This is a genomic window from Sphingobium sp. L-44 (assembly GCF_056859495.1).
Genome location: NZ_JBSXOQ010000031.1, coordinates 1 through 41,484, shown reverse-complemented (window position 1 = coordinate 41,484; position 41,484 = coordinate 1). Strand labels below are relative to the sequence as shown.

Genomic DNA, 41,484 nt, shown 5'->3' with positions numbered 1-41,484 from the left:
CCGACTTCGCGATATCCAGCCCAATCGTGACAATCTCACTCATCGTCCGTCTCCTCGCTCTTCAGCCGAGGCAGTCTGCCTCAGCCGGTGAGCGGGAGCCATCCACTCCATCGTTTAGCGTACTTTCCACGCTATGCCCTCCTGCTGGCATCTGCTCGAAGGGCTGCGTCCGGCGATGGGCTGGTGGCGCTGGCTGACCTTCGTCCTGCTGGTCGCCGGCATCGCCTGGTCTCCGCTCGGCCATGCGGGCTTCTACTATGTCGGCATGGCCTACAAGACGATCCTCGAAACGCCGGCCGCGGCCCATGGCGCGCTGCTCGATCTCGGCCAGCACTTCTACCATGTCCTGCTCATCGCCTGGTTGATGCCGATCGTGACGCTGGGCCTGGCGCTGCTGCTCCTCGGGATCGTCATCGCGCTGGGCCGCACCGCCTGGCCACGCTGGTTCGCAGCGCTGGCCAATCCCGTCTCGCTGGTCGCGATCGGCATGCTGATCGCGCGCATCCTGCCCGAGCCGGCGCACACCTGGCTTGACGGCGCCGCGTTCAACCTCGGCTGGCTCGTTGTCTATGCCGTCTCGACGGCGCTGCTCTGGAATGGTGGCCGTTCGCCGGTCGCATCACGGGACGAAGCAGCATGACCGAAGCTGCGACAGCGACAGGCGACGAACAAGTGGGGGAGGAAGCATCAGGCGCTTTCAGCATGAAGCCACTGATGTTCGAGACCTTCGTCTGCTCGATGGCGATGATGTCGTTCGTGGCGCTCGCGGGCCCCATCGCGCGCGTGCTCGGCCTCGAGCCATGGCAGGTCGGCGGGGCGATGACCGCGTCGGGCATCGCCTGGATGATCATGGCGCGGTTCTGGGGCGGCCTTAGCGATCGGCGCGGCGCTCGTCGCTTGACGGCTTGATTGGATCGGGGGCGCCGCGATCAAGCGTTACCGCTCGGTTAGAGAATGGGATGACCAAATTATCGCTGCAACTTTGCCATCGCTTCCACTTCGATGGTTGTAAGCTCGTCGATTGTCAGGTCGAGCGCAGAGCGCTGCGTCTTCAAGTCGACCAACCTTTCCCGGATGCGGGCAATCAATCGCTCCATTTGCTCCTTATGCTCGGGATCGGCATCGTAGAGATCGAGAAACTCCTTGATTTCCTTGATGGAGAAGCCAAGGCGTTTGCCGCGCAAAATCAGCTGTATGCGTCCGATCTCACGCCTGGAATATGCCCGGGTACTGCCTACCCGTTGAGGGGCGATAAGCCCCTCCTTTTCGTAGAAGCGTAGCGTGCGAAGTGTCAGTCCGAGTTCCTGAGCGACATCCTGGATGCCGTACACTTGTAAATCCGCATCCTTTGCGCGGGTTCTCCCCTTGTGCGTGGGGTTGTCGCGATCCGCGTCCTTAAGCGTTTCATCGTCCTCGGCGAGGTGGAGCGAGTTCCCCATGCCATCCACTCCCTGTCCTCCAATCACGGCTACCCTACCACTCAAGCGCATAAGCCTCGTAGCTTGACAGGGGATAGAGGCTCAGGCGAGCTTTTTGTTCTCCTCCTCGATCAAATCCTTCTTCGAAAGTTTGCCGATCAACGTCTTGGGCAGGCTGTCCCGGAATGCGAAGGCCTTGGGCATCTCGATCTTGCTGAGGCGATCCTGCAAAAAGACCTTGAGTTCATCGACGGTCAGGTTCGATCCCTCGTGCAGCGCGATGAACAACTTGGGAGATTGACCTCTGTAGGCGTCAGGAATCGCGATTGCGATCGCCTCCTTTACCGCCGGGTGCTGGTAGGCCGCATCCTCGATGATCCGGGGATATACATTATATCCGCCACAGAAGATGATGTCCTTGATGCGGTCGACGAGGAAGAGATAGCCATCCTCATCAAAATAGCCGATATCGCCGGTTCGTAGCGCGCCATCGACGAAGACAGCACTGGTTTCTGCAGGGCGCTGCCAATAGCCCTTCATCACCTGAGGGCCGCGGGCGCACACTTCTCCGCGTTCTCCCTGGGGAAGAACCCGCGAGGGATTCTCCGGATCTCGGATCTCGATGATGGTGCCGGGGAAACTTGGGCCGCAGCTATTGTCCTTCACCGTCCCAAACAACGGGTTGCAGGCGATGATCGGGGCGGTTTCGGAGAGCCCATATCCTTCCACGACCCTGGCACGCGTGCGTGCCTCGAACTCCTCGCGTACCTCGAGCGGGAGCGGTGCGCCGCCGGATATACAGGCGCGCACGGCCGAGAGATCGGGTATCTCGTCGTCCGGAAGCGCGTTCAGGGCAACATAGATCGTAGGCACGCCGAAGAACTGTGTCGGCGGCTTGCGCTTCATCGTGTTGAGAACCTGCTTCATCTCAAACCGTGGCAGCAGGACGATTTCGGCGCCGATTTCGACTGAGAAGTTGAGCACCGTCGTGAGTGCGAAGACGTGAAACATGGGCAGGACGCCGAGAGTTCTCTCCTGCTGCGGGCGAAGTCCTCCCACATGCACCACCATCTGGGCGCTGTTCGCCGTGAGGTTGGCGTGGGTCAGCATTGCGCCCTTGGGCACGCCGGTTGTGCCTCCGGTATATTGAAGGACCGCGACATCATCAGGGTGACGTTCTACCGCGTCAGGTTCGGCATCATGGGCGAGAAGCGCCTTGAGCCGGACATGAAGGCCTTCGTCGAGTATCCGCGCGTGGTCTTTTCGCTTGAATAGCGCAAAGCCCAGGCCTTGCAGCCAGGGCAGCATATCCCTCATGCCGCACAACACGATCTTGTCCAGCCCGGCACGTGGCGCGACGGCTTGCACTTTCTCGTGGATTATCCGGACGTCCGGTACCGCCATCATGCGCGTTCCCGAGTCCCGGATCTGATGCTCCAGTTCGCGCTCCGTGTAGAGCGGGTTGAAGTTGACCACGATCGCACCCACGCGCAGCGCCGCGAAGTACAATATCGCGAAATAGGGGCAGTTCGGCAGGCACAGGCCGAACCGATCGCCCTTGCGCAGCCCCTGATCCTGCAATCCACGTGCTGCACGGCGAACGAGTTGCCCCACCTGCGCATAAGTCCAGGTTCGCCCGAGAAAGTCGATGGCGACGCGTTCGGGATAAAGGTTCAACGCATTGTCGAGGAGGTCGGTCAGGAGCCGTGGCGGAATTGCCGGTTCCGGTATCGACGGGAAGGCGCTGATGGCGGGCTGGGGCATGGCGATCTCCAGCATCAGAAGTGGAAACGTCCGCCGAGTGACAGCACGACGGCGTGCGCGTCCTCGAGCTTGCCGTCCATCAGGATCGGCGTCTGCACGGCCGTGCCGGCATAGGCCGCTGTCGTGCGATCAATAGTCGTATCCTTGAACGTAATATACGCTGCGCCCGCATCGAGCGTGAACCGGGAAGACACGGCATAGCTTGTGCCGGCAGCGAAATTCCAACGGTTGCTGTCAGGCACTCGAGCGTCCCGATTGCCGTTGCGCGTCGGGGTCTGGGCGTGTTGAACGCCGGCACGAACGGTCCAGGCTGGTGTGACCGCGTAATCGATGCCGCCTGCGAAGCTCCAAGTGTCCCGGTAATTTTCCGGGATTGAAACGTTGAGCGGCGCGCCGAGCCGGATAGCGTCGAATTTCGACCAACCCATGCGGGTCACCTGACCGTTGAGGGTGACCTTGGGCGACACCGCCACGCGCGCTCCGAAGATCGCCTGCCAGGGGGTCTCGAACGTGGCGTTTGCATTCACTACGCTGTTTTGCCCGGCGAGCGGACCAAGAAGACCGGTCGTCGTCACCGAACCGTCGAGATTATGCTTCACGCTCGACTTGTAGCTGGCGCCCAGTTGCATGGGGCCGGCGCGATATTGCAGCCCGGCCGACCAGCCAAGATCCCAACCATTGCCTTTCAGCTCCTGGTGGCCGTCGGCGAGAAGAGGCGATAGGTTCGGCAGATAGTTGGACAATGATGCGTCGGCATATTCGATATTAAGCGCGGCGCCGATGCTGAGATTTGGCGTAACGAGGTAGGCGATCGATGGCTGGATGTCGTATGTTCGCAGCTTGGTCTTGTCGGCGCTATACCGTGCCCAGCTGTCGGCATCATAATTGGTTGTGAAGCTATAAGGGGAGGCGACGGTCAGCCCCAAAGCGAGCCGTGATGTCAGGCCGACGGCTATCGCGCCGGAGGGTAGTACGCCATTATTGATCGGATCACGAGAGCGTTGGCTCCCGCCTACAGCCGCAGCCGACTGCCCGGGACGGACAATGAGCGTGTTGACATTGTCAACCGACCCTTTGGGAAGGATTACGCTTACGGCCTGGTGGGCATCGACTCCTTCCATGCCTGCGATCGCAGCCGGATTCCACCAGAGGGACTGTACGCCCTGGTCGGCGACCTCGCCCGAAAAGGCTCGTCCGGCACCTCTGGACGATTGTTCCTGAAGGTAAAAGGCCTGCGCGCTCGCGGCTTGCGGCGCGAGCAATCCAGCCGCCACGGCCGATGTTGCGATCCCAACTTTCCAATTTTTGCCTGCCACGCCCATCTCCCCTTTCGTGATTGTCAAATTCCTCGTGCTTATCGGAGGCGCGTCCATGTCTGCGTCTTGCACAGGGGCCAGACGATGCAGCCCTTGAGGCGCAAATGATCCCGATCGGCTAACGTGACCGTCGCGCTGTATGTACCGCCATCCTCAGCGTTGTAGATGGAACCACCCGACCAACTGCCCGACTTCCACGTAAAACCCTGCAGAATCTGCAATCCACGAAGCGGACGACCGCGCAACGCAGCGGTCTTGTTCTTTTCGTCACGTAGTTCGGGGTTGGCTTTGATCCCGTCGGAACTGATCAAGGCACCGCAGATCGATTGCCCGCAGCGGGTGATTTCCACGACGCCATGACGGCTCTCGGTTTGCCAGCGACCGACAACGGTGTCGGCGGGCAATGCAGTGCTCGAAGCCAGTAGTGTCAGAATGATCGACATTGTTCCTCTCCGCGCGCCTTCAGGCGACCGTCTGTTTCACGTCTGGAGCCAATATGCGGCAAATCAGCGTCCCATAACCATCTCAATGACGTATAGGTAAGTCAATAGCTCAATGCGTCATCAAAATGCCTATTAGGTTGTGTGCGAATTGGAGGGGGCAGGCGCTGCTGGCCCCGTCGTCAGGGTTCGGGCGTGTTCGTGTGTGACGCCGTCAAGCTATTGATCTGTGCGTGCCTTCAAGCAAGGAAAGATTGCGATAATTGCCCAGTTCCTGAATGCGCTGGATGGAACGCGACACTTCGCCGTCAGCCGCCCCGTTCGCGGCAACGACCAGGCGCCCGTAGCCGCCGGCGTGAATGCGAAAGTCGCTCCAGATCCGGACGCTATCCCCGATGATGCAGGAGACGAGATGGCCCGGATGGAAGTCGGCCCGATCGACAACCGGCTCGGCGTAGCTATCGTTCGCCACAACGACGATGTGGGTTGCGCGGATGACCAGGCCCGGCAGCGTTTCCATCCACTGCAAGGTATCACTGAAGGGGCCGACGTCGGGAGCAGACCAGAACTGCGCGTCCGCGCTGACCGAGGTTGACGTTAGCGTCGTGGTGACCGCTTCACTGTGCCTTTCCCAGGCCAGCCGCCCGTTGGCGGACCACTCCGTTTCCAGGTGGCGCAGGTTGCGATCGAGTCCAGAGGCACATCGCTGCTGCAGGATCAGCCATTCCTTCTCCCGGTCATTCTCATCGACCAGGCGAACCGTCTGAAATGCCATGGCGGGCAATTCGAGTGCAGGAAAACGGCGCAGATGCATTTCGCCGACGATCTGACGCCGGAGGGGATGCTCAGAAAATCGCATGTGTGCGCCTTCGAAAACAGGTGCAGTGGCGCTTGGGGAGAGGCGCAGCCGTCGATAAGACGGGCGCGAGCATCATCGCCGGGATGAGAGTGCGCGGTTTTTCACTGGCGAGCATCCGTACGTTCCTCGGCCAAGACCTCCGATATCAAGCCTCCCGGGAACCGGTGCATGACGATTCCCTCGACGGCGTGAGAAGAGTGCCAAAGATTTTAGTTGACGTAAACGTCATTTCACGCACCATTAGGTAATCAGATGTCCGATTCCCTGGAGAGGCTATCATCGATGCGTAATGTGGTTGTTGCGGGCTATGCCCGGTCCCCCTTTCACCTGGCAGGCAAGGGCGCGCTGGCGCGCGTCCGCCCTGACGATCTGGCCGCTCAGGTCATTCGCGGACTGATTCAGCAGACCGGCGTGAAGGCCGAAGATATCGAGGATATCGTGCTGGGCTGCGCTTTTCCTGAAGGCGAGCAGGGCTTCAACATCGCGCGCCTTATCGGTCTTCTCGCCGACCTGCCGCTCTCTGTCGGCGGCATGACCGTTAATCGCTTCTGCGGATCGTCGATGAGCTCGGTCCACATCGCTGCGGGCCAGATTCAGCTTGGCGCCGGCGAGGCCTTCATCTGCGCGGGCGTGGAGTCGATGAGCCGCGTGCCGATGATGGGGTTCAATCCGCTGCCGAACCTCGAGCTCGCGAAGAAGAGCGCCGCCTATATGGGCATGGGCGACACGGCGGAGAATATCGCGACCAAATATCAGATCACCCGTGCCCAGCAGGAAGCCTTTGCGGTCGCCAGTCAGGACAAGGCGGCCGCGGCTATCGCGGCCGGCAAGCTCGAGGCCGAGATCGTGCCGATCACGACCAAGGCGGGCGTGGTCGACAAGGATGGCACGCCGCGTGCCGGCACGACGACGGAAACCCTCGCCGGGCTGAAGCCGGCCTTCAGCCAGGACGGCACGGTAACGGCGGGAACGTCCTCGCCGCTGACCGATGGCGCAAGCGCAATCCTGGTCACGAGCGAGGATTATGCGCGCGCGCATGGACTGCCGATCCTTGCCCGCATCAAGTCGGTTGCTGTCTCTGGCTGCCAGCCGGAGATCATGGGCATCGGACCGGTCGAGGCCTCGCGCAAGGCGCTGCAGCGGGCGGGGCTCAGTGTGGACCAGCTTGACGTTGTCGAGCTCAACGAAGCCTTTGCGAGCCAGTCACTGGCCTGCATCAGCGACCTGGGGCTTGACCAGTCGAAGGTCAATCTGGACGGCGGCGCCATCGCGATAGGCCACCCTCTGGGGGCGACCGGTGCGCGGATCGTGGGCAAGGCCGCGGCTCTGCTGAAGCGCGAAGGCGGCAGCTATGCGCTTGCCACCCAGTGCATCGGCGGCGGTCAGGGCATCGCCACCGTGCTGGAGGCGGCGGAATGAGCGAGCAGGCCATCAAGCCAGTCGGCGCCCCGCCGGAAACCATCAAAAAGGTCTGCGTGATCGGCGCAGGCGTCATGGGCGCCGGCATCGCAGCGCAGGTCGCCAATGCCGGCGTGCCGGTGCTGCTGCTCGATATCGTGCCCAAGGAGGGCGGCGATCGTGACGCCGTGGCGAAGGGTGCGGTCGCGAAGATGCTGAAGACCGATCCGGCGCCCTTCATGTCGAAGGCTGCGGCGAAGCTCGTTGAAACGGGCAATATCGACGACCATCTCGAGCGGGTGGCCGAATGCGACTGGATCGTCGAGGCGATCGTCGAACGGCTCGACATCAAGCAGGCGCTCTACGCCAAGCTCGAGCAGCTCAAGCGTCCGGGCACGGCGGTATCGTCCAATACCTCGACGATTCCGCTTGGCCATCTGGTCGAGGGGCGGGACGATCAGTTCAAACAGGACTTCCTGATCACCCATTTCTTCAATCCGCCGCGCTACATGCGGCTCATCGAAATCGTGACCGGCCCCGACACTGATACGGCTGTGGCGAGGCGCGTCTCGGATTTCGTCGATCGAAAGCTCGGCAAGCGCATCGTGCCGGCGCGGGACACGCCGGGCTTCATCGCCAATCGCATCGGTACCTACTGGCTGGCCGTCGCGATCAATGCCGCGATGGACCAGGGGCTGACGGTGGAGGAAGCCGACCAGATCGGCGGAAAGCCGATGGGCGTGCCCAAGACCGGCATTTTCGGCCTTGTCGATCTCGTTGGCGTCGACCTCATGCCGCTGCTCACGAAGAGCCTGTCCTCGACGCTGCCGGCAGGTGACGCCTATTTCGACACGGTGAGGCCGATGCCGCTCGTCGACAGGATGATCGCGGAAGGCTTTACCGGGCGGAAGGGCAAGGGCGGTTTCTACGCGTTCGACAAGGCGACGAAGACCAAGAAAGCGCTCGATCTCGCGACCGGCGAATATCGCGTATCGGTGAAGCCGGCTTCCTTGCCGGGCCGGGCCGAGAAGGACCTGGCAGCATTGGTTGCTGCGCCCGGCAAGGTCGGCGCCTATGCCTGGGAAATTCTCGGCAAGGTTCTTTCCTATGCCGCGAGTCTGGTCGGTGAAGCTGCGGACAACATCGTCGGCATCGATGACGCGATGAAGCTCGGCTACAACTGGAAGTTCGGGCCGTTCGAACTGATCGATCGCCTCGGGCCGGGCAAGCTCGCCGAACGGCTGGCCGCCGAGGGGCGGGATGTTCCCGCGATCTTCAAGGTAGCCGGAGATCGGCCTTTCTACCGGGTGCAGGACGGCCGTCGGCAATATCTCGATGCCGCCGGCGACTATCATGATGTCGTGCGGCCCGAGGGCGTGCTGCTGCTGGAAGACATCAAGCTCCATAGCCAGCCGATCCTCAAAAATGGTTCGGCGGCACTCTGGGATGTCGGCGACGGCGTTGCCTGCCTTGAGTTCACCGGCAAGATGAACGCGCTCGACGGCGATGTGATGAAGCTGATCGGTCAGGCGATCCCGGTCGTGCAGGACAAGTTCAAGGCGCTCGTCGTCTATAATGAGGGCAGCAATTTCTCCGCCGGCGCCAATCTCGGTCTTGCTCTGTTCGCACTGAACATCGCGGCATGGGGCGAGATCGAAAAGCTCGTCGCGGGCGGGCAGCAGGCCTACAAGGCGCTCAAATATGCGCTGTTCCCGGTCGTGAGCGCTCCGGCCGGCATGGCATTGGGCGGCGGTTGCGAGATCCTGCTCAACAGTGATGCCGTGCAGGCCCATGCCGAAAGCTATGTGGGTCTGGTCGAGTGCGGCGTGGGTCTGATCCCTGGCTGGGGCGGATGCGGTGAAATGATCGATCGCTGGCGCTCCAGTCCCGGCATGCCCAAGGGGCCGATGCCGGCCGTAGCCAAGGTCTTCGAGACGGTATCGACAGCCACTGTGGCAAAGTCGGCCGCCGAGGCGAAGGAGCATGGCTTCCTGCGTCCCTCGGACGGCATTACGATGAACCGGGACCGTCTGCTGGCGGACGCCAAGGCGAAGGCACTGGAACTGGCCGACGGTTACAAACCGCCTGTGGCTCCGGAATTCCGCTTGCCTGGCGCGGGAGGCAAGTCCGCTCTTTCGATGGCTGTCGAAGGCTTCCAGGCCCGTGGCCTCGCCACATCTTACGATGGTGTCGTATCCGGCGCGCTCGCCGACGTCCTGACGGGCGGCGAGAAGGATCTCATCGACATCGTGACCGAAGAGGATCTGCTGGCGCTCGAGCGCAAGGCCTTCATGCAACTGGTGCGCGACCCGCGGACCCAGGCGCGCGTCGAGCAGATGCTCGTCACCGGCAAGCCGCTGCGTAACTGATTGGCGGCCGGCGGCCGGATGGCCGACCGGTCAGGAGATATAAATATGCAAGTCTATGACGCCCCGTTGCGCGACATGCGCTTCGTGCTCAACGAACTCCATGCCGATGACGGCTTCGGGGATATTCCCGCGCTGTCGGAGTTCACACCGGATCTCACCGATGCGATCCTCGAGGAGGCGGCGCGCTTCTGTCGCGACGTCCTGTTGCCGATCAACCGGTCGGGCGACGAGGAGGGGTGTCATCTGGAAAACGGCGTCGTGCGGACGCCGGCGGGGTTCCCCGAAGCCTATAAGCAGTTCGCCGAAGGTGGCTGGACCGCGCTCGCATCCGATCCGGAATGGGGTGGGCAGGGGCTGCCGGAAGCGGTCAACAAGCTGGTCGAGGAGATGATCTGCTCGTCCAACCTCTCCTTCGGCCTCTACCCGGGCCTCACCCATGGTGCCACCACTGCGATCGAGGGCCATGGCAGTGACGCGCTCAAGCAGGCCTACCTGCCCAAGATGGTGAGCGGCCAGTGGTCCGGCACGATGTGCCTGACCGAGCCTCATTGCGGTACCGATCTCGGGCTCCTGCGCAGCCGCGCGGTCCCGCAGGGCGATGGCAGCTACAAGGTCACCGGCTCCAAGATCTTCATCTCCGCCGGTGAGCATGACCTGACCGAGAATATCATCCATCTCGTGCTCGCCCGCCTGCCCGACGCCCCCAAGGGCGTGAAGGGCATCAGCTTGTTTCTCGTCCCCAAATATCTGCCCAGGGAGGACGGTACTCCCGGTCAATCGAACGGCGTCGCCTGCGCCGCGATCGAGCACAAGATGGGTCTCAAGGCGTCGGCGACGTGCCAGATGAACTTCGATGATTCGATCGGCTGGATCGTCGGTGAGCCTGGCAAGGGCATGGCCGCCATGTTCACGATGATGAACACGGAGCGTGTCTCCGTCGGCATCCAGGGCCTAGGTGTGGGCGAGGCGGCGTATCAGGCGGCGGCCTGGTATGCGAAAGATCGTATTCAGGGTCGGGCGCTCTCGGGACCCAAATATCCCGATCAGGCAGCCGATCCGATCATCGTTCACCCCGATGTTCGCCGCATGTTGATGACGATGCGGGCTTATAATGAGGGATGCCGGGCGCTCTCGGCCTGGGTCTCGCGCGCCCTGGACGCGGAAAAACATTCTCCCGAACCCGAAGTGCGCCAGCGTGCGAGTGACTTCATTGCGCTCATGACCCCCGTCGTCAAAGCGCTCTTCACCGACCTTGCGTTCGACAGCGCGAACCTTGCGGTCCAATGCTATGGTGGCCACGGCTACATCCGCGAAAGCGGCGTCGAGCAATATGCCCGCGATGCCCGGATCACCATGATCTATGAGGGGACGAACGGCGTTCAGGCGCTCGATCTCGTCGGCCGCAAGCTCGGCGCCCATATGGGCCGCTATCTGCGCAGCTTCTTCCATCCGGTGTCGGCTTTCATCGAGGAAAACAACGTCGACGGACCGATGAAGCCGATGATCGAGGCGCTCGCCAAGGCGTTCGGGGCGCTGCAGCTTTCGACGGCCACGGTCGCGCAGCGGGCGCTCAAGGATCCCGAAGAGGCGGGCGCGGCGTCGGCGGACTATCTGCGTCTGATGGGCCTGGTGGCCATGGGCTATTGCTTTGCCAAGGCGACCAAGATCGCAGGCTTGCAGCTCTTCTTCGGCAGCGAGGACAAGCGCTTCTACGATGCCAAGATCAAGACGGCGACGTTCTTCTTCGAGCGTATCCTGCCTCAGGCGACCGCCAGCTTCCTGGCGATCAAGGCGGGCAAGAAGTCGCTGATGGCGCTGGAAGACGACGTGTTTTGACGCTTCCGGCAAGCCTCGAAAAGCGGCTGGCCATTCCAGCCATCGTTGCGCCGATGTTCCTTGTGTCGGGACCGGACCTTGTCGTCAGTTGCTGCGAGGCGGGACTGCTTGGTACTTTCCCGGCGCTCAACCAGCGCACCAGTCAAGGTTTCGGTGAATGGCTGGATGAAATCGAGGAGCGGCTGGCTCCCATGCCGGGAGCGGCGCCCTTCGGCGTCAACCTCATCGTCCATAAGAGCAATCCGAGGCTCGACGCCGATCTGGAACTGATCGTTCGGCACCATGTGCCATTGGTCATCACCTCGCTCGGCGCCATCGCGGATCTTGTCCAGGTGGTTCAGGGCTATGGCGGGCTGGTCTTTCACGACGTGACGAACGTGCGTCATGCGGAAAAGGCGCTCGAAGCTGGCGTCGACGGTCTGATCGCGGTCGCTGCCGGCGCGGGGGGACATGCCGGCACGATGAGCCCGTTCGCACTGGTTGACGAGATACGGCGCTTCTTCCAGGGGCCGCTGGCGCTTTCCGGCGCCATCACGCGCGGCCACCAGATCGCGGCCGCGCAGATGATGGGGGCCGATCTTGCCTATATCGGATCCCACTTCATCGCGTCGGAAGAGAGTCTCGCCTCGCCGCCACAGAAAGACATGGTGATCGGGGCCGGACCAGCGGATATCGTCTATACGGACCGGGTCACCGGCGTCGGGGCCAATTTTCTCCGGCCCTCGCTGGAAGCCGCGACTCTCCCTGAGCCACATGGCGCGCTTTCGGTTTCGGAGGAGGCCAAGGCCTGGAAGACGATCTGGTCGGCAGGCCACGGTGTCGGCGCTACCACTGCCGTCCAACCGGCCCGATCCATCTGTGAGAGACTCATTGCCGAATATCAGGCGGCATTACAATCAGAGTAGGATTGATCCATGAAGGTGCTTGTGCCCGTCAAGCGGGTTATCGATTATAATGTGAAACCGCGCGTGAAGGCGGATGGGACGGGCGTCGATTTGGCGAACGTGAAGATGTCGATGAACCCGTTCGACGAGATCGCCGTCGAAGAGGCTATCCGCCTCAAGGAAAAGGGAGTCGCGACCGAAATCGTGGTGGTGTCGATCGGCGTCGCCAAGGCGCAGGAAACGCTGCGCACCGCGCTCGCCATGGGGGCCGACCGCGCGATCCTCGTCCAGACTGACGATGAGGTCGAGCCGCTCGCCGTCGCCAAGATCCTGAAGGCCATCGCCACCGAGGAGGCTCCAGGCCTGGTGATCCTCGGCAAGCAGGCCATCGACGATGATGCCAATCAGACCGGCCAGATGCTGGCAGCCCTTCTCGGTTGGGGGCAGGGCACATTCGCCAGCAAGGTCGAAGTATCGGGCGAGACTGTCGCGGTGACCCGTGAGGTGGATGGCGGTCTGGAGACCGTAAGCCTCAAACTGCCGGCGATCGTGACGACCGATCTGCGTCTCAACGAACCGCGCTATGCGAGCCTGCCCAATATCATGAAGGCCAAATCCAAGCCGCTGGCGACGAAGACGCCGGCCGATCTCGGTGTTGAGATCGCCTCGCGCCTCAAGACGCTCAAGGTGACCGAACCCCCCAAGCGCTCGGCGGGCATCAAGGTGGCCGACGTCGATGAATTGGTCGCCAGGCTCAAGGAAATGGCGATTTGATAAACTTTCAAACGCGCCGAACTTGCCGAACCTCTCCCATGCAAGTGACGGCGCACCCCGCTTCATCCTGTGCGCACAGAGATGAAGCGGGGGCGGATTTCTCGGAGAATAAGTTATGAATACGCTCGTCTGGGTTGAACATGACAATGCGTCGGTCAAGGATGCGACGCTATCGGCCGTCACCGCCGCTGCCAAACTTGGTGAGGTCCATCTGCTGGTTGCCGGTGCGGGCATCGGCGGCGTGGCCGAGGCTGCTGCGAAGGTCGCGGGTGTCGCCAAAGTCGTAACGTTCGACGATGCGGCGTTCAAACACGCTTTGCCCGAGAATGTCGCGCCGGCCGTCGCGGACCTGATGCGCGGCTATGACGCGTTCGTGGCGCCTTCCACTTCGAATGGCAAGAACATCGCGCCGCGCGTGGCGGCCTTGCTTGATGTGATGCAGGTCAGCGACATCCTGTCGGTGGAAAGCGCTGACACGTTCACGCGTCCCATCTACGCGGGAAATGCGATCGCGACGGTCCAGTCGTCTGATGCAAAGAAGGTTATCACGGTGCGTGGCACAGCCTTCGAGAAGGCGGCCCGCGAGGGTGGCTCGGCCAGTATCGAGGCTGCGACGGGCACGGATGCGGGACTTTCCAGCTTCGTGGGTGCCGAGATCGCCCAGTCCGAGCGCCCGGAACTCACCTCGGCCAAAATCATCGTCTCGGGCGGGCGAGCGCTGGGCTCGGCCGGGCAGTTTCATGGCGTGATCGATCCGCTGGCCGACAAGCTGGGCGCGGGTGTGGGCGCAAGCCGCGCAGCGGTCGATGCTGGCTATGCGCCCAACGATTTTCAGGTCGGCCAGACCGGCAAGATCGTGGCGCCGGAAGTCTATGTCGCCGTCGGCATATCGGGTGCGATTCAGCACCTTGCTGGCATGAAGGATAGCAAGACCATCATCGCGATCAACAAGGATGAGGACGCGCCCATCTTCCAGGTCGCCGATATCGGCCTGGTCGGCGACCTCTTCAAGATCGTTCCTGAACTGACCGAAAAGCTTTGAGGTAAGCGATGACCGGTCTGGAAGAGATCGAACAGTTCATGGCGGCCGGCACCCGGCCGCCCATGATGGATCTGTTCGACATCGATCTGCTTGAGGCGGAGGAGGGGAAGGTCGTCTTTGTCGCGACGCCCACCTCGCAGACCTACAATTTCATGGGCATCGCCCATGGTGGCTATGCCGCGACGCTGCTGGATTCGGCCTGCGGCATCGCGGCGAACTCCGCGGCCCAAGTGCCCATCAACTGCGTCACGCTCGAACTCAAGGTCGCCTATCATGCGCCCTTGACCGACAGGGTCGGGATGGTCCGTGCAATCGGCCAGGTGGTGTCGATGGGCAAGAGGGTGGCGCATACCGAGGCGCGTCTGATCGACATGGCCGGCAAACTCTATGCCTCCGCGACATCGACCTTGCTGCTCGTCGATCGGGCGGCCTGAACAGGAAAGAAGATATGGAAGTCGTTATCCCGCACAGCCTTGGTAAAATCGAAGCGAAGAGCAGGATCGAGGCCGGCCTGCCCAAGCTGGCAGCGCATATCCCGGGAGGCGGTTCGCTCAGTTCCGAGTGGGTATCGGACTACGCACTACACTTGGTCATCGGGGCGATGGGGCAGAATATCCCGGTGCAACTCGACATTGAGGATAGCGAGATTCGCGGCGACGTCAGCGTACCGCTGTTCCTCAAAATGATGTCAGGACAGATTTCGGATTTTGTGAAAACGAGCGCCGAGAAAATGCTCAGCAAGGCATGATGAATTTACTGGCCGCAGGACAATATCGTTGCTCTGCGATGATTGAGTTTACGAGAATCTGCCCTGTTTCCTAGCCGATAGTGTCCGCGCGAGGGCTTTGTGATGGAAGAAATCGCTCCCCGAGTTTTCAGGATCATTAGCCGTCAGCTCGGCGTCTATCCGGATCAGATTGCCCTTGCTTCGTCTTTCTACGATGACATCGGCGTGGATAGTCTCGATGTGCTGGAAGTTGTGATGGCGCTTGAAGACGAATTCGGACTCACTATCCCGGATGAAGCCGCCGGTGAGGTCAAAACAGTAGAGGATGCGGTCAAGCTGGTCGAAGCATGGATAGCCAAGTGAGATAAAACCCACGATCCTCTGAAACCGCAATTCACGACGACAATGAAATCTAGATAGCTCTTTGGTCGCCTGACGTATCACTTCCATGATCAAGGCTACCGTGATCGCGCATAGCCGCCATATGCTTTGCGCCAGAAACGGGATTTCATCTATCGCTTTGCCCACTCGATGACGGAATGGTGTTTCCGAAAAGAATATAGCGAACCATGTTATCTAATGACGAATCGCTGTCTTCTCACATTTGACGAACTGGCTGGTAACGTCGGAGCGGGAAGATGCATGAAAGAGGTAGATCATGCGATACCGTTCATTAGGCCTGGCTACAGTCTTGATTGTCACGAGCACCGCTTGGGCGCAGACGCCGTCGGATAACCAACATGCGCTGATCGGACCGCCCCAACTCCACGCCCTTCCCGTCACCGCTCCGACGCTCGTCGAGGCCTATGGTCCTGATCCTCTGCAGATCGGTGAACTGCGCTTGCCTGCAGGTCCTGGCCCGTTTCCCGTCGTCATGGTCATTCACGGTGGCTGCTGGACCAAAGGCTATGAGACACTGGCAGGCACGGCGCCGTTGGCGAGCGCCTTGACGGACAAGGGCGTGGCGACATGGAATATAGAGTATCGACAGGTTGGTGACACCCGCGGCGGGTGGCCTGGGACCTTCCAGGATTGGGGAGCGGCGCTCGATCACTTGAGGGTGCTGGCACGAACCCAGCCTCTGGACCTGAAGCATGTGGTGACGGTGGGACATTCGGCCGGCGCCCACGCTGCCCTGTGGCTGGCGGCCCGTCCCAGATTGCCTGCCGACAGCGAGGTCCGCGGCGCTGATCCACTGAAGGTTTCCGCCGCGGTCGCCATCGTCGGCCCAGGCGACCTGCGAACCCTGTACGGGTTCGACAAGGATATTTGCGGCCGCCCGATCTTCGTCAACCTGTTCGGGGGCGCTCCTGACGCACAGGCGGGCCGCTACCGTCAGGCAAATCCGATCGAATGGCTGCCTCTGGCCGTGCCTCAATTCATGGTCGCTTCCGTCGTGCTGGAGCCTTCAGCCGCGCAAGCCTATGCAGCAGCCGCACAGTCGGCCGGCGATAAGGCGACGGTGATCACCCTGGAGAATGCGGGCCACTTCAACATGCTTTCGCCTGCGGACCCCACCTGGGCGCCGGTAGAGGCCGCGATCCTCGCGGCGGCGAAAGCAGAGCAATAGTCGAGGCAGCCTCCGGTTTATCCCCATCTCGGTGATCTCTATCTGATGAAGCCCTGCAGAGGTCCGCTTCGAACACCTCCCCCTGGGTTGCGCCAAGGTCGCGTCGGCCGGGGCGAGAGGGTTGCACTTGGGGTGCCCCTGACGATCTCGTTCCATTGAGGCGTCAGTCAGGCTTGAGAGGCTGAAGGTCCGGCGCGGAAATCTTCGTGAAGCGCCACCAGGCCAGGCCTCCGTAGACCAGAATGAGGATGGCGAGGTTGAGCACCTCCCGCGTCTGCTCGGCAAGGCTCGCGCCCATCTGATTGAGCCCGACCATGAGATGAATGCCCGCGGTGGTTGGCAGGAGGCGCGCGAGGAGCGCCAGCCAGGCCGGCGTCGCCTCCGCCGGCCAGGAGAGACCCGCGAGGAAGAAGATGGCGAGCGACGTGCCCATCCACAGTTGCAGGGGTCGTTCCCGTGTCCGGAAGAGGCTGGCCAGCGCAAGCGCCGCCGCCACAGTCGCGCCCACGAACAAACTGCCGCCCACGATCAAGGCGCCAGGAGAGCCGGCGGCGCGGGGATAGTCCTGAAACCAGAACACAAAACCCGCATAATAGGCCACGTCGGCCCAGCCGATCACGAAGAAGGCCAGGGCAATTCCGATAAGGGTGCGCGAGGGCAGACGAAAGCGTCTCAGTGTCTCGCGCAGGGTGGCGGCGAGCATCGTCAGGCCCATCAGCAGGGTCTGGTGAATGATGAGGAAGCCGACCCCGGGGAACACCGTGCTGCCATAGCCTTCGCGCGTGTTGAACAGCGGGCGCTGAACGAGCGACAGGGCAGGGCGGGCGGGTGCGCCCTGCGCCATGGCCTGATCGCGCGCCGCCTCGCCGGCGATCGTGGTGACCGCCAGGCCGATGCCTGACAGCGCCGTGCTGCTGCGCAGCAGATAGGCGCCGTTGCCGTAGAGCGCGACCGTGCCCTTGGCGCCGTTCAGAATATGTCGCTCGAACCCCTCGGGGATGATGACCACGGCCCCTGCGCCGGTCGTCTCGAGCCAGAGCCGGGCGGCTCCTGGAGAGGCCGGGCGCGCGGCAAGATCGGCCTGCTGGAGCGCTGCGATCCGGCGCACGAGACTGCGGCTTGCGCCGCTGTCGTCGAGATCGACGACGGCCACCGGAATGCGGACCGCGACCTCCCCGGAATAGGCTGAAGGGTAGAAGAAGGAATAGAGGATCGTCGACACGACGATCAGCATGAAGGCGGAGCGGTCGGAGAGAACGGCGCGGAAGGTAGCGAGGAAGGCGCGGCCGATCATCGTCGTCCCCAGACCTCCGGGCTCATCCGCGCCGAGACATAGCGCGGCAGCCCGGCGCCCGAGCCGACGACGAGAAAGGCAAACAGCGCCAGGATCGATCCAAGAGATGCGAGCACGGGTGCGCCGATCATCCATTGCTCCGCGACCAGCCGCGCGAAGCGGGTAAAAGGCAGCAGCGCGCTCCATAGCCGGGCGAAGGCGGAGGCCGACTCGATCGGGAAGATCGCCCCGGCGAAGGCGAAGGAAGCGCCCGCATAGAGGGCGGTCATCGACAGCGCCTGCCCCATGGAAAGGGTGGCCCCGACGATGAACAAGGCCATGCCCGCATAGGCGAGATAGAGGGCGAGATAGCCGCCCATCAGCATCGCCACGCTCCCTTGCACGGGCCAGCCCCGGTAGACCGCGAGATAGCCGGTCGCAAGCGCCCCCCAGAGCAGGAAGATGAGGATATAGGGCGCGATCTTGCCGGCGACGGCGGCGACCGCCTCGCCTCGAGGCCCTGCAAGCCATGCTCCGATGGTCCCGTCCCGCAGCTCGCGACCGAGCGCGCTCACGACCGCGATCATGAACAGCAGGTGCAGGAGTGCGGGGTGGATCAGGGCGACGAGTTGCAGCTCGTAACTGGCCTGCGGGTTGTAGAGGATCCGGCTCTGCACGCTCACCGGCTGCGGCCGCACACGCGCGGGACCGGCGATCGCGGCGCTTTGCTCCCCGGCCAAGGCCTTTGCGTGGGCCTGGACCACGGTGCCGACTTCACGCAACACCGAACCCGAGGGCGTGGAATAGCTCGCATTGTAGAAGAGGAGGATCTTGCCGGTCTCGCCGCGCAGCACGGTGCGCTCGAGATCACGCGGGATCAGGACCACGGCATAGGCGGCGTTGGAGCGGACCAGATGCTCGGCCTGTGCCATGTCCGGTGGCCGCGCCGCGACCTTGAGCCCGGGTGACGCCTCCAGCTTGCGGGTGAGGTCGCGCGCGACGCCGCCGCCGTCCTCGTCGACCACGACGATCGGCAGGTTCCGCATGACGCTTGCCGACAACTGGACCGCGACGATCGCCAGCAGCAGCAGAGGCAGCCAGGTGACCAGCGCCAGATCCCAGACGCTGCCGCGCAGGAAGGCGGTTTCGCGCCGGGCGCTATCGACGAAGGCCCGGATCATTGCGGCCAGTCGAACAGGACCGTCATGCCGGGGCGCAGCCCATCGACCCGCGACACGGGCGACAGGCGCACGTCAAAGCTCTTCACGTCAAAGCCGCTCGACTGGCGGGTCGCGCGCCATGTCGCGAAATCGCCGGCGGGCGCGATGTAGAAGACCCGAAACTGGGCGCAACGATCGCCGAGCGCAGGTATGCGGCCGGTCAGGACCCGTCCCCGGCGGATCGCACTGAACTGATCTTCTCTCAGGGTGAGCGTCACCCAGGGATGATCGATGTCGGTCAGGACGAAGACGGGAAATCCCTGCGGCACGAGTTCGCCCGACTGCGCCAGCCTGCGTCCGATCTCACCGTCCGACGGCGCGAACACCCGGGTTTCCTTCTCGGCCGCCTCGACTTCGGCCAGGGCGCCGCGCGCCTGGCGCACCTGTCCGCTCGCGGCCTGCCGATCCTGTCGCCGCGCCCCGGCCAGCGCCAGATCATATTGCGCGCGCGCCGCTCGGGCCGCTTCATTGGAGGCCAGGGCGTTTGCGCGGCTCTCGTCGCGTTTCTGCCCCGCCAGCACACCCTGTTCAAAGAGGCGCTCGGTGCGCTGATAGGTGGTCTGGGCGAGGTCCGCCGCCGCCTGCGCGCGTCGCCACTGGGCCTCGGCAGCCCGGATATCCTCCGGCCGTGCGCCTTCATCGGCCTTGTCCGCATTCGCCTGCGCGGCGGCGAGCGCGCCGCCGGCCTGTTCGGAGCGGGCTTCGACCTCGGGACTGTCGAGCGTATAGAGCAGCTGTCCCGTCTTCACCGGCTGGCCTTCCTCGACATGAAAGGCCGTGATCCGAGCCGAGACCTTGCTCGTGATCCGCAGTTCGCGGGCCTCGACCATGCCCTGGAGCTGATCGGGAACCGGGCGATAGGCCAGCCAGAGACCGAGGCCGAGAATGACCACGACGAGGAAAGCAATGAGCGGCAGCAACTTGCGCTTCCGCCCGGTCGGAACCGGCGGAGCCGTCTCGTCCGGGGTGACCAGGGTTTCCGATGTGGCGGTCATGGCGTGACCCTTTCACCCTGGTCGATATAGTCCGGCAATGTGGCGATCTGACCGCTGACGTGGAGAAGCTGGGCGAGCGCGACAACGAAATCATATCCGGCCTGGGCGCGCTGGATCCGGGAGCGGGCAAGACCGAGCTGCGCATCGATCACGTCGAGCGAGGTTGTCTGCTGCTCCTGATAGCCGAGGGTCTGGACCCGCAGATTCTCCTGCGCCGCAGTGATGGCCGTGTCGGTCAGCTCAAACCGCCGTCGCGCGGCTTCCGCATCGTTCCAGGACCGCGTGACGCCGATTTCGATCTGGGTGCGGGCTTCGCGCAGGCCCGCATTGGCTTGCGTCACCGTTTCCCGCGCGGCCTGCACCGCTTGCGAGCGGCCCACACCGGAGAAGAGCGTGTAGCGCAGCCCGACGCCCACCGACCAGTCGGGATCGGTCAACAGCGTGTCGCGCCGATCGAAATTATACTGGGCGAAGCCATAGATCGTAGGCCGGAGCTTGGCGCGCTGAAGGGCCACCCCCGCTTCAGCCTGGTCTTCCAGCGCGCCGAGCCGATCCAGTTGGGGATGGGCGCGCAGGGCCGCGTCCACATAGGTGTCGAGCGAACGGAGCGGCTGACGGATCACGAAGATCGGGGAGACGGGATCGACGCCGGACGGCGCCCGCAGCGCGCCGGCAAGCGCTACCTGCGCACTCGCGAGATCGGCCTGCGCCTGCGCGCGGCGTCGTCGCGCGCTACCTGCGCCTGGAGGCGTTGGGCCCGGCTTATGAACCCTTCCTGTTCGAGCTTGAGGGCGTCCGCGACATGCCGCTCTAATCCCGCAAGCGCATCACGGCGAACATCGCGCACGCGCTCGAGCAACTGCTGGCCGAAATAGAGCTGGGTCATCTGCAACAGACCGTTGTCGATGACGATCTGGCGTTCCGCGCGCGACTGTCCCAGTTGCGCCGCGGCGCCCGCCTGGGCGGCGGGAATCTGGCCGCCGGAATAGAGCGGCAGCGTCGCCGTCACGATCGGCCGGGTGCTGGTGCGCTCGATCTCGAAGCGCAGGGGGTCAGAGATGGAATAATCCTGGGCCACGTCCGCCAGCGGGCCGAGCGGCAGATAGAGGGTTTTCTGATAGCGGATCATCTGTCCTTCGAACTCGACGGTCGGACGCCGCAACGTGCTCGTGGAGCCTTTCTGGGCCTCCTTGCTGCGCACATCGGCGTCGGCGCCCTGGATCGCGTCCGACCGCTCGAGCAGCCTCGCCTGGGCGCTTCGATAATCGAGATCAAGCCTGTCGATCGTTTGCGCCTGCGCGCCCTGACAGACCGCAGTCGCCAGCGCGGCAACCAGCATCGAACATCGCAAGGTCATGAAGAACGTCTCCTGCTCCCGCACGGTAACGTTGACATCCAACCGACTCAATACATATTTGTATCGAAATGCTCCCGCCCGTGATCCCGTGAGCCGCCGCCCGGCACGAACGCGCCCGACCCGGGCGCAGACCCGGGAGCGCATCCTGGATGGCGCTCTCGAGGCCTTCGCCGAACGTGGCTTCCATGGCTCCACCCAGGAAGATATTTGCGAGCGCGTCGGTCTGAGCCGGGGGGCCTATAATTCCAGCTTCCGATCCAAGGACGAATTGTTCTTCGCCCTCTATGACCGGGTGATCGAGCGCTTGCAGTCGAGGCTGGAGGAGGCGACCGCTTGCGCCCTGTCCATGCCCGGCTCGACGGCCGACAATTTCCTCAAGGCCTTTATCGCAGCTATCCGTTCGATCGGGACTGGTATCTGCTCCAGGCCGAGTTCGGCCTCTATGCCCTACGCCATCCTGCCATGGCGAGCCACTATGCCGAACGGCAAGGACGGATCCTCGCCATCATCGAGGGCGCGCTCGCCGACATCCTTCGCGAGGACTCCCGCATCGTTGCCCGGGGCCTCCCGCGCATCGCGCGACTGATCCTGGCTGTCCACGAGGGAAGCATGTTCCAGGGCCTGCTCGAACCGCACGAGGTCGCAAGCGGAGAGCTTCTGGACTTTCTCGTGGATCTCATGCTGGCGAGGGCGGCAACGAGAGTCGACTAAGAATGGATTGCTGATCTTGCCTTGCGGGAGGCCGCGCAACAGCATGCCTGCCTCTATTTGTGACGTGGGAGATCGTTTAGTGAAGGAGACCGCGCTGTATCGCCGTGGCGACGGCCTGGGTGCGCCTGTTGACAGCGAGACACTTGAAGATCGCGCGAAAATGCCATTTTACGCCATCTTCGCCGATACCCAATATGTTGGCGATCTCCGCGCTCGTAAGACCATCCCGCGCCAGGCCGAGGATATGGAGTTGGCGGCGAGACAGGTCGGATCCTTCGGTATGTTGTGAACTCGGCAAGTGATGTTGTGCTGCGGACCGATCAAACCTCGCCTTTACGGCCCATCCCGCGTGAATATGCTCCAGGATATTCCGGAACTCCCGCGCTGTTTCCTTCAGTCCTGTGCTGTCGCGAATTTCCGAGGCCTCTTCCGCTGACCGTATGGAAAGTTGCAGCGCCTCTTTACGTAGATGCAGCACCGAACGCAGCATGAGGGTTTTGAGTATGATATGTTGCCATCCTGCCCTGCGGATGCGGGCCAGGATACGGTCCGTCAATTGGCGCGCGAGGTGATCCTTCCCGTCGGCAAGCGCCCGCGTCGCAGACAGAAGCATGCACTCGACGTCCGCAATGGCGAGGTGAGCCGAAGTGATGGCGTCGTTCCTGGGAATATTGGGGATGGTGACCGATCGACCCGACGCGATTTCATGTTCCGCAGTCAGGATATCGGCCATGAGTTGCAGTCGCGGCATGTGGTCGCGTACGGCTTTCACGTTCAGTTCGGTCAGGATTTTTTCGCAGAGGTCCGCATCTCCGGCCAGACGAGCGGCCCGTAATATGGCCCGTGCCGTATGAATGCGGACGTCGACGATCTGGTCGCAGAAAAGCAACGGCCATTCCAGTTCTGCCAGAGGCACGCCGCTTTCGGCCAGCACAGCGAGGCGCAATGTTTTCAGCGTCTGCTCGGCGACCGGGGAGACCATATCCGTCAGATGCGCGTCGATCCTATTTCGTGCGGGAATGATCTGCCCCTGCGTCAGCAGGAGCAGCACTTCGGCAATCTTTGCCCAGTCGCGGGAAAAGCCCTGATCGGCCAGGGCACAGGCTTGATCCAGTAGGGGACGTAGTGCCGCGAACTCGGCCGCGTTCGACTGGCTCGCCACGATGCTCGCGAGGCAGGCCAGGGCGGAGGCCTTCATCATCGGATTTTCCCGGGCGTGCAGCTCGAGCCATTGCCGGCAGAGCATTTCCGCCCGGACGACATCGTCCCTCAGCGCCGCTGTCGTCGCACCGAGCAGCGTCAGCAATTCCTCATGCGCATCCGTGCGTGACAGCAACTTCAAAAGGTGCGTCGCCCCTGCATGCTGCTGCTGGAAGGAAAGGGCCCATATCTTTCCCAGGCCAGCCATGGGATTGGTCAGCAACGCTGTGTCGGGCACGCCCTCGAGCCAATGGGCCAACTCATCGATACGGCCTTGTCGCAGGGCGACATCCATGACGATCTCACCGCCCAGCCCCCGCGCCCAGGCCGGATCGCCGGCCCGCAGCGAAAGCGCTATCGTTTGCGCTGGCCGGCCGGCGCGCCAGTGATGAAAAGCCGCACGTTTTAGAAGATGGCTTGGAGAGGAACGAAGCTGCGACTGTCCGCTCAAGGCAAGATGGTGTCGCAGCGCCGGATTGAGCGCAAACATTCCGTCACTGTCCGGCCTCAATAGGAGGCATTCGCGTTGCGCACGTGCGATCCATTGCGCGCCGTCGTGGACGCGCAGGGCAAAATCGTGGCTTTCGGCATCGAGGGGAGCGATTAATGCCGCCTTTTTCAGCCATGTGCGCAGAGCGGGCGATAAGGGCGCCAACACCATCTGATCGAGATAACAGATGATCTCGGGCCATAAATGCAGTGGCTGCATCCGGTAGGATACACGGCCCGCGATGCGGCACAATGCGGGCCAACCCTGTGTGTCCGATATGATCCGGTCGAGGGCTGAAGGGACCCGGATCAATTCCTTCAGATCCTGGGCGCGGCAGGCCAGGGCATCGGGGCCGACTTCCTGCCAGTCAGCGTTGAGGACGCCAAATCCCCAGGGGGCGGAGGTTGCAAGGACCGCTCGCCAATCATCGGGAAGAGCATCCATCATGTCTCTTGTCAGCGTTTCGAGATGCGGCGCTTCCTGAACATCATCGAGGCAAATAATCCCGGGCCTGTCCTGATGCCATATCCATTGGAGAATGGACTCGATGTCCGCGGCGGTTCCGGCCTGAAAGGCGAGGCGACGCAGGGTGCCCTTCTTTGTGTCGTCGCTTGCAAGACTTGCCCAAAGCGCCGGGCGACCAGTGTCCGCCGCCTCCTTCCAACCGGCCGCGAGCGTCGCCGATTTGCCGTAGCCGCAAGGTGCGCGCAGCAGGCTGACGCGCGCGGTCAATTCCACACGGCGAAGTGCCGTTTCCGCCAGTCGCGAAAGCAGCGTTGGAGTCCATTCGGTTCCCAGGCATGTCGGGTCGATACTACATGTTCGTGTAGTTCCCTATTGCTTTTGCGCTCGTAAGACTCGCGCGAAGGTCATGTTTTCGACGAGAATGAAATGATTGAAGAGAGCCATTCGATTTCGCAGGAACCCTGTGATGGCCGCCCGGTGGAAATGCTCTTCACCGCGCAAAAGGCAATGTCGGACGAGCGCCGGATGCGCTTTGGCCTTGCTGAAAGACGCGCTGCGCTGGCGCGCCTCGCGGCTGCCATACGAAAGTTCGAAGGGGAGATCGTCCAGGCCATGGCGACCGACTTCGGCAAGCCGGAGGCCGAAGTGTTTCTGACGGAAATTCTTCCGGTCATGCAGGAAATCCGCCACAGCCGTCGTAATCTGCGCCGATGGATGCGGCCAGTCCATGTCGGACCGACATTGATCGGTTTCGGCACGGCCGGACGGATCGTGCCGCAGCCACGCGGCGTGTGCCTTATCATCGCGCCCTGGAATTACCCATTCAATCTCTGCCTGGGGCCGCTTGTGTCCTGCCTTGCTGCCGGCAACAGCGCTATCCTGAAGCCTTCGGAGATGACACCTGCTACCTCGGGCGTCATCGCGCGGCTGATCGCCGACACATTTCCGCCAGACTTGGTTACCGTCGCCCTCGGCGGGAAGGAGATGTCTCAGGCCCTGCTCGCGCTGCCCTTCGATCATATCTTCTTCACCGGCAGCCCCGAGGTCGGGAAAGTCGTAATGCAGGCAGCCTCCCGCCACCTGACCTCCGTTACGCTGGAACTGGGTGGCAAGTCGCCCACGATCGTGGGACCGGATGCCGACATAGAGACGGCCGCCAGTTGGATCGCCTTCGGCAAATTCTCCAATGCCGGTCAAACCTGCATCGCGCCCGATCATGTGTTCGTCCACGCTTCGATCCGCGACCGGTTCGTGGAAGCGCTGCGCCGCCGGATCGCCGCCGCTTATGGTTCGGGCATGACGAGCCCCTATCTCGCAAGGATCGTCAATGATCGCCATGCGGACAGACTGGGGGGCCTGATTGCGGATGCCCTGGCCACGGGCGGGCGGATCATTGTCGGCGGCGAAAGGCAGGGAAGGGCGCTGGCGCCCACAGTGCTGGAGGCGATCGCTCCCGAGGCGGCGATCGACCATGAGGAGATATTCGGTCCCGTCCTGCCGGTCCTGACCTATGATGACATTGAAACCGTGATCGGTCGGATCAACGCAAGACCCAAGCCGCTGGCGCTTTATGTGTTCGATCGTGACCGGGCGAGAGTGGATCATATCCTGGCGGCCACGACTTCCGGCAGTGCAGGCGTCAACCTTACCATCGTCCAATACGTCCACGATCATCTGCCGTTCGGCGGTGTGAACAATTCCGGGATCGGGGCGGCACATGGCCATCACGGGTTCCGGACTTTCAGTCATGAGCGCGCCGTTCTCCAGAACCGCTTCTCCGCTCTGCCTCTCGTCTTTCCTCCCTATTCGGGCCGGGCAGCGCGTCTGATCCGACTTGCCAAACGCTTTCTGGGGTAAATCCATGTACGACTATATCACGATAACCGATAGCCTAACTATCTAAATTAACGTGGCTTTTCCTGCCTTCTGGCGGTCGCCAGCATCTCACGGCGAAGTATGGCGTTCATGCGGGCTTGGTAGCCCTTACCCTGCGATTTGAGCCAGGCGAGCACATCAGCATCAAGGCGTGCCGTCACCTGCTGCTTGATGGGCTTATAGAAGCGCCCACGCTGCCCGTTCCGCCAGAAATCCTCTGTCAGCGCCGGAGAGTCGCTATAGTCGATCCCGCTATCCGGCATCGCCTGCAGGGCATCCAGTTCGGCCTGTTGCGCTTCGGTCAACGGCGGCAGATTGTCCGGATCGAGTTGGAAACGGACGGTATCAGCGTCTTTCTTCTTCATAACGTCGCCTTTCCGTTCGATCGGCCTTTCGAGCCGAAATGATATGAATGATCTCCACATACTCGCCGTCATCGTCTTGCTCGACGACAGTGTGGGCCACGAGGAGGAGCAGATGCCCTTCCACGAGGCCCAAGGTTTGTCATCGTCGCTCGCCACCTTCGATCCGATCCTGATCGCTCAGCGCGAAAGGATCTGTGAACGCACGAGTAGCGATCGCAAAGCTGACGCCGTGCTTCTTCAGATTGCTCTCGGCTTTGGCCGGATGCCAGGAGAAGCGCATGGATGGCATTACGGAAATATAATTATGTTTTTGTCGTTACGCAAGGCGCGGCGGTTTGAGCCATCCGGCCCGCGCGAGCGTATCTGCGAGGGTCGATCGGGGCACGTTGAACGTGCGGCTGATCGACGACTTGCTAGCGCCACCGGCAAGGGCGGCGGTGATCTGATCGAGCTTTTCCGCATCGATCGTTCGCGGGCGGCCACCGTGGCGCCCGCGCCGTCTGGCGGCCGCAAGGCCTGCCATGATGCGCTCGCGCGTCAATGCCCGTTCATACTGGGCCAGCGCGCCGAACAGCGAAAACAGCAGCTCGCCATGCGGCGTTCCCGTGTCCATCTGCTCGGTCAATGACCGGAATGACACGTCACGCTCCCTGAGATCGGTCAGGATCGACAGCAAATGCGGCAGGGAGCGGCCGAGCCGATCCAGTTTCCACACGACCAGCTTATCGCCGGCTGCGAGATATTCGAGGCAGGCCCGCAGGCTCGCCCGGTCCTCGCGAGCGCCGGATGCCTTGTCGGAATAGAGATGCCGGCTATCGACGCCGGCTGCGATCAGCGCATCGCGCTGAAGATCGACCGATTGCCGGTCATCTGTGGAAGAGACGCGCATGTAGCCTATAAGCATGTCGGAAAACCCCTGATAGCTTGTTGTGGGACAGTCCTCCTTTCCGGCAGAGTTTATCGGACGCTACGGATTTTGGGCGTGCGTAGATTGCTGGAATTTCCGGGGGGATGCCTGCTAGCGGCGGAATGTGTCGTCGGGCGCATCAGGCGGGGCGCTTATCGTGTGATTTCCATTAGGTTAATCTGTTCGTGCAGCCGCTGCCGCAGCGGACCGTCTTCTGGCCGCGACGATCAATAACGGATTATCCGCCTGCTTACGCTGACCAAGTCGCATGCCCGTCGCCGAATTGATCCCGTGGCGGCTGCACACATCGCTGTCGCCATGCCCGCTTCCTGCTCCGCGCCTCTTCAATTTATCGTAGAAGCTTTTGATGTGTCTTATTAAAATCCTTGGCTTGCCGCTCTCGGTCAGACGATGATTGGACGGATTTCAGTTCACTTTCGTCCATATCTGCGATTTGCACATGATCCGCCCTGTCAGGCACCCCTTTCCCTCCATCCGCCGATCGTCGAGCGTGGTGATTGTTCCAGAGAAGGTTTGGCCGATGTCGGGTACAAAAACACTGCCGCGCCACACGCCCTTCTTTTCAGGAACAAAATCGCGAAACAGGATCAGACCTACCAGATCGTTTGTCCCGCCGCGCCGCGCATCCGCCTTGGCTTTGTCACTTGCCCAGACCACGACCCCGCACATTCTGCTTCCGCACGGCTGGGCTCGCACATGTACGCTGTCCTGCGGATTCTTCCACACTCCGAAAGAAGCGCGCTGTGCCTCGACGGACGCAGATGCTGCAAGTAGCAGCATGGCTGCCAATACGAAACTGAACCTCATCGCCATTCTTCCTCAAGGCCGGATCATCATTTGCGCGACATTTTCCGCGATCGCCATGGTAGGCGCGTTAGTGTTGCCCGACACGATCGACGGCATGATCGATGCATCGACCACGCGCAAACCGTCAATGCCACGTACACGGGCTGCCGGATCGACCACGGATGCCGAGTCACTGCCCATGCGGCATGTTCCTACCGGATGATAGATTGTTTCAGCGCGCGCGCGGATGTCGTCGATCAGAGCCTCGTCGGTCTGGACCGCGGGTCCCGGTCGCACCTCCTCGCGCAAGTGACGGGCGAGCGCCGGCGCATGAAGGAGCTTGCGGGCTAGCTTCGCGCCATTCAGCAAGACGCCCACATCATCGGGATGACTGAGATAATTGCCCTCTATGCGCGGATGAGCCGTGGGATCGGCGATCTTGAGCCCGATCCTGCCGCGGCTCTTCGGTAGAAGGTCGCAGACATGCACGGTCATTCCGTAGCCGAAGGCTGTCTTGCGGCCATGGTCACGCAGGATCGCCGGCAGGAAATGGAATTGAAGATTGGGCCGCTCCCGGCCGGCGTCGGATTTGAGGAAAGCGCCGCCCTCCGAGGCATTTGACGTCAATTCGCCTTCATGATGAAGGAAATAGCTCCATGCGCCGCGTATCGCACGAGGCAGGAAACTGGGCGCCACCCCAAATCCTTCGCGATCGGCCGTGGTTGCCACAGCCGTATAGTCGAGGTGATCGGCGAGATTGGCTCCGACTTCGGGCGCATCCAGAACGATCTCTATGCCATGCTGCCTGAGTTCGCTCGCCGAGCCGACGCCCGACAGCATCAGAATCTGCGGCGAATTGACCGCGCCAGCCGAAAGGATCACCTCTCCACCGGGGCGCAGCAGCAGGTCCCGGCCGCCGACGCGGACCCCGATGGCGCGACGGTCCTTGAACAGTATCCGTTCGACGAGGCCGTTCGTTTCGATGGCGAGATTCTTGCGCGAGCGAGCCGGATCGAGAAACGCTCGCGCCGTGCTGAACCGTTGCCCGTCTTTCTGGGTCACCTGATAGACACCAAAGCCTTCCTGGCTCACGCCATTGAAGTCGGGATTTCGCGGGTAGTGCAGTTCCACCCCAGCTTCGACGAAGTCTTCCGTAAGTGGGTTCACTCGCCCAAGATTGGAGACGCAAAGTGGCCCGGCATTGCCATGATGCTCGTCGTGGATAGCCTGATTGTTTTCGAGCGCGATAAAAAGCTCGCGCATGCGCGGCCAGTCCCAGTCAGCTCCGGCGGCCGCCCCCCAGCCCTCATAGTCCGCCCGATCGCCGCGAATGTAGACCATTGCATTGATCGAGCTGCTGCCACCCAGCGTCTTGCCGCGCGGCCAATAGAGCCGCCGGTTGTTAAGGTGAGGCTCGACTTCGGTCTCACAGTTCCAGTTCACCCATCCCGTGCGGGCAATGACGCCGACGCCAAGCGGCATGTGAATGAAGGGATTGCGATCGCGCGGCCCCGCCTCGATGAGGCAGACAGCTTTATCCGAATCAGCAGAAAGGCGGTTGGCCATGACGCAGCCGGCCGAGCCGCCGCCAATGATGTGGTTTCCGTCAGCGCCGAACCGTAACATCTAGCTACTCCTCTTCTATCCCCATCGCTTTCAAGTCCAATCCCAATTCCTTTAAACTGGGCAGGGGAGGAGGATCGAAGGCTACCAGTGCATCGATAAAGTCATGAAAGCTGTCGTATACGGGGTTATCGCCCTAGAAGGCAGAGCTTCATCGTGCAGCCATACGGATATCTTTCCATCAATTCTGTCAATTAACAGCATATTACCCAGACCGATTTCCGCAAAAACCACAGATGTTTTTGGAATCTGCATGGATAATTGTTCGTTTATGCGAATTATTCCTAAGCTTCCGTCAGCAGGGCCATATATAACTGAAACGCCAATTCTTCCTGAATCTTCGGAATAGGCGCATTTTTCCGCAGGAAATTCAACATCCTTATTGAAAACTATCGCTGATCCGAATTCAATAAATAAATCACGAAGCTCAGAGGGCAGCAATATCCTTAATGAACTCTCTATCTGGTCTAATTCGATCAAAGAATCTCCCGGCATGTGGAGTGATTCTGCATCGAATGATGGATCAAACTGAAAGGTCATATATTTTCTGCCTTACATCATTAGGGCGTCGCTATCGTGTCCGTTCCGCACCGCGCCTCAATCACGCCACCTGATTGGTATAGCCGTTAGCGGAGGGGCACGACAATCAGGTCAATCTTGGCGCGTCGATGCTTTGATTGGTGCTGCGCTCCATCTACGATTGAATATCCGCCATCCGACTAAGCCCGCGACAACGCCCAGCAGGCCGCCCACGAGATAGGCGGTTGGCGCATCATTCGGCACAAAAAAGAAGCCGCCAGCAACATAGCCGCCGATTACGGCGGCGCGTGTCACCGCACCATAGATCGCGGCGACCTTGCCATGATCGGCGGGCGGGCATTCCGACTGGAACAAGGTTCGGACAGCGACGTTTTGGATGCTGGTTGCGCCGCCGCCTAGGATGAAGGCGACGGCAACGATTGCCAGCCCGATCGGCGCAAGGCCGATCCACAGCATGGTCGCGCCCATGACAGCGGCCGTGCCGAACGCCGCCAGTCCGACCCTATGGCCAATAACCCTTTCGGCCAGCCCAGCGCCGATCAACATCCCAACCGCCCATAGTGCCGTCAGCATTCCAAACGCGGTCGGCCCGCTCCCAGCGTCACCATCACGAGAAACACGAAAGCAACGTCGGCTATGGCGGTCGCAAACACTTCGAGGCTGAGCGCACCCGTAACCACCATCAACCGTCGATTGCGGAGCAGCGGCAGGTAGTCCGCGAACAGGGTCTCTTCCTCCTGATCGTCCCGTTGTGGCTTGCGGCGAAGCCTGCTCGCCATCACGACGAGGGCCAAAAGGGCATAACTGGCGGCATCGGCTAAAAGCGCATTGCGCGATCCGATCCATCCCACCAGTACGCCCCCAGCGACTGGACCAGCGAGCATTCCAAGGCTGCGAACCATTTCCATAAGGGAATTGGCGAGTGCGAGGTCATTCCAAGCCGCTCGCCAGCACTGGAACCAACGCGAATGTTGCGGCGCTGCTGATCGTGAACAGCACGCTCAACAGCGCGGCCCCGGCGAGCGTGAACATGGGATAATAGGCGATAAATGCTATCACGCCCGCTTGCAGAACTGACACCATGACCAGCATGCGGGCCGCCTCCCGGCGGTCGATCAAGCGGCCCGCCCAGGGTGCGGCGATCAGACCGGGTAGCAGCTCCGCGGTCAGCAGCGTCGGCACCGCATAGCCGGATGCGTTCTCGGCAGTGCGGAACATCAACGTCAGCAACGTGATTTCATCGCCGGTCGTCGAAATCGTAAGCGCCACAAGGACCAACCATCCCCAGCCTTGCCGAAACTCAACTCCCACTCACTTAACCTTCCGCACAGCCCCGCACTTTCCGGGTCACTCTGCACACTTCAAATCTCAACCGACAATCAGGTGAATAGCTTTAGCGTTGTTCTGCCAACCACTTAAGCGCCGATAGGCTTGGCATGAACAGATATTCGCCTCCCTTCATGACATTGAAGGTCTGCACACCGTCGATGCGCTTGCGCGCAGGCGCCTGCGGGATCGTGAACCGGCCGTCCTCCTCATGCAGACCAACGATTGGATCGCGCTCCTCGCCGAGGTCGACGAAATTGCCGCGGTTGATCCATTCCTGCTGCATGAACTCGATCGTGTCGTAAGCGCGCGCGCTTATGAAGATGAAGAACAGGCCGCGATCGCCTTTGGCATCGTCTTTCGGCGCCACATCCTCGGAATAAACCGGCCCGAAGGTCGAGGAACGGCGGATGATGCGGTGAATGTTGACGTCGGTGAGCAGTGTCAGCTCGGAATCGCGGGGATTGAGTCGGCGCATATGACAGCCGAGCGGCACGACGCGGCCTTTGGGGTCGTCCTTGAAATTGAAGTCGTTGTTGCGCTGCGGATCGGCGCCGAGGTCCGGGTCGTCATGATCCGGCGACAACGTCAGTGGAGCGCCTGACCGCCAGCGACCGAACATCTTGGCGGCAAGACGTTCGCGGTCCTCCGCCGTCTCGCCATGGGCCTTGAGGAAGGCGTTGAAGCAGCCGACCCGGCTGTTGTACTTGCGCAGGACGACGAAGGTGCCGTTCTTTCCCAGCGCCGCAGGTTCAGGCATGCCGAGCGGCTGGCCGTTCTCGCTCTCGTATCCAAGGATGAACTCGCCCGCCTTGATCGCGCGTTCCTCGCCGGGCAGCGGATCGACGCCGCTGCCTTCGACGGCGGGCTGGGAGATCGAATCCCGGAAGCCGAACGGGTTTTTCGCGCCGTCCGGCGCGCCGAAGCGATGCTCGCCGATCAAGGTGACGCCGCTGCTCTGGTCGAGTTCGGTTCGCGCGGTCGCCAGCGCCTTGTCGAGCGCCGCATCGTCGACCGCGTAGATGGTCAGCGCGAGATGGCAGTTGCCCGGCTTGAACACGTCCTCCCAGTTTTCCGGCGCGTTGGGTCCGAAGTCGCGGAGCTGCTCCGAGCGCGCCGCCATGCCCTGCTGAAAGGGGAGCGGGAATGTCTTGAGCTGTGCTTCAGGAACGCCGAGCGCCTTCAGTCCCTCGAAGCTGAGTGCAGCGCCTATCCAGAAATCGAGATCCTCGTTCCAGTTGTCGGCGGATGCGATATGGGGCGCGAGCCGGCCCAGCAAAGCGCGCGCGCCCTCGGCCTCGTCGAAATGGAGCATCGCATGGATGCCGACATAGGGCTCCGGCCGGCTTCGCAGGATCAGCGCCTGGATATCGTGCAGGTCGAGCGTAACGCTGTCCCTCGAGAAGCGCTCTTTCAGCTTTTGAAGGATCGTCATCGCTCAGCCCACCTTGTCCAGGAATTCGTTGACGGCATGTTCCATCCGCTGAAGCCGACGCACGTCGACGACCGTGACCTGCGGGTTGGCGACGAACCATCCGGCGGCGGTGATCTGATGTTCGGCGATGAAATCCTTGACCTTCGGGCTCGCGATGCCCGGCCAGCCTTCGACCGAGGCGAAGAGCAAATCCATCAGGTCGGGGATCTTGGTGGCGAAGTCGTTGATATAGGTGTCCCAGTCGCCGTCATAGGCGGTGGCGAACAGGATGCGGGTGTCGTTGTCGAAGAAGACGAACCGCATGTTGTGCAGGGTGCCGACCTTCTGCGCCCCGTCGAAATTGCCGTTCACGAGTCCGAAGATGCGTTTCAGCCGGTCCGCGCCGCCCGGCTTGAGGTTGGCGATGGCGGTGAGCTCGGAGACATTGCCGGACTGCGCGCCGACGCGACCGGCCGAGCCGGCCGTGCCCTTGAGGTCGGGATTGTGCTTCGTCACCATCTGCTCGAGCGCGAGCTTGGCGAGCTGCGGCGCGTCGCCGGCCACTTCCTCGATCCGCCGCCGGATGGCCTGAAGGCGGGTTTCGTCGATCTGCGGGTTTTCTTCGGTCTCGGCCATGACTGGCCTCCTTTCGTGATTGCGTGTGTCGATCGGTGCGTCAGTCCGGGATGGCGTCAATGTTTGTCGGCTCGACACGCGGCTGCGCGTTCATCTCATGGCGGTAGCGGGTGGATCGCTCATAGGCGGCGATGCGCACCCGCATGATCGATCCGAGCGGCTGGTGCTCGCGGATACCGTGCCAGGGATTGAACGACAGCACGTCATCGCCATAGACCCGCCGCGCCGGCGAATAGGCGTCCTGCGGCGGGATGCGCAGCGTGGCGATCGGCTGGTGTGGCGACAGCTCTTCGGGCCAGAGCACCGCCGCGTCCTCGACAGGCATCTTGTCGAGATCAGCGCAAAGTTGGGCGCGCAGTTGATACTCAGCACCCTGGTCGCGGAAATGCTCGACAACCAGATCGCGCATCGTAGAATCCTCCACTGTGCCGACGTCCTTGCCGGTGAGCGCGCGGACATTGTCGGAAAGCGGCGCGGCGCTGATCTTGGCGATGTGATCGCCAAAGCGGATCGCCGCCATCGAGTGATAGGTCTCGCCGAGCAGATGGTCGTTGTCGCGCGCGAGCCCGCGCAGCGTCGCGCCGGGCTCGACGCCGACCGCTTCGACCGCGGCTTCCACGCCACGCGCCACCCCGGCCATGGCGCGTTGGAGGAAGGCGGGGTTCTGCGCATTCTTCTCCAGAAGGCCAATGAGCTGGCGATATTTACCGATCGTGCCGAAGCTCAAGGTCGGGATGTTGACGAGCAGGAAATCCTGATTGCGGCCCTGGTCGTCGGGCAGAAGCCGCTCTCCCTCCACGCCGATGACCTTGATCGCCATGCCGCGTGGGGCGGGGATGGTGTCCGAGTGGATATCTCCGGGCGCTGATGAGAGGCGGATCACCACGGAATAGGTGGCCGGGCGAGCGAAAAGCCCCTGGCGCAGATGCTCCGGCAGTTCCGGGACGACGAGCTCGCCCTTCAGGAACCCGTGGCTCTTGGCATGGGCGTCGCGCACCGCATGCCGATGGCGCTCGAACGCCTTGCGGTTGGTGCTCGCCATGATTTCGAGGATTTCGGCGGTGAGCCGCTCCTCGTCTTCGCCGAGCACTTCGACGCTGGTGGAGTAGGGGATATAGGTCTCAGCCAAGGGCGATCCTTCGAACCGGATTTTCGTTGCATTCGAGATATCAGGTGATATCTGGTTTTACGGTGAACGCCGACATGGGTAAAAGGTTTCCATGCCGTGCTGAATTGGAGGTCGATCGCTCATGCGCCTCACGCGAAAGGAAACGCAGCGCCAGACGCGGGATAAGCTGCTCGCCGCAGCACATTCGTCCATTGTGGAAGAAGGGGTGGCGGCCATGTCGATCCGCAACATCTGTAGTGCAGCGGGTCATTCGCAGGGGGCCTTCTATTCGAATTTTGCAAGCAAGGACGATCTGCTGGTCGAGATTCTGCAGGCTCATATCCAGGACGAGGTCGTGCTTCTGCGCGATCTGGTCGCCCACTGCTCCGGCGATGATATCGAGGCGACTCTGCAAGTGCTTGCGGCGCGGCTGGCTAAGCTGGCTGACGAACAGCATTGGTCGCTGCTTTCGATCGAATTGCAGCTTCATGCGCGGCGGGACCCCGCGTTCGCTGAACGGCATCGCGAAGGAAAGGCCGCCTGCCACCATTTGTTCGGAGAACTTGTGGCGGATCTGACGCGGCGCTTTGCGCTTCGGCCTGCCTTGCCGCCGCTGCAGACCGGGATCGGCCTCTATGCACTGTGGATGGGACTGGCGGTCCAGGGCGATGTCGAAGGCGCTATTCCCCGAGAGCAAATGCTTGTCGGCTTCTTTCGCGCGATGGCAGGCCTCGATGCGCCATCCACCCGGTCATGAGCCTTCCTGGCGAAGGACGCCGCAGGATCGGCTGCGATGCTTCAGGCGTGCCCTTGGCTGGAAAAGTGGACGAACGTCGGCGCTTCCATATCCGTTTCCAGGCAACCGAAGAAGACATCGATGAACTCGGCCATGTCAACAATGCGGTCTGGGTGACCTGGATTCAGGATGTGTCGGTGGCGCACTGGCTGACAGCCGCGCGTCCGAGGGATGCCGACACCTATGTTGCTATGGTGCTCAGGCACGAGGTCGATTACCGCGGCAATATCCGGGCGGGCGAAGAGACCTTTGCCATAACCTGGGTCGAAGGGAAGCCGCGCGGAGCGAGATACGCCCGGTGCGTCGAGTTCAAAGACAGTAACGGTCAGACGCTCGTCGCGGCCCTGTCGCAATGGGTGCTCATCGAGAAAGCTACCGGCAAGCTGGTTCGCGTGCCCGCCGAAGTCGCTGCGCCGTTTCTCTATGAAACCCGACGCAAGGAAGAGAATGAATGAGCGACATCCTGAAAGTGACGGTGCTAGGCACCGGTGTCCTCGGCAGCCAGATCGCCTTCCAGGCCGCCTATAGTGGCTTTGACGTTACCGCTTATGAGATCAGCGACGAAGCACTCGACCAGGCGAGGCATCGGTTCGAAACGCTTGTAGAAACCTACGTGAAAGAGGTGACGGGTGCGGCTGACGGCAAGGCAGCCGAAGCTTCGAGACGCATCACGCTCACCGCCGATCTTGGGGCTGCGGTTGCGAATGCCGATCTGGTCATCGAAGCGGTTCCGGAAGTGCTCGAGATCAAGCAGGCGCTCTACGAGAAACTGGCGGGGCTCGCGCCTGACAGAACGATCTTCGCCACCAATAGCTCGACTTTGCTGCCGAGCGACCTCAAAGCCTTCACCGGCCGCCCGGACCGTTTCCTGGCGCTGCACTTCGCCAACAGCATCTGGAAGTTCAACACTGCCGAGGTGATGGGTACGGACGACACCGATCCGGCCGTGTTCGATACCCTGATCGCCTTCTCCTCCGCGATCGGCATGGTGCCGATCCCGGTGCGCAAGGAAAAAGCGGGCTACGTCCTCAACTCCCTGCTGGTGCCGTTCCTGAACGCGGCCACCGATCTGGCTGCCGGCGGCTATGCCGAGCCGGAAGATGTCGACAAGGTCTGGCGGATCGCCACCGGCGCGCCGATGGGGCCGTTCCAGATCTACGACATCATCGGATTGAACACCCCCTACAACATCCTGTCGCACGGTGATGAGCACGCACAGTCGCTCGCCGCGTGGCTGAAGGAAAACTACATCGACAAGGGCAAGCTCGGCATCGCGTCGGGCGAAGGCTTCTACAGCTACAAGCCCGCCGACTGATCCCAACAAGAAAAACAGGAGTTTGCCATGCATTATAGCAGTGGAAACTATGAAGCCTTTGTCCGTCCACGCAAGCCGGAAGGCGCCGACAAAAAGACGGCGTGGTTCGTCGGCTAGGGCCTGGCGGGGCTTGCCGGCGCGGCCTTCCTGATCCGCGACGGCGGCGTTTCCGGCGACCGCATCACCATCCTTGAAGAGCTGGAAATCCCTGGTGGCGCGCTCGATGGTCTGGACGTGCCCGAAAAGGGCTTCGTCATTCGCGGCGGCCGCGAAATGGAAGAACATTTCGAGTGCCTGTGGGACCTTTATCGCTCGATCCCCTCGCTGGAGATCGAGGACGCCAGCGTGCTCGACGAGTTCTACCGGCTCAACAAGGACGATCCCAACTTTTCGCTCCAGCGCACGACGCAGAACCAGGGCCAGGACGTGCCCGACAAAGCGCTGTTGACGCTAAACGACAAGGCCCAGAAGGACCTGCTCTCGGTCTTCCTCGCGACGCGCGAGGAGATGGAGAACAAGCGTATCAACGAGGTCTTCGGCGAAGACTTCCTCAAAAGCAATTTCTGGCTCTACTGGCGCACCATGTTCGCCTTCGAGGAATGGCATTCCGCGCTGGAGATGAAGCTCTACCTGCACCGCTTCATCCATCATATCGGCAGTCTCGCCGACTTCTCCTCGCTCAAGTTCAACCGCTATAACCAGTATGAATCGATGGTCCTGCCGCTGGTGAAGTGGCTGACCGATCACGGCGTCACGTTCCGCTACGGCGTCGAGGTCACCGATGTCGATTTCGACATCCAGCCCGGCCGCAAGCAAGCGACCCGCATTCACTGGAAAGAGCGCGGCGTCGAAGGCGGCGTCGATCTCGGGCCAGACGATCTCGTCTTCATCACGATCGGCTCGCTGACCGAGAATTCCGACAATGGCGACCACAGGACGCCGGCGAAGCTCAATGAAGGACCGGCGCCGGCCTGGGACCTGTGGCGCCGCATCGCCGCGAAGGATCCGGCCTTCGGCCGCCCCGACGTGTTCGGCGCCCATATCCCGGAGACGAAATGGGCCTCCGCCTCCATCACCGCCCTCGACGCCCGCATTCCGGCCTATGTCGAGAAGATCACCAAGCGGAACCCCTTTACCGGCAAGATCGTCTCCGCCGGTATCGTCACGGTGAAGGACTCGGCGTGGCTGCTGAGCTGGACGGTTCATCGCCAGCCGCATTTCAAGAAGCAGCCCAAAGATCAGATGATCGCCTGGTTCTACGCGCTCTTTGTCGATTGCCCCGGCGACTTCGTGAAGAAGCCGATGCAGGAATGCACCGGTGAGGAGATCACCCAGGAATGGCTCTATCACCTCGGCGTGCCGGTCGAGGACATTCCCGAACTCGCGGCATCCGGCGCCAGCACCGTTCCCACGATGATGCCCTATATTACCGCCTTCTTCATGCCGCGCCAGGCGGGTGACCGGCCGGACGTGGTGCCGGAGGGCGCGGTCAACTTCGCCTTCATCGGCCAGTTCGCGGAATCGAAGCAGCGGGACTGCATCTTCACCACGGAATATTCGGTGAGAACCCCGATGGAGGCCGTCTACACGCTGATGAATGTCGAGCGCGGCGTGCCGGAGGTCTTCAACTCGACCTATGATATTCGTACACTTCTTGCTGCGATCGGTCCGCTGCGGGACGGCAAGGGCATCGATCTTCCCGGACCGGCCTTCCTGCGCAAGCTGCTGATGAAGAAGCTCGAAGGCACAGAGATCGCCAAGCTGCTCGAAGAGTTCCATCTGATCGAGGAGTGAACAAAGACCGGAAGGCACGCGCGGCGTGTGAAAGGTGATGAATGGCCGACGACGATCAGAAGAGCGAACGCGCCGCCGAGGTGACTGGGGCGCACGGCCATCATCACCATCATGAGCCGGACGGCGAAACGCCGTCCGGTCACGTCGACCATGATCCGGTCTGTGGCATGGTGGTCGATCCCGCCAGGACCGCTCACAAGGCTGAGTATGAAGGCGAGCGTTACGCCTTCTGCTCGGCCGGCTGTAAGGCGAAGTTCGACGCCGACCCCGTGCATTATGCAGCACGGGTAGCGCATGCCGAGCCGCACCATGAGGGTGCTGCTACCCATGGCGATCATTCCCACCCTAGCCACACCCATAGACTTGATCGCCATGAGCATCACCCCGTTGCGGCGTTAACGGCAGCCGTAACGGAGGGCACGATCTGGACCTGCCCGATGCATCCGGAAATCCGCCGGGACGCGCCGGGCAGTTGTCCGATCTGCGGCATGGCGCTGGAGCCGCTGATCGCGGCGGCGGATGCCGGACCAAGCCCCGAACTCGCCGATATGACCCGACGCTTCTGGATCGGCCTCGTGCTCGCCTTGCCCGTGTTCCTGCTGGAGATGGGCGGTCACCTGATCCCGGCGCTGCACCATTTGGTGCCGATGCGCATCTCGATCTGGATCCAGTTCGCGCTGGCGACGCCGGTGGTCCTGTGGGCCGGATGGCCGTTCTTCGAACGTGGCTGGGCGTCGATCGTCAACCGCAGCCTCAACATGTTCACGCTGATCGCGATGGGCACCGGGGTCGCCTGGGGCTACAGCATCGTCGCGACATTCGCGCCGCAGCTCTACCCGCAGGCTTTCCGAGGCGCCGATGGCACGGTCGCGGTCTACTATGAGGCCGCGGCCGTGATCACCGTGCTGGTGCTGCTCGGTCAGGTCATGGAACTGCGCGCCCGGGAGCAGACCTCCGGCGCAATCCGCGCGCTTCTCAATCTCGCGCCGAAAACCGCCCGGCGGATCGGGCGGAACAATGCTGAAGAGGATATTCCTGTCGAAGCCGTCGTCATCGGTGATCGGCTCAGGGTCCGGCCCGGTGAAACCGTGCCGGTTGACGGCGTGGTCGAGCAGGGTCGCTCATCGATCGATGAATCGATGGTGACCGGAGAATCCATGCCGGTGACGCGTGTAGTCGGCGAAGCGGTCGTAGGAGGTACGCTGAACCAGACCGGCGCGCTCGTCATCCGGGCTGAAAAAGTCGGGCGCGACACCATGCTCGCCCGCATCGTCCAGATGGTCGCGGATGCCCAGCGCTCGCGCGCGCCGATCCAGCGCATGGCTGATCAGGTGTCGGGCTGGTTCGTGCCGGTCGTCATCGCCGTCGCGCTGCTCGCCTTCGCGGCCTGGGGTGTATGGGGGCCGGAGCCGCGGCTGGCGCATGGCCTGATCGCGGCCGTTTCCGTGCTGATCATTGCCTGCCCCTGCGCGCTCGGGCTCGCGACGCCGATGTCGATCATGGTGGGTATCGGCAAGGGGGCGGCCGCCGGCGTTCTGATCAAGAACGCGGAGGCGCTCGAGCGGATGGAGAAGATCGATACTCTGGTGGTCGACAAAACCGGGACGCTTACCGAAGGCAAACCGGCCGTTACCCGGATCGTCGTGGCCCCGCGATTTGTCGAGGAGACCATCCTGCGGCTTGCAGCCGGCGTGGAGAAGGCGTCCGAGCATCCGCTTGCGCGGGCGATCGTGGCGGCTGCCGACGAGCGAAAGATCACCATCCCCGATGTCGCCGACTTCGACTCGCCGACCGGCAAGGGGGCGATCGGTCGTGTCGAGGGCCGGCATGTGGTGCTCGGCAGCACCACCTTCCTCGCCGAACATGGGGTTGATACAGCGCCGCTCGCGGCACAGGCCGATGAGCTACGCCGCGACGGCGCAACCGCCATCTATATCGGCATCGATAAAGCCATCGGCGGCATCTTCGCCATCGCCGACACGATCAAGGCGACCACGCCTGAGGCACTGAAGGCCCTGCATGCGGAAGGCATCCGCATCGTCATGCTGACCGGTGACAATCGCACCACAGCCGAAGCCGTTGCGAGAAAGCTCGGCATCGATGAGGTCGAGGCCGATGTGCTGCCGGACCAGAAAGCCGCGGTCGTCGAGCGCCTGAAGGCGCAGGGCAAGGTGGTGGCGATGGCGGGTGACGGCGTAAATGACGCGCCGGCGCTTGCCGCCGCCGATGTTGGTATCGCCATGGGATCGGGGACCGACGTTGCGATCGAAAGTGCGGGCGTGACGCTGCTCAAGGGCGATCTCACCGGCATTGTCCGCGCGCGACGCCTGTCGCAGGCGACGATGGCCAACATCCGCCAGAACCTCGCCTTCGCGTTCATCTACAATGCGGCAGGCGTACCGATTGCGGCCGGTGCGCTCTATCCCACGTTTGGGCTGCTGCTGTCGCCGATCATCGCTGCTGCCGCGATGGCGCTGTCGTCCGTCAGCGTCATCGGCAATTCGCTGCGGCTCCGGACAGTGAAGGCATGACGGACCAAGGCCCCGACCTTGTGGCGGGGTCTTGCGTGGGGTCTTAGTCGGCGCGCCTGCCGTTGGGGCGGGACCAGATCAGCGAGAAGGTGTCTTCGCCCTCGTTGTCGAAGAGGTTGGCATAGATCAGAGCGCCGATCTTCTCATGATGCCCTCGGCTGTCAGGGCGTCCGCGATCTGACGGTCGAGTGATCCCACGGTTCTGTCGCAAACTTTGGCCGAGTCTGCGGTTTGCTTTTTGACATAGTGGTTTACGCGGCGAGGCTGTCGAACTGGTCGGCGAAGGACGGATTTCGCCTGTCGTTGGCAGCGAACATCTGGCCCTTACGAATCATGTGA

Annotated in this window: 42 protein-coding genes and 2 pseudogenes; 20 read left to right on the top strand and 24 right to left on the bottom strand. The window is 62.2% G+C overall.

Features of this window, described 5'->3' with window-relative positions; all coding sequences use genetic code 11:
- The first annotated feature begins 133 nt into the window (after window positions 1-133).
- Both AC13EK_RS02050 and AC13EK_RS02045 read left to right on the top strand, forming a co-directional pair.
- Entirely contained in the window at window positions 134-640 is a 507-nt protein-coding gene (locus tag AC13EK_RS02050) for a DUF6796 family protein (RefSeq protein ID WP_234791899.1), read from the top strand.
- On the top strand, window positions 637-909 hold the full coding sequence (locus AC13EK_RS02045) for a hypothetical protein (protein ID WP_017503288.1): 273 nt from the start codon (window positions 637-639) through the stop codon (window positions 907-909). The genes AC13EK_RS02050 and AC13EK_RS02045 overlap by 4 nt, the downstream gene beginning before the upstream one ends.
- A gap of 59 nt (window positions 910-968) precedes the next feature.
- Here the strand turns inward: AC13EK_RS02045 and AC13EK_RS02040 are convergent, their stop codons facing one another.
- The 5 genes from AC13EK_RS02040 to AC13EK_RS02020 all read right to left on the bottom strand — a co-directional run bounded on the left by AC13EK_RS02040 (window position 969) and on the right by AC13EK_RS02020 (window position 5,797).
- Entirely contained in the window at window positions 969-1,439 is a 471-nt protein-coding gene (locus tag AC13EK_RS02040; protein ID WP_017503287.1) for a MerR family transcriptional regulator, read from the bottom strand.
- An 81-nt stretch (window positions 1,440-1,520) separates the two neighbouring features.
- On the bottom strand, window positions 1,521-3,197 hold the full coding sequence (locus tag AC13EK_RS02035) for a long-chain-fatty-acid--CoA ligase (RefSeq protein ID WP_017503286.1): 1,677 nt from the start codon (window positions 3,195-3,197) through the stop codon (window positions 1,521-1,523).
- On the bottom strand, window positions 3,197-4,504 hold the full coding sequence (locus AC13EK_RS02030; protein WP_036526777.1) for an OmpP1/FadL family transporter: 1,308 nt from the start codon (window positions 4,502-4,504) through the stop codon (window positions 3,197-3,199). Before AC13EK_RS02030 ends, AC13EK_RS02035 begins: the two co-directional genes overlap by 1 nt.
- A 32-nt stretch (window positions 4,505-4,536) precedes the next feature.
- Window positions 4,537-4,941 (bottom strand): DUF2147 domain-containing protein, encoded by a 405-nt coding sequence (locus tag AC13EK_RS02025; protein ID WP_026109759.1) that lies wholly within the window; start codon window positions 4,939-4,941, stop codon window positions 4,537-4,539.
- A 211-nt stretch (window positions 4,942-5,152) separates the two neighbouring features.
- Window positions 5,153-5,797 carry a DUF3422 family protein gene (locus AC13EK_RS02020; protein WP_026109760.1) on the bottom strand — a complete coding sequence of 215 codons (645 nt, stop codon included), beginning with the start codon at window positions 5,795-5,797 and terminating at the stop codon, window positions 5,153-5,155.
- A 282-nt stretch (window positions 5,798-6,079) separates the two neighbouring features.
- On the opposite strand from AC13EK_RS02020, the gene AC13EK_RS02015 reads away from it, so the two are divergent.
- The 10 genes from AC13EK_RS02015 (at window position 6,080) to AC13EK_RS01970 (ending at window position 16,397) form a co-directional block, all read left to right on the top strand.
- The gene (locus tag AC13EK_RS02015) at window positions 6,080-7,216 is read left to right on the top strand and encodes a thiolase family protein (protein ID WP_069335617.1); all 1,137 of its coding nucleotides are present in this window, start codon (window positions 6,080-6,082) and stop codon (window positions 7,214-7,216) included.
- Window positions 7,213-9,564, top strand: a complete 2,352-nt coding sequence (locus AC13EK_RS02010; protein WP_069335616.1) for a 3-hydroxyacyl-CoA dehydrogenase/enoyl-CoA hydratase family protein — start codon at window positions 7,213-7,215, stop codon at window positions 9,562-9,564. Before AC13EK_RS02015 ends, AC13EK_RS02010 begins: the two co-directional genes overlap by 4 nt.
- 45 nt (window positions 9,565-9,609) lie before the next feature.
- Window positions 9,610-11,400 carry an acyl-CoA dehydrogenase C-terminal domain-containing protein gene (locus tag AC13EK_RS02005; RefSeq protein ID WP_017503705.1) on the top strand — a complete coding sequence of 597 codons (1,791 nt, stop codon included), beginning with the start codon at window positions 9,610-9,612 and terminating at the stop codon, window positions 11,398-11,400.
- Complete coding sequence (locus AC13EK_RS02000; protein ID WP_483022000.1) at window positions 11,397-12,305, top strand: NAD(P)H-dependent flavin oxidoreductase; 909 nt, start codon at window positions 11,397-11,399, stop codon at window positions 12,303-12,305. Before AC13EK_RS02005 ends, AC13EK_RS02000 begins: the two co-directional genes overlap by 4 nt.
- 9 nt (window positions 12,306-12,314) lie before the next feature.
- On the top strand, window positions 12,315-13,058 hold the full coding sequence (locus tag AC13EK_RS01995) for an electron transfer flavoprotein subunit beta/FixA family protein (RefSeq protein WP_004206977.1): 744 nt from the start codon (window positions 12,315-12,317) through the stop codon (window positions 13,056-13,058).
- Between the two features lie 115 nt (window positions 13,059-13,173).
- The gene (locus tag AC13EK_RS01990; protein WP_004206978.1) at window positions 13,174-14,100 is read left to right on the top strand and encodes an electron transfer flavoprotein subunit alpha/FixB family protein; all 927 of its coding nucleotides are present in this window, start codon (window positions 13,174-13,176) and stop codon (window positions 14,098-14,100) included.
- Window positions 14,101-14,108: 8 nt separating this feature from the next.
- Window positions 14,109-14,534 (top strand): PaaI family thioesterase, encoded by a 426-nt coding sequence (locus AC13EK_RS01985; protein ID WP_004206979.1) that lies wholly within the window; start codon window positions 14,109-14,111, stop codon window positions 14,532-14,534.
- 14 nt (window positions 14,535-14,548) lie between these two features.
- A complete protein-coding gene (locus AC13EK_RS01980; RefSeq protein ID WP_004206980.1) occupies window positions 14,549-14,848 on the top strand; it encodes a polyhydroxyalkanoic acid system family protein in 300 nt (99 codons plus the stop codon).
- A 102-nt stretch (window positions 14,849-14,950) separates the two neighbouring features.
- Window positions 14,951-15,190, top strand: a complete 240-nt coding sequence (gene acpP, locus AC13EK_RS01975; protein ID WP_004206981.1) for an acyl carrier protein — start codon at window positions 14,951-14,953, stop codon at window positions 15,188-15,190.
- 295 nt (window positions 15,191-15,485) lie between these two features.
- Entirely contained in the window at window positions 15,486-16,397 is a 912-nt protein-coding gene (locus tag AC13EK_RS01970) for an alpha/beta hydrolase family protein (protein WP_278985278.1), read from the top strand.
- A gap of 163 nt (window positions 16,398-16,560) precedes the next feature.
- On the opposite strand, the gene AC13EK_RS01965 is transcribed toward AC13EK_RS01970, so the two are convergent.
- The 5 genes from AC13EK_RS01965 to AC13EK_RS01945 are packed head-to-tail and all read right to left on the bottom strand — an operon-like array spanning window position 16,561 to window position 21,284.
- Entirely contained in the window at window positions 16,561-17,691 is a 1,131-nt protein-coding gene (locus AC13EK_RS01965) for an ABC transporter permease (RefSeq protein ID WP_278394083.1), read from the bottom strand.
- Window positions 17,688-18,851, bottom strand: a complete 1,164-nt coding sequence (locus AC13EK_RS01960; protein ID WP_278394084.1) for an ABC transporter permease — start codon at window positions 18,849-18,851, stop codon at window positions 17,688-17,690. The genes AC13EK_RS01965 and AC13EK_RS01960 overlap by 4 nt, the downstream gene beginning before the upstream one ends.
- A complete protein-coding gene (locus AC13EK_RS01955; RefSeq protein WP_004206989.1) occupies window positions 18,848-19,885 on the bottom strand; it encodes an HlyD family secretion protein in 1,038 nt (345 codons plus the stop codon). Before AC13EK_RS01955 ends, AC13EK_RS01960 begins: the two co-directional genes overlap by 4 nt.
- Window positions 19,882-20,508, bottom strand: a complete 627-nt coding sequence (locus AC13EK_RS01950) for a TolC family protein (RefSeq protein WP_483021999.1) — start codon at window positions 20,506-20,508, stop codon at window positions 19,882-19,884. The genes AC13EK_RS01955 and AC13EK_RS01950 overlap by 4 nt, the downstream gene beginning before the upstream one ends.
- Window positions 20,509-20,564: 56 nt before the next feature.
- Window positions 20,565-21,284 (bottom strand): hypothetical protein, encoded by a 720-nt coding sequence (locus AC13EK_RS01945; RefSeq protein WP_483021998.1) that lies wholly within the window; start codon window positions 21,282-21,284, stop codon window positions 20,565-20,567.
- Between AC13EK_RS01945 and AC13EK_RS01940 the strand changes: the two are divergent.
- Both AC13EK_RS01940 and AC13EK_RS01935 read left to right on the top strand, forming a co-directional pair.
- A pseudogene (locus AC13EK_RS01940) lies at window positions 21,241-21,465 on the top strand (TetR family transcriptional regulator); the annotation flags it as partial. The gene AC13EK_RS01945 and the pseudogene AC13EK_RS01940 sit on opposite strands and share 44 nt — an antisense overlap.
- A 110-nt stretch (window positions 21,466-21,575) precedes the next feature.
- A complete protein-coding gene (locus AC13EK_RS01935) occupies window positions 21,576-21,953 on the top strand; it encodes a TetR family transcriptional regulator C-terminal domain-containing protein (protein ID WP_278985280.1) in 378 nt (125 codons plus the stop codon).
- A gap of 76 nt (window positions 21,954-22,029) precedes the next feature.
- Here the strand turns inward: AC13EK_RS01935 and AC13EK_RS01930 are convergent, their stop codons facing one another.
- Window positions 22,030-24,375 carry a helix-turn-helix transcriptional regulator gene (locus AC13EK_RS01930; RefSeq protein ID WP_237449780.1) on the bottom strand — a complete coding sequence of 782 codons (2,346 nt, stop codon included), beginning with the start codon at window positions 24,373-24,375 and terminating at the stop codon, window positions 22,030-22,032.
- Window positions 24,376-24,534: 159 nt separating this feature from the next.
- On the opposite strand from AC13EK_RS01930, the gene AC13EK_RS01925 reads away from it, so the two are divergent.
- Window positions 24,535-25,965 carry an aldehyde dehydrogenase family protein gene (locus AC13EK_RS01925; RefSeq protein ID WP_037474520.1) on the top strand — a complete coding sequence of 477 codons (1,431 nt, stop codon included), beginning with the start codon at window positions 24,535-24,537 and terminating at the stop codon, window positions 25,963-25,965.
- Between the two features lie 47 nt (window positions 25,966-26,012).
- Here AC13EK_RS01925 and AC13EK_RS01920 read toward each other — a convergent pair whose 3' ends face one another.
- The 12 genes from AC13EK_RS01920 to AC13EK_RS01865 form a co-directional block, all read right to left on the bottom strand.
- Window positions 26,013-26,348: a BrnA antitoxin family protein gene (locus AC13EK_RS01920; protein WP_004206995.1), complete on the bottom strand. Its 336-nt coding sequence runs from the start codon at window positions 26,346-26,348 to the stop codon at window positions 26,013-26,015.
- Between the two features lie 139 nt (window positions 26,349-26,487).
- Entirely contained in the window at window positions 26,488-26,637 is a 150-nt protein-coding gene (locus tag AC13EK_RS01915) for a BrnT family toxin (protein WP_341454122.1), read from the bottom strand.
- Between the two features lie 27 nt (window positions 26,638-26,664).
- Window positions 26,665-27,252: a recombinase family protein gene (locus AC13EK_RS01910; RefSeq protein ID WP_278985285.1), complete on the bottom strand. Its 588-nt coding sequence runs from the start codon at window positions 27,250-27,252 to the stop codon at window positions 26,665-26,667.
- 429 nt (window positions 27,253-27,681) lie between these two features.
- Window positions 27,682-28,083, bottom strand: a complete 402-nt coding sequence (locus AC13EK_RS01905; RefSeq protein WP_004207001.1) for a DUF2147 domain-containing protein — start codon at window positions 28,081-28,083, stop codon at window positions 27,682-27,684.
- 12 nt (window positions 28,084-28,095) lie between these two features.
- Complete coding sequence (locus AC13EK_RS01900) at window positions 28,096-29,688, bottom strand: GMC family oxidoreductase (RefSeq protein ID WP_025290602.1); 1,593 nt, start codon at window positions 29,686-29,688, stop codon at window positions 28,096-28,098.
- An 81-nt stretch (window positions 29,689-29,769) separates the two neighbouring features.
- The gene (locus AC13EK_RS01895) at window positions 29,770-30,225 is read right to left on the bottom strand and encodes an SMI1/KNR4 family protein (RefSeq protein WP_278394091.1); all 456 of its coding nucleotides are present in this window, start codon (window positions 30,223-30,225) and stop codon (window positions 29,770-29,772) included.
- A gap of 111 nt (window positions 30,226-30,336) precedes the next feature.
- Window positions 30,337-30,771, bottom strand: coding sequence for a hypothetical protein (locus AC13EK_RS01890; protein WP_483021997.1), 435 nt, complete (start codon window positions 30,769-30,771; stop codon window positions 30,337-30,339).
- A 20-nt stretch (window positions 30,772-30,791) separates the two neighbouring features.
- Window positions 30,792-31,127: an MFS transporter gene (locus AC13EK_RS01885; protein ID WP_237235359.1), complete on the bottom strand. Its 336-nt coding sequence runs from the start codon at window positions 31,125-31,127 to the stop codon at window positions 30,792-30,794.
- 28 nt (window positions 31,128-31,155) lie between these two features.
- The gene (locus AC13EK_RS01880; protein ID WP_278985292.1) at window positions 31,156-31,494 is read right to left on the bottom strand and encodes a hypothetical protein; all 339 of its coding nucleotides are present in this window, start codon (window positions 31,492-31,494) and stop codon (window positions 31,156-31,158) included.
- A gap of 124 nt (window positions 31,495-31,618) precedes the next feature.
- On the bottom strand, window positions 31,619-32,986 hold the full coding sequence (locus AC13EK_RS01875) for a Dyp-type peroxidase (protein WP_004207012.1): 1,368 nt from the start codon (window positions 32,984-32,986) through the stop codon (window positions 31,619-31,621).
- Window positions 32,987-32,989: 3 nt separating this feature from the next.
- Window positions 32,990-33,601, bottom strand: coding sequence for a hypothetical protein (locus tag AC13EK_RS01870; protein WP_004207013.1), 612 nt, complete (start codon window positions 33,599-33,601; stop codon window positions 32,990-32,992).
- A gap of 40 nt (window positions 33,602-33,641) precedes the next feature.
- Window positions 33,642-34,730 (bottom strand): catalase family protein, encoded by a 1,089-nt coding sequence (locus AC13EK_RS01865; protein ID WP_025290605.1) that lies wholly within the window; start codon window positions 34,728-34,730, stop codon window positions 33,642-33,644.
- A 121-nt stretch (window positions 34,731-34,851) separates the two neighbouring features.
- On the opposite strand from AC13EK_RS01865, the gene AC13EK_RS01860 reads away from it, so the two are divergent.
- The 5 genes from AC13EK_RS01860 to AC13EK_RS01840 all read left to right on the top strand — a co-directional run bounded on the left by AC13EK_RS01860 (window position 34,852) and on the right by AC13EK_RS01840 (window position 41,145).
- Window positions 34,852-35,466, top strand: a complete 615-nt coding sequence (locus tag AC13EK_RS01860) for a TetR/AcrR family transcriptional regulator (RefSeq protein WP_004207015.1) — start codon at window positions 34,852-34,854, stop codon at window positions 35,464-35,466.
- The gene (locus AC13EK_RS01855) at window positions 35,463-35,960 is read left to right on the top strand and encodes an acyl-CoA thioesterase (protein ID WP_004207018.1); all 498 of its coding nucleotides are present in this window, start codon (window positions 35,463-35,465) and stop codon (window positions 35,958-35,960) included. Before AC13EK_RS01860 ends, AC13EK_RS01855 begins: the two co-directional genes overlap by 4 nt.
- Window positions 35,957-36,820 carry a 3-hydroxyacyl-CoA dehydrogenase gene (locus AC13EK_RS01850; protein WP_004207023.1) on the top strand — a complete coding sequence of 288 codons (864 nt, stop codon included), beginning with the start codon at window positions 35,957-35,959 and terminating at the stop codon, window positions 36,818-36,820. Before AC13EK_RS01855 ends, AC13EK_RS01850 begins: the two co-directional genes overlap by 4 nt.
- A 120-nt stretch (window positions 36,821-36,940) precedes the next feature.
- On the top strand, window positions 36,941-38,614 hold the full coding sequence (locus AC13EK_RS01845) for an oleate hydratase (protein WP_483022001.1): 1,674 nt from the start codon (window positions 36,941-36,943) through the stop codon (window positions 38,612-38,614).
- Between the two features lie 41 nt (window positions 38,615-38,655).
- Window positions 38,656-41,145: a heavy metal translocating P-type ATPase gene (locus AC13EK_RS01840; RefSeq protein WP_278985296.1), complete on the top strand. Its 2,490-nt coding sequence runs from the start codon at window positions 38,656-38,658 to the stop codon at window positions 41,143-41,145.
- Window positions 41,146-41,396: 251 nt separating this feature from the next.
- Here AC13EK_RS01840 and AC13EK_RS01835 read toward each other — a convergent pair.
- Window positions 41,397-41,484 (bottom strand): annotated as a pseudogene (locus AC13EK_RS01835) (IS6 family transposase); the annotation flags it as partial.

Excerpts from the sequence above, each read along its gene's own strand:
- AC13EK_RS01920 (WP_004206995.1), bottom strand. The coding sequence starts at position 26,348 with ATGAAGAAGAAAGACGCTGATACCGTCCGTTTCCAACTCGATCCGGAC.
- AC13EK_RS01900 (WP_025290602.1), bottom strand. The coding sequence starts at position 29,688 with ATGTTACGGTTCGGCGCTGACGGAAACCACATCATTGGCGGCGGCTCG.
- AC13EK_RS02050 (WP_234791899.1), top strand. The coding sequence starts at position 134 with ATGCCCTCCTGCTGGCATCTGCTCGAAGGGCTGCGTCCGGCGATGGGC.
- AC13EK_RS02045 (WP_017503288.1), top strand. The coding sequence starts at position 637 with ATGACCGAAGCTGCGACAGCGACAGGCGACGAACAAGTGGGGGAGGAA.
- AC13EK_RS02005 (WP_017503705.1), top strand. The coding sequence starts at position 9,610 with ATGCAAGTCTATGACGCCCCGTTGCGCGACATGCGCTTCGTGCTCAAC.
- AC13EK_RS01855 (WP_004207018.1), top strand. The coding sequence starts at position 35,463 with ATGAGCCTTCCTGGCGAAGGACGCCGCAGGATCGGCTGCGATGCTTCA.
- AC13EK_RS01925 (WP_037474520.1), top strand. The coding sequence starts at position 24,535 with ATGATTGAAGAGAGCCATTCGATTTCGCAGGAACCCTGTGATGGCCGC.
- AC13EK_RS01890 (WP_483021997.1), bottom strand. The coding sequence starts at position 30,771 with ATGTTGATCGGCGCTGGGCTGGCCGAAAGGGTTATTGGCCATAGGGTC.
- AC13EK_RS01910 (WP_278985285.1), bottom strand. The coding sequence starts at position 27,252 with ATGCTTATAGGCTACATGCGCGTCTCTTCCACAGATGACCGGCAATCG.
- AC13EK_RS02020 (WP_026109760.1), bottom strand. The coding sequence starts at position 5,797 with ATGCGATTTTCTGAGCATCCCCTCCGGCGTCAGATCGTCGGCGAAATG.
- AC13EK_RS01870 (WP_004207013.1), bottom strand. The coding sequence starts at position 33,601 with ATGGCCGAGACCGAAGAAAACCCGCAGATCGACGAAACCCGCCTTCAG.
- AC13EK_RS01990 (WP_004206978.1), top strand. The coding sequence starts at position 13,174 with ATGAATACGCTCGTCTGGGTTGAACATGACAATGCGTCGGTCAAGGAT.
- AC13EK_RS02030 (WP_036526777.1), bottom strand. The coding sequence starts at position 4,504 with ATGGGCGTGGCAGGCAAAAATTGGAAAGTTGGGATCGCAACATCGGCC.
- acpP (WP_004206981.1), top strand. The coding sequence starts at position 14,951 with ATGGAAGAAATCGCTCCCCGAGTTTTCAGGATCATTAGCCGTCAGCTC.
- AC13EK_RS01885 (WP_237235359.1), bottom strand. The coding sequence starts at position 31,127 with ATGGTTCGCAGCCTTGGAATGCTCGCTGGTCCAGTCGCTGGGGGCGTA.
- AC13EK_RS02035 (WP_017503286.1), bottom strand. The coding sequence starts at position 3,197 with ATGCTGGAGATCGCCATGCCCCAGCCCGCCATCAGCGCCTTCCCGTCG.
- AC13EK_RS01985 (WP_004206979.1), top strand. The coding sequence starts at position 14,109 with ATGACCGGTCTGGAAGAGATCGAACAGTTCATGGCGGCCGGCACCCGG.
- AC13EK_RS01895 (WP_278394091.1), bottom strand. The coding sequence starts at position 30,225 with ATGACCTTTCAGTTTGATCCATCATTCGATGCAGAATCACTCCACATG.
- AC13EK_RS02010 (WP_069335616.1), top strand. The coding sequence starts at position 7,213 with ATGAGCGAGCAGGCCATCAAGCCAGTCGGCGCCCCGCCGGAAACCATC.
- AC13EK_RS01860 (WP_004207015.1), top strand. The coding sequence starts at position 34,852 with ATGCGCCTCACGCGAAAGGAAACGCAGCGCCAGACGCGGGATAAGCTG.
- AC13EK_RS01905 (WP_004207001.1), bottom strand. The coding sequence starts at position 28,083 with ATGAGGTTCAGTTTCGTATTGGCAGCCATGCTGCTACTTGCAGCATCT.
- AC13EK_RS01875 (WP_004207012.1), bottom strand. The coding sequence starts at position 32,986 with ATGACGATCCTTCAAAAGCTGAAAGAGCGCTTCTCGAGGGACAGCGTT.
- AC13EK_RS02025 (WP_026109759.1), bottom strand. The coding sequence starts at position 4,941 with ATGTCGATCATTCTGACACTACTGGCTTCGAGCACTGCATTGCCCGCC.
- AC13EK_RS01955 (WP_004206989.1), bottom strand. The coding sequence starts at position 19,885 with ATGACCGCCACATCGGAAACCCTGGTCACCCCGGACGAGACGGCTCCG.
- AC13EK_RS01850 (WP_004207023.1), top strand. The coding sequence starts at position 35,957 with ATGAGCGACATCCTGAAAGTGACGGTGCTAGGCACCGGTGTCCTCGGC.
- AC13EK_RS01960 (WP_278394084.1), bottom strand. The coding sequence starts at position 18,851 with ATGATCCGGGCCTTCGTCGATAGCGCCCGGCGCGAAACCGCCTTCCTG.
- AC13EK_RS01915 (WP_341454122.1), bottom strand. The coding sequence starts at position 26,637 with ATGCCATCCATGCGCTTCTCCTGGCATCCGGCCAAAGCCGAGAGCAAT.
- AC13EK_RS01980 (WP_004206980.1), top strand. The coding sequence starts at position 14,549 with ATGGAAGTCGTTATCCCGCACAGCCTTGGTAAAATCGAAGCGAAGAGC.
- AC13EK_RS02040 (WP_017503287.1), bottom strand. The coding sequence starts at position 1,439 with ATGGGGAACTCGCTCCACCTCGCCGAGGACGATGAAACGCTTAAGGAC.
- AC13EK_RS01970 (WP_278985278.1), top strand. The coding sequence starts at position 15,486 with ATGCGATACCGTTCATTAGGCCTGGCTACAGTCTTGATTGTCACGAGC.
- AC13EK_RS02015 (WP_069335617.1), top strand. The coding sequence starts at position 6,080 with ATGCGTAATGTGGTTGTTGCGGGCTATGCCCGGTCCCCCTTTCACCTG.
- AC13EK_RS01995 (WP_004206977.1), top strand. The coding sequence starts at position 12,315 with ATGAAGGTGCTTGTGCCCGTCAAGCGGGTTATCGATTATAATGTGAAA.
- AC13EK_RS01840 (WP_278985296.1), top strand. The coding sequence starts at position 38,656 with ATGGCCGACGACGATCAGAAGAGCGAACGCGCCGCCGAGGTGACTGGG.
- AC13EK_RS01965 (WP_278394083.1), bottom strand. The coding sequence starts at position 17,691 with ATGATCGGCCGCGCCTTCCTCGCTACCTTCCGCGCCGTTCTCTCCGAC.